This is a genomic window from Rhizobium giardinii bv. giardinii H152, from assembly GCF_000379605.1.
GTDB lineage: Bacteria > Pseudomonadota > Alphaproteobacteria > Rhizobiales > Rhizobiaceae > Pararhizobium > Pararhizobium giardinii.
Window position 1 is genome coordinate 56975 of record NZ_KB902580.1, and the last position, 56574, is coordinate 113548.

A 56574-nucleotide genomic window follows, 5' to 3' on the forward strand; every position below is an offset into this window, starting at 1 on the left:
GCCGTGCTGAAGACAAGGGAGTAACCGGTGAGCGTCGCGAAACGCAGGTTGGTTATATGGGGCGGCCTGCTGGCCGTGCTCGTGGCCGGCATCGCTTATGCCTTGCGGCCGCAGCCCGTTCAGGTGGACCTCACCGCCGCCGGAACCGGCGTTCTGCGCGTCACGATCGATGAGGAAGGCGAAACGCGGGTCCGCGACGTCTATACGCTTCATGCACCCTTGCGAGGCCAAATGCAGCGCATCACGGTCGAGGCGGGAGATGTCGTCGAGGCTGGGAAGACCCAGCTGGTACAAATCGAGCCCGCGCCGCCGGCCTTTCTGGACGTCAGGACCGAAGCGGAGCAGCAAGCGGCGGTGGAGGCGGCGCGTGCCGCGCAGAATCTTGCCGCCGCCGAGCTAAACAAGGCGAAGGCTGACCTGACCTTCGCCCACGGGGAACTCGCACGCAACCGTCTGCTGTTGGAGCGCAGAGCGATCCCCCAGCGCACTCTGGAAGATGCCGAGCGGGCCCACAGTGTCGCGGAAGCCAATCTTGCCACCGCCGAGGCCGCCTTGAACGTCAGGCAGCACGAACTCGCGCAGGCACAGTCGCGACTGTTGTCGCGCCAGGAAATTCGGAGCCGCAGGGGCCCCTGCGAATGCGTGCCGGTGACCGCTCCGGTGAACGGCGTGGTTCTAAGGGTCTTGCGCCGCAGCGAAGGCGTCGTCGAGGGCGGCGCCCCTTTACTCGAAATCGGTGATCCCGCCGCCCTGGAGATTGTCGTCAGCCTGCTTTCGGAGGAAGCGGTCAAGATTAGACCAGGGCAGCGGTCCATCATTACCGGCTGGGGCGGCGAGGATTTGAAGGCGACCGTGCGACGCATCGAGCCCTTCGGCCAAACCAAGGTTTCCGCACTCGGAATCGAAGAGCAGCGCGTCGATGTCGTCCTGGATTTTGCCGATCCGCCGGAATATTGGCGACCACTTGGACACGGTTATCGCGTCGATGTGCAGGTCATCCTTTTCGAAGGAGAAGTCCTGCAACTGCCGCTCGGCGCCTTGGTCCGGCAAGGCGACCAATGGGCCGTTTTCGTCGCGCAAGAGGCGCGGGCACGGTTGCGCTCCGTTGTCGTCGGCCATCGAAACAACCTCGCGGTGGAGATTCGAGAGGGGCTGCAGCCGGGGGAAAAGACAATCCTTTATCCGAGCGATCGCATCAAGGACGGCGTAGCGATCGCTGAGCGTTAACGGGTGAACCATGGCATGGCACCCCCCGGCCGCGTCTAGTCAGCCGTCGTGATCGTCGCCGTTCCTCATTGCCCTTTCCAGCCGGATCACCGCGTCAATGAACGCGGGAAAGGCAGACTTGAGAAGCTCGAGGTTTGTGACGACCTTGTCGGGCTTCAGGTCGAAACCGTATTTGTGGCGCACGAGATGGCGAAATCGCTTGATCTCGCAAAGAGCGTCATAAAGTTGGATTTCGAGTAGTGCCGGACGCGTTCCAGCAATCTCGGCTGACCTCTGGTCAAGAATGTCCTGGTGAACAGAACCGTCTGTTGGAACGTAATCATCGACATCCTTCGCGGCACTGAGAAGAACGTCCTCAATTCCATTATAGACATTGTGGATGCCCGACGAGACCGCCGCCACGGCTCCCCAGTCTCCATCTGCCCACCTCAGCCGTATGACTTGCGTAATACTGTTCCATCTGTGCCAGCCCGCGCTCGGCGCGGGCGATCCTTGGGGAAAGTTTCGCGAACTCTGGCAGGCTAAACGATGTCATGCAGTAAATCCTGGAGGCGATCTTCGGTCAGGTCGTCCTCAAAAATAAGATCTCAAGGAATCGCGGATGAGCGCATGCCGTCAGCTACCAGTCGCTCAACCAGACGACGGCGCTTGGGATCGATTGGCCCGCGGACGAGAAGATCGACATCCGAATGGGAGCGGAAATCACCTTTCGCCAAAGAGCCGATAACAGTTATGTCGATCCCATCCCTTTCAGCGTCACGCAGAATACGAGCAACGGCTGCCGACGCCCGTTCGTGCCCGGGTCTCCCGTCTCTTCGCCGTAAGTGCGTCCATCCTGTTCATGCGGGACTCCAATCTCCTACGACAACCCTACAGCAAGACGAGGAAAGCCGAAAGTCGGCGATATCGCTGATGGGAGCGCTCAGCGATCGCTTTGACCGACGCCCAGTGCTGTTGATCTCCCGTGGGCGCATTCGAATGTCCGTCGCCCTTCGCCCGTCCCGCGGCAGGACCGTCATGTTCGCAATTGTCTTACTCTGGTTCGCTCAAATCCAAGCAATCATCCGGCAAAGCCCATAAACATGATAAAAATACTCCTGTTTAAGGGCGTGCCCATCATGCCACCCGCAGGGATAATCCGGGTTCTCGGAACCCCGCATTAAAGGGTCGGTATCTTCTATGACAATCGTACAGGCTTCTCCACCTTTGGATGAGGGTTTGGTTTCGCATGGCGCTGGAAGACTCTATGCCGTTCTGGGTGGGCTTTATCTCGCGCAAGGCATTCCGAGCTACCTTCTGCTCGTTGCCCTGCCACCCCTGATGCGGGAGAGCGGCGCATCGCGTACGGCCATCGGGCTGTTCTCTCTCCTGCTGCTGCCGCTCGTGCTGAAATTCGCAATCGCTCCGCTGGTTGACCGCTATGCACCGTGGCCTGCCCTCGGTCACCGACGCGGCTGGGTCGTGCCGACGCAACTTCTCGTCAGCGCAGGCATCGCTTCCATGGCGCTGATCGAGCCGCATCAGGCCGGCCAGCTCTTCGCCATCTGCTTCGTCATCACCCTCCTCTCGTCGGTTCAGGACATCGCAACCGACGGCTACGCGGTGCGGCATCTGACGGGCAAGTCGCGACCGATCGGCAATGCGGTGCAGGCAGGGTCCGTCGCTCTCGGCGTCATTATCGGCGGCACGATGGCGCTGGTGCTCGTTCACCAGATCGGCTGGCGGCCGACCATCCTTCTGGTCGCCGCCCTGTCGCTCCTGCCTCTTATCGCGGCGATCTGGATGAGGGACAAGCCGGAGCCCGCTGAAGCTGTGGTTCTGCGGAAGCGGCCGAGTCTTCTCGGCTTCTTCCGACGGCCTAATGCCTGGATGATTCTCGCTTTTGCCCTGACCTACCGGGCAAGCGAAGGTCTGGTGCGCGGCATGGAGGGGCCTTACCTCGTCGACATCAAGGTACCGACCGACTGGATCGGCTATCTTTCCGGCGGCGCGGCCGCCACGGCCGGGCTTCTGGGGGCTGCCATCGCGGCACTGATCATCCGCAAGGCCGGACTGACGGCAACGCTCATCCTGCTGGGCGGCCTTCGCAGCCTCTGCTTCCTTGCCTTCACGCTCAATGCTTTTGGCGCATGGCCAGGGATCGCCGTCGCGCTGTCGGCTTCCGCCTTCCAGACGTTCATCCGCTACATGGAGCTGGTCGCGATCTACTCCTTCTTCATGAGGTCCTCGTCCGACGATCAGCCGGGCACGGACTTCACCGTTCTTACCTGCGCGGAACTGGTCATCTACCTGATCGGCGCCTCCATCGCAGGCCTCCTCGCCGACCGGTTCGGCTATGAAACGCTCTTTTCCCTTGCAACGGCCATTTCCGTGCTCGGCGTCGGACTGTCCGTCTGGATGCTGGAGAAGATCAAGACGCACCCAGGGCCGGAGATGGCCGGCGCCTGAGCGTGCCAACAGACTTTCCCGGAAAATCTCAATGGAGTTGATCTTATGGATGCTTCCGCACTCTCGAGCAATGAGTTCTACCTCGAGCGCCAAGCGAGGCGCGAATCGAACGCCCGCAGCTATCCCCGGCGCTTTCCCATCGCGCTGAAATCCGCCACTGGTTGCACCGTCACCGATGTTGAGGGCAGAACGTACCTCGATTGCCTCGCAGGCGCCGGTACGCTGGCGCTCGGCCACAACCACCCCGAGGTGATCGAGACGCTGCAGGACGTATTGCGCTCTGGCCTGCCCTTGCACACGCTAGATCTCATGACGCCGGTGAAAGACCGCTTCGTGGCCGATATCTTCGAAACGCTGCCCGTGGCGCTTCGCGAAGAGGCGAAAATCCAGTTTTGCTCGCCAAGCGGCACAGACGCCATCGAAGCGGCCATCAAACTAGCCAAAACCGCAACCGGCCGGACCGACATCGTTTCGTTCCGCGGCGCGTATCACGGTATGTCGCAGGGATCGCTTTCGTTGATGGGCTCGCTCGGCCCGAAGGCCGCGGTCGGACAGCTGGTGCCCGGCGCGCACTTCTTCCCCTACCCCTATGCCTATCGTTGCCCCTTCGGCCGTGGCGGCGAGGAAACAGCGGTGCTTGCCGCCGAGTATTTCGAGCGCGCGTTGCGCGATCCCGAGGGCGGAATCAATTTGCCGGCAGCCGTCATTCTCGAGGCGGTTCAGGGCGAAGGCGGCGTCATCCCGGCGCCGGCTGAATGGCTGAGGACAATTCGCCGCGTCACCCGCGATCTCGGTATACCGCTGATCCTCGACGAGGTTCAGAGCGGCATCGGACGAACGGGCAGCTTCTACGCCTTTCAGAAGGCGGGCATCGTTCCGGATATCATCGTGCTTTCCAAGGCGATCGGCGGCGGTCTGCCGCTTGCGGTGATGATCTATCGGGAGGGGCTCGATCTGTGGAAGCCCGGCGCCCATGCAGGCACCTTCCGCGGCAACCAGCTTGCCATGGCGGCCGGGTCGAAAACACTCGAAATCATTTTCCGTGACCGACTGGTCGAGCGGGCCGCGATCGCCGGACGCAGGCTGCGCGCCAATCTGGAGCGCATCGCGGCGAGTACTTCCTATATCGGCGACGTCCGTGGCGAAGGGCTGATGCTCGGCGTCGAAATCATCGATCCGGATGGCAGGCCGGATGGGCTCGGCCATCCACCGCATGGATCCGGGATTGCCCGGATGATCCAGAACGATGTTTTCCGTGCCGGTCTCATTCTGGAAACCGGCGGCCGCTATGGCAGCGTGCTGCGTTTCCTGCCACCGCTTACGATTTCCGATGAGGAGATCGACCAGGCCACCGGCATCCTTGCAGCCGCATTCGGCCGCATCGGACGCAAGGCCGCATGAGCATGAATTACGTAGCTATCAAGGCGGCGTCTGCGCCCGAACTGGATCACGCCGATCAGATCCTCAGCAACGACGCCGCGTCGCGCCGGGCTTTCCGCGAAGCGATGCTTCAGGCAGTCGATCTGGTCGCCGGGGGCGCTGCCGGGCATGGCCCTTATTCGGGCGCAAGCGTGCAAAGATTGAGAAGCATCCTGGATGAGCTCGACCCCTGCCCCGAGACCGGAACCGGTATTGCCGCGGCGCTCGCCGACATCGGCCGACCAGCACTCGATCATGCCCTTGCCGTCGGCGATCCGGCAGCGATGGCCCATCTTCATTGCCCGGTTGCCGTACCGGCGCTGGCGGCGGAAGTTCTGATTTCGGCCACCAACCAGTCGCTCGATTCTTGGGATCAGTCTCCCTTCGCGACCATGGCCGAGGAGCGGGTTCTCGCATGGCTGACGCAGCTTGTCGGCCTGCCGGCCACGGCCAGCGGCAATTTCACCAGCGGCGGTAGCCAGTCGAACATGACGGCGCTGCATCTGGCGGCCGCGCGCTGCGGCGACGATGCAAGGGCGGCGGGCGTCATCTTCACCTCGGAGCAGTCGCATTTCAGCATTCGCAAGAGCGCAGCCATTCTCGGCTTTGCAGAAAACGCGGTCATCACGGTCGCGACGGACACCGATGGCCGGATGTCTGTTCCGGCACTGGAGGCCAGCCTCCGGCGCGCGATAACGCGAGGCAGATTGCCGGTCGCGGTGGTCGCAACGGCCGGGACGACCGATCTCGGCGCGATCGACCCGCTGCCTGAAATCGCCGATGTTGCTGCTGCATACAACATGTGGATGCATGTCGATGCCGCCTATGGAGGCGGCCTTCTGGTTTCCCGCCACCGCGGTCGTCTTGCGGGACTTGAGCGCGCCCATTCGATCGCGCTCGACTTTCACAAGATGCTGTTTCAGCCCATCAGCTGCGGCGCTCTTCTCGTCAGCGACCGGTTGGATTTCTTGCCCCTGGCAACGAAGGCCGATTATCTCAATCCGGAAGAGGCCGTTTTTGCCGATGCCCCGAACCTCGTGGAACGCTCCTTCCAGACGACGCGCAGGAGCGATGCGCTGAAAGTGCTGATGACCCTGCGGGCGATCGGCCGCAACGGTCTGGATGCGTTGATCAGCAAGACGCTCGAAAATACCCTTGCCGCTGCGGACGCCATCGAGGAGCGCAAATATCTGCGCCTGGCACGGCAGCCTACGCTTTCGACGGTTCTGTTCCGTTACGTTTCGCCCGGCGGCCCAGAACGCTCGGATACGATCGCGATCGGGGTACGGGCAGCGCTTTTCCACGCCGGTATCGCCGCCCTTGCCACGACCGTTCTCGACGGCCGTGTTCACTTCAAGCTCACGCTTCTCAACCCGCGTTCAACGTCGGATGTCGTCCACCACGTCCTTGATGCGATCGGCGAGACGGCCCGCGAACTGGAGACACATCATGCACGCCCATAATGCCGGTATCCTTGCCCTGCGCTCCATTCTCAACTGCGTTGCCCGCGAATATCCAGACCGCGTCCGCTGGTCGGGACAATCGGGGCACTTGCGCTTCACGCTCACCTTTCCGGGCAGCGGCGGAAACCTCGATTTGCCAGCCCTCTACCGCTCGGCGACCGGTCACCACCTTTTCGGCGAGCCGGTGATCCTGATCGGCTCAGATACGCAGAAAGCCATCAGTCCCGCAGACGCCGTCACCGCAGTCCTCGAACGGCTGGAACCGTCGGCTGCGGCTAAGGACGGCCGCGACGATCTTCTGGGCCGCGCCCGGTCGAGCCGTCTCCTCATCGAAGCCGCGCTTGAGGCGCGCAAGGCCGATCTTGCCGCCCTGGCTGGTGAGGAGGTTTCCTTCATCGCAGCGGAGCAAGGTCTGATCGCAGGCCACGGCATCCACCCCTGCCCGAAAAGCCGCGAGGGCTTGACGGAGGCGGAATCGCGCCGTTATTCGCCGGAATTTGCCGCCGGCTTTCCGCTGCGTTGGTTTGCCGTCGAGCGGAGCCTGTTTCATACCGGTCATTCACATGGTTCGCCTTCAGCCGAGGACTGGCTGGAGAGCCTGGTCGGCGACGACCTCGACAACCTGAAAGCGGCCCTGCCTGCCGGCAATTTTGCACTGTTGCCAGTCCATCCCTGGCAGGCTGGGAACATGCTCAAGAACCCGTCCGTCGTGGCCCTTGTCGCGGAAGGACGCCTGATCGATTGCGGCGAGGCTGGAAAGCCCTGGTTCCCGACGTCGTCGGTGCGGACGCTCTACCGGCCGGACGCGCCGTTCATGCTGAAGGTATCGCTCGGTATCGGCATCACCAATTCGGTTCGTGTCAACCTCGCCCGCGAACTGTTGCGCGGCGATGATATGTTTCGCTTCCGCCGCCATCCGTTGTGGCAGGATTTCTCGCGCAGTTATCCCGGTCTGACCCTCATAGCTGATCCGGCCTATATGGGCGTCAAGATAGACGGAACGGTAATCGACGGTCTTTCTGTGTCGATGCGTGAAAATCCGTTCATCGGCGCCGATGCGGATCGCAACGTCTCGCTACTTGCTGCCCTGTGCGAGCATCTGCCTGAACGCGGCAGCCGTCTCGGCGCCTTGATCCGCAAGCGTGCACAGATTGAAGACCGTGCGCTCGATGCTGTGGCTGCTGATTGGTTCGAGCGGTTCCTGCGCGTCTTCGTCCGCCCCGTCTTCGGCCTCTATCTGCGGCATGGCATTGCCATGGAAGCGCACCAGCAGAATATACTGATGGAGATTGAGGACGGTTATCCGGCCCGCGTGTTCTATCGCGACAATCAGGGCTTTTTCCACCATGAGCGCGGCCACAAGGCGCTCGCAGAAGCTCTGCCGGGTCTTGGAGAGATGAGCGAATCCGTCTTCGGCGAGGAGCCGGTCGATGAGCGGCTGCTCTACTACGCATTCATCAATTCGGTGCTCGGCATGATCGGGGCGCTCGGTCGCGAGGGCCTGATCGAGGAAGCCGCTCTTATCGCCATGCTGCGCAGCGAACTTCTGCGGCTTGAGGCCCTCGAGGGGGCAAATTCCAGCCTCGTGCACAAGATGCTGGCGCCGGCGCTGCATTGCAAGGCGAACCTGAAAACCCGCCTTGCGCGGATGGATGAACTGGTCGGCCCGCTGGAAACGCAGTCGGTCTATCTCGAAATCGCCAACCCGATGCTGCAATCCGCAAAGGCTCTAGTCGATGCTTGACCTCAGCATGCCCGACACCGCCTTCGCCTATTCGCGCCATGACCCGGACATCGGTCGCACGATCAGCTTCCGGCTTCTGGAGAAGGAACGCGATCTGGAACTTTTGTGGCGCTGGATGAACCAACCACATGTGGTGCCGCAATGGAAGATGGCGAAGCCGATCGAGGATATCGCCGCATACATCGACACCAATCTCGCCGACCCGCACCAGGATCCCTATATCGGCCTGATCGACGGGATACCCATGAGCTACTGGGAAGCCTATTGGGCGAAGGACGATATTCTCGGCCGTCATTACCCCGCCGAAGAGAGGGACCGCGGCTGGCATATGCTGGTAGGCGAACCGTCCTTCTTCGGGCACGGCACGGCGCCCGCGGTGATCCGCGCCTTTACCCGCTTCCTCTTTCTTGACGATCCCGCCACCCGGAAGGTCGTGGGCGAGCCGAGCGTCGCGGCGCGGCGTCTGCTGCGCTATGCGCCGGTCTGCGCCTTCGAGGAACAGGGCGAGATCGACCTGCCCGACAAGCGTGCGAAACTGATGTTTTGCCACCGGGAACGCTTCAGCCAACAATTCGGATTATAATCATGATGGATATCAATCTGGCGGGCATCGGCATCGGACCGTTCAATCTCGGTCTTGCCGCCCTCCTCTCCTCCCACGACAATCTCTCCAGCGTATTTCTCGAACGCAAGCCGGGGTTTCGCTGGCATGAAGGCCTCCTTCTGCCCGGCACGACGCTGCAGGTGCCATTCATGGCCGACCTCGTGACCATGGCGAACCCGACACACCCGTTGAGCTTCCTGAACTATCTCGCGACCCACGATCGCCTCTACAAGTTCTATTTCTACGAACACTTCATGATCCCCCGGCAAGAGTATGACGACTATTGCCGCTGGGCGTCTGAGCAGCTTTCGTCGTGCCGTTTCGGTGAGGATGTTATGGACGTCGGCCTTGAGACGGCCTCCGACAGCTTTGTCATCGAAAGCCGGTCGGCTGCGGGAGCGAGGCAGCATTATCGCAGCCGCAATATCGCAATCGGCGTCGGAACAGTACCTTTCCTGCCGCAATGGACGCGGATCAGGGCGACGGCCCCTCTCCTGCATTCCAGCGAATTCGGCAAGCGGCGCCTGGAGCTTGCGAATCGCCGCCGCGTCACCGTCGTCGGCTCCGGGCAAAGCGCTGCCGAATGCGTTTTGGCACTCTACAACGACCTGACGCCGGAAAGGATCGCGGCTGGTTCGTCCATCCAGTGGATCACCCGGTCCCCCGGTTTCTTCCCCATGGAGTATTCAAAGCTCGGCCTCGAATATTTCACACCCGATTACATGCGCCATTTCCACGGGATCCCGCCGAGCAAACGCCGCGAGATCGTGGCCAATCAGGGTCTTCTCTACAAGGGCATCAGCTTTTCGACCATCGGCGAAATCTTCGATCTCCTGTACGAACGTTCCGTCGGCGGACGCGACCCCGGGCTTTCGCTCTATTCGAACTGCACGGTAGAGACGCTCGAAAGCGCAGCGCACGGCTCCTTCCGACTCGGGATCGGCCATAACCACCTTGACCAAAAAACAGTCATCGAAGCGGATGCGGTCGTTGCCGCGACCGGTTATCGCCATGCCTGGCCGGACTGGCTCGACACGTTGAAGGGCAGCGTTCTGGAAACCTGCGAGAAAGGCGACGTGATCGTCGGCGAGGATTTTCGCGCGCGCCGCTGCGATGGCGGCAAGGGGCACGTCTTCATCCAGAATGCCGAAACCTTCCATCACGGCGTCGGTGCACCCGATCTCGGCCTCGGTGCCTTCCGCAACGCCGTCATCGTCAACCGGCTTCTAGACCGGGAACACTACCGCGTCAACGCACGGGCATCGTTCCAGCATTTCGGCCTGCCTGCCCATCAACCCGATTCCTCAGGTTCAGGAGATTTCTATGCCCACGCATCATAATCCGCTCTTTCAGGGCGCCTTTTCCAGGGCGCTATGGCAACAGGCCTCCGGACGCCTTCTCGCCAAGGTCATCGAGGAATTCGCCTATGAGCGGGTCTTCGACGTTAAAGAGGAAAAGCCGGACCAGTTCCGCATCGATATCGGCGCGGTCGCATACCGATTCAAAGCCAAGCGCTATGTTTTCGACAACCTGTCCGTCGATCCGGCAAGCATCGTGAAGACGGCGGACGGCATCGATTGGCCTGTCCATGACCCGCTTGCTTTCTGCGCGGATGTTCTGCCTGAACTCGGCGTCAAGCCGATGACGGTTGCGCACTTCATCAAAGAACTCGGCAATACCCTGATTTCGGACGCACATATAGCGGCCCGGGCGACGAAAACAGGTGCGGAACTGACCGAACTCGACGACATCCGCATGGAAGGCGAAACTACGGGCCATCCCTGGGTGACGGTCAGCAAGGGACGAATCGGCCTCGGCTATGGTGACTATCTCGCCTATACCCCTGAAAATCAAACGCCGACGGAAGTTCTCTGGCTGGGGGTGAGCAAAGACCGCGCATCCTTCGTTGCGGAACAGAACCTCACCAATGAGGGGCTGGTTCGTGAAGCCATCGGCGAAGCTCGTCTTGAGGCGTTCCGTGCCACGCTCGCCGCTCAGGGAGGATCCTCCGAGTCGCATTACATGATGCCTGTGCATCCCTGGCAATGGGACCACATGATCGTGCCGCATTTTGCCGCCGATATCGCATCGGACCATATCATCCTGCTCGGCAAGGGCGATGATCTTTATCTGCCGCAGCAATCCGTGCGTACGCTGTCGAACATCTCCCATCCGGAAAAATCGACACTGAAGCTGTGCATGACCATCCTCAATACGGCCGTCTACCGTGGCATCCCAGGAAAACGGGCGCTGTCTGCGGCGCCACTGACCGCTTGGCTCGACGAGTTGCTCCTTAGGGACAGGTTTCTGTCGGAGGAATGTGGCTTGGTTCTCCTCGGTGAGCGCGCTGGCATGCATTACGTCCATCCGCAGTTCTCGACCATCGACGGCGCCCCCTACCAGTTTAACGAAATGCTCGGTTGCCTTTGGCGCGACAGCCTGGCGGCGCATCTGAGGCCGGGTGAAAGCGGTATTCCGCTTGCGGCCCTGCTGCATGCCGGCGCAGACGGAAAACCTGTGGTTCAGGCGCTGGCTGAGAAGGCAGACATTCCGGTTTCCGAATGGATGGCACTGTTTTTCGATGCCGTGATCCCTCCGGTCTTCCACCTGCTGGCAAAGCATGGCCTCGCCTTCTCGGCTCATGGCCAGAACGCAACGCTCATAGTGAAGAACGGGCGCCCCGAGCGGCTCGCGCTTCGCGATTTCATCGATGACGTCATCGTCTGTGACCTGGAATTTCCGGAAAGCGGCAGTCTGCCCGAAGAGGTCCGCGCCGTTCTGCTTTGCCTGCCTGCCGACTTCCTCGTCCATTTCATCCAGACGACGCTATTCATCTGCGTCTTCCGCTATGTGTCGGTGCTGCTCGATCAGCGATCGGGTCTTTCGGAAAGCGCTTTCTGGGCCTTGGCCCGCGAAAGTGTTCTGCGCTACCAGAAGCGCTTCCCGGACATGGGATCGCGTTTTGCAACGTTCGACCTCTTCGGCGATGAATATCCGCGCCTTTGCCTGAACCGGGTTCGCTTGTTCACGCACGGCTACGCCGATGACGACGAACGTCCGGTGCCAGATTTCCAGGGCATGGTGGCCAATCCACTCGTTGCTTTCCAAAGCCGTAGCGACGCTGCCTGAAGCAGCTCTTGCACTGCGGAAGTCGTTCACTTCAGACTGAAAGTCGCCCTGTTTCGGGAGGGTTTGCGTAATTGCCAATATTTCCAGTACGGCACTGTCAGCCAGTGTTGGCCGTGGCAAGACGGCGTAAATCCGTAGGGCGCACGCCATAACGGCGTCTGAAGGTTCGGTTGAAGTAAGAAAGGTCGTTGAAGCCAACATTGTAGGCGATCTGGCTGATGGGCATCGGCGGTCCCTCAGCCAGGATGAAACCCTTGGCAAGCGATAGCCGCCTGCCGAGTACATAGCGGGAAAAGGTTGTACCTTCGCGGTTGAAAAACTTCTGGATTGCGCGCGGAGTGATCCCTTCAGCCTCTGCGACGTCCGTGATCGAGAAGGAGCCGTTGGCAAGCTCACGCTCGATGTGCGTCTTGATGGAGGCGAGGCGGTTCCGCGGGCTGTCCGACGGGCTGGCCTTGCCGACATGCTGGGCGAGCACCGGCAGAAGGTCGTAGAAATGCGCAACCATCATGCCCGCATCCTCTTCACTCTGATACTCCTGCCGCAGAAGATAGCCCGCATAGTTGGTCAGCAATTGCAGAGGCAGGCAGTCGGCCGCAAGCGGCCGCATCATCAACGGGCTCAAAACCTCCAACATGGAGGCAAGTGCATAGGAAGGAAGGTGGGCGCAATCGAAACGCCCACCTTCCGGCAGAATGATTTCGGAAGGCGCGTCTGCGGGTAGAAAGATGACGTCCGATCGCGCCACCTCAACCTTCCGCCGCCGATGGTGGACGAAGAGCGGCCCGTCCATGGCCCGGACGATGACGATCCCGGCGTCCGTCACGCCGTTTGCCGTAAGCCGAAGCGATGTCCTCGGAAAATAGAGTGTAGCGAGGGACAGCGACACGTATCTCCAGAACAACCCTGTCACACCGGCAAGATTGCCGTTTTCGACGGCAATCGTCGCGTCTCCCAGTATTTCCAGGAGAATGCTACGGCATACGATCCTGCTTTCGCTGTCGGGAAGCGAAAGTGTACCGAATTTCAGCGGTCGGATGATTTCCATTTCTTGCGCCGGCCTTTCTTGTTGAAGTTCGCGCCCGTCCTAGTCCGGTTCGCCTCAATCCAAGCAGGGGAAAAGTTTATCCCATAAACATGACTGAAATTGTCTTGTATTACCAATTCGCTTTCGGGGATCAAGCAGGCGGATTGTTTTTTGATGTGCAGGGGGCGTTATGGGCAGAAAATTCAACCGTGGTGTGTGGCTGGCAACGACGGCGGCTGCGATAGTCAGCACAAGCGCAATCGCACAGGATGCAGATCAGGCGGCGGATGCCGCGATAGTGAGCAACGACAAGCATGCCGCGACCTCGCTTGATGCGATCGTGGTGACCGGCAGCCGCTCGCCGCAGCAGATTTCCGAAACGGCCCGTACGATCTATGTTGTCGAATCGAAGGAAATCCAGTCCCAGGCCCGCTCCGGAAAAACGTTGCAGCAGATCCTGGGTGAAACCGTGCCCAGCTTCGATCCGGCAAGCGCGGGGGCGCGCACATCCTATGGCCAGAACCTGCGCGGCCGCACCGCACTCGTCCTCATCGACGGCGTGTCGATGAACTCCGCCCGATCGCTCAGCCGCCAGTTCGATTCCATCGATCCCTTCAACATTGAGCGGGTGGAGGTACTCTCGGGAGCGACCGCGCTCTACGGCGGCAACGCCACCGGCGGAATCATCAACATCATCACCAAGAAAGGTAAGGATGCCGAGCCGGGCCTGCATGCCGAGGTGACGGGCGGCATGGGCAGCGGCTTTTCCGGCAGCAAGGACTTGGACCGTAATGCCGCCGGGGCCGTAACCTACAACAGTGACAATTGGGATGCGCGTTTCTCCGTGGCGGGCAATAAATCAGGCGCCTTTTACGACGGCACCGGCACCGTCCTTATCCCGGATATCACCCAAACCTCGACGGCCTTCAACGAGCGCATCGACATTATGGGATCGGTGGGCTTCCAAATCGACAACGGCCGGCGGCTCGAAGTCTCGGGGCAGTTTTTCGACAGTAGCCAAGAGTCGGATTACGGTCTGTATTACGGCCCTTTCTTTGCCGCACTGGCCGATCCAAGCCTGTTCGAAACGCGCAGCGGATATCGGTCAGACTTCAATCCGCAGAGCCGCCGTTCGATGCTGAACGTCACGTACACCGACGACGATGTGCTCGGCCAGCAGCTTCTGCTGCAGGGGGCTTATCGCAGCGAGCGGCTCCAGTTCAGCCCATTCCCGTCGGGCAGCTATTTTGCGGGAAGTTCGCAGGATACGGATTACTACAGCATCAAGGCTGCCTTGGTGGCCCAGCCGACCGATAGCCTGAAGATCACCTACGGCTTCGATGCCGACCGTGATTCCTTCTCATCGCATCAGAACGTCTTCGATATGCTTCTGGCGGCCGAGACGGGCGGCATGAACTTCGAGACCATCGGCCTGACGGGCCTTTACCCGGGGATCGATGTCTCGACAGTCGCGGGGTTTGTTGAGGCCTCCTATGAGGCCACTGACAAGCTGACGCTGAGCGGCGGCGTCCGCTACCAGTTTGCCGATACCAAGGTTTCAGATTTCGTCGGCGCGGCGCAACAGGTTGCCATCCTTGAGGGGACGGCGACTTCCGCCGACATCATTCCCGGCGGAGAGGTGGATTATGATGCGGTGCTGTTCAATACAGGCGCGAGCTATGAGCTGGACACCGCGCAACAGGTCTACGCCAACTTTAGCCAGGGCTTCGAACTGCCCGACCCCGCCAGATATTACGGCATCGGCCTCTATTCACTGGCGGACGGCCACTATTCGCTGATCAACAGCGTCAACGTCGCCGATTCCGCCCTGGAAGCAATCAAGACCAATTCCGTCGAGATCGGCTACCGCCTCGACGACGGCACCTACAATTTCGAAACGGCAGCCTATTATTCGATTTCTGACCGCTCCATCAACCTTAACCGTTCAACCCTTGCCGTAGAGGTCGTGGATCAGGACAGGCGGGTCTACGGTATCGAAGGAAGGGCCGGGGTGAATCTCGACGACGGATTCACCGTCGGGTTAATTGGCCAATGGGTAAAAACCGAGGTGAAAGGCGACAACGGCTGGGAAAAGGACTCGGTCGGCACTGCGAGCGTTTCCAAGATCGGCGGTTATGTCGGCTGGACCGGCGACGCCCTCAACCTGAAATTCTCGGGTCAGCATGTGTTTGAGCTTACCGATGCCGATGCGTTCAAGATCGACGGGTACACATTGTTTGATCTGACCGGGGGCTACACGTTCAAAAATACGGACACGACCTTGAACTTCGGCATCCAGAACGTCTTCGACACGGACTACACCACTATCTGGGGCTCGCGGGCCAAGGCGCTTTACGGTGCGCTCGCCGACGAGGCGGTGTTCGACTACAAGGGGCGCGGGCGCACATTCGCTGTCTCGCTGACGAAAGTTTTTTGATGTGCATGGTTGCTTGAAGGGCAGTGGAGCTCGCCTGTGAATATCATGGGGACGTTTAACCAAGCCTCCGTTCGCGAGGGTTCCGTGTTTCGATCCTCCCAGCTTTATGAAGCGGGACCAATCGAGGTCGGGCTTACCGGGTCGGTATTGTCGGTCTCGTCCGGCAAAGCCGATCACGCGGCCTTCACCGTATCTCTGGCAGGTGCTCCAACCCTCGCAGTTGCCGGTCAACCGCCGGCCGGCATGCAGGGGTTCCGACTGGTCTGTGCGGCCTTCGAGTATCTTTTTGCGACCCGGTTTGATCTTGCATCCGTGTCTCTGGCCGGTGACGGGTGGACCGACCTCCTGCCGGACTTGCTGAGGGGCGGTCTCTGCATTCCAGGAGACACCCCGGCCTCGCCGCCATCCGTGATCGCCGATATGGTCTGGCAGATACCGGAATTGTGGAGGTCGTCGCCTTCGCCGGCCTACCCGCGCCATGACATCCATGACGGCAAGACCGCGTATCCGGCACGTCCGCCGAAACCGGCTGTCGGACGCCTCTATGCCCGCTTCATTCCCTGGCTCGGCGGCACGCTTGCCTTCGATGTCGCCACCCTTGGCGATCTGCCTAATGTTCATCGCTGGATGAACGATCCAAGGGTCAACGAATTCTGGCGGGAGGCGGGCGATGAAGCCCGCCACAGGCGCTATCTGGAAGGCATGTTCGCTGATCCGCACATCATCCCGCTGATTGGTCGGTTCGAGGAGAAGGCCTTTTCCTATTTTGAAATCTATTGGGCGAAGGAAGATCTGATCGGCACGTTCTGCGATGCCGGCGACTATGACCGCGGTTGTCACGTTATCGTCGGAGAAGATGCCTTTCGCGGCCGTGAATGGTTCACTGCCTGGCTGCCGTCGCTCCTGCATCTGATGTTTCTCGACGACCCGCGCACCGAAAGGATCGTTCAAGAGCCGCAAGCCGATCATCATCGCCAACTGCGCAACCTGCAGCGCTCGGGTTTCTCTCATATCAAAACGGTCGATTTTCCTACCAAACGGGCAGCCATCGTGTCGATTTCCCGTCAGCGCTTCTTTTCCGAGCGGCTGTGGCATCCCGCGGCAGACCCGGTCAGCGAGATCCGGTAATGAGATCAACCGACCAGCCGGCCGATTGCGCGCTGCCTTACGCCTTGCAAGCGCGCGTGGAAATCCCCGATCCGAAAAGCTGTCTTCGTTACCTTTGCAGCCATATGAGGGAACACGGCGTGGACGTGCAGGAAGACGATGGCGTTGTCACCGTCATTTTGCCGAACGTTGCCGGGTCGCTGCGCCAGGATGGCCGTCATGTCGCGGTCGATGCCGCTGCCGCCGATCTCGACGCGCTCTACTTCGTCAAAATGTGGCTGCAGGCCGAGTTTTCTGAGTTGATGAGTAATCCGGCGCCGCCCATCGAATGGAACGAGGGAAGCCGCAACCTCCGCCTTCCTCCCAGCTTCCGCACGCTAGCGGTGGTGGCCGTCCGGGATGTGACGCCGAGGATGCGGCGTATTACCTTCAGGGGCACTGGTATCGAACATTTCGATACCTTGAGCGCGCTTCATCTGCAGATCCTGGTCAATCTCGGCGACATTGTTGCACAGGAGCGGCGCCATGGCGTTGCAGCTGCGCGGATACCCGAAAATTCGCAGGTCATTCCGGTCTGGCGGCGTTACACGGTGCGTTCCGTCGACCGGGCGCGGGGCACTATCGACGTCGATTTCTTTTTGCATGGTTCGCGCGGTCCCGGTACAAGCTGGGCGCGGAAGGCGCGGCCCGGCGACATGGCTGGTGCGGCGGGGCCTAGCGGCGGCGGTATCGCCAAGGCAAGCTGGTATCTGCTCGCCGGAGACGAAACCGCCCTGCCCGCGATCTCCCGTATTCTCGAATGTCTGCCCGCGACAGCGCGGGGAACCGTTGCAATCGAGGTCGATAGCGACATCGAGCGGCAGGAGCTCGATTGTCCCTCTGGCATGGCCGTTGAATGGATTTATCGGAAGACGGCTGCAACTGCGTCCCGGCGTAACTTGCTGGATGCCGTCGAAGGTGCCGATTTTCCCCCACGGGGCGATTCACGGTTTGCCTGGGTAGGCTGCGAAGCTGGAATGGCAAAGAAAATTCGCAGCCATCTGCACGGAGAACGCGCCCTCACGAAGAGCGAGCATCTGGTTGTCGCCTTCTGGCATGGTGATGGCGATATTTGATTGCGAGGGAGTGCTTTTCGACTCGCGCCTGGATCATAACCGCTCGAGGGAACTGAAAAGGTGGCCGGACGCGCAACAAGCCCTTCACTTTAGTGGATGATTTGAAGAGACTCCGGCCTGCGCGTAAGAGCCGTAGCGAAATCAATGGTGATGACGCCAATGCGTCAGTTGAGCTACGCTCGTGTTTACTCTTTGCAAGCCATCAGCGTAACGTGCGGCCGATGGAGCTGTATTGTGCGGCCCTCCAGTACGTGGCAAGTGGCAGCGCGGGCGTGCGCAAACGGTGGCCTACTGAAAACCGCAATTCCGGAACAGACGCCAAAAATTGCAACGTCGCTCCAATCGCCTCGGCGACTGTCGGCCATCGCCCCTCGAACACAAAGCCGTAGACAAGGCCGAGGATCGTTTCTGCAAAGATGAGCTGGGCCGAGAGAGCCAGAGGCAGTCGCCGCAGGGGCGGTTCATGATGGTGGCGCCGAAGCCATTCGCCCCTTTAAATTTTCAGTCGCAGCGCCGACCGTCCGGGTGGCTACCGGTTGGGAAAGTCTCTGGCAATATCGGCCAGGGTGACGCTGGCGAAGCGGGAGAGCAGCAATTGTTCGGCTTCGGCGAAGACATCCTTCAATGTGGCATTCACCGCCTGCTCGATCAAACAGCCCGGCATGTCATAGGCGGGACCGACGGCAAAAACGGAGGGTTCGCCGACGGCATGATAGATGTCGAGGAGCGTCAGTTCCTCCAGCGGTTTTGCCAGGGTCCAGCCGCCACCGTGGCCCTTTTCAGAGCGGACATAGCCTTGCTCGCGCAAGCCCGCCATGGTGCGGCGTATAACAACTGGGTTGGCGTCGAGCATGCCGGCGATCATGTCCGACGTCATGACGCCGTCATGATGGCCCATATGGATCATCACATGCAGCATCCTGGATAGCCGGCTGTCGTGCCGCATCTCAATTAACCCCTGTCCAACATCACAGACGACCAATGCACAAGACGTTCGATAACACGCCAGGGGCATCATGTCACAATAAAGGTTGCATGACTATTGACTTCCCAAATTCACGTAACTTATGCTGTTTCGTGAAACCAAGGAGCATGTCATGGGCAAATCCATTCACGACGTCATCATCATCGGCGGCAGCTATGCTGGCCTTTCCGCCGCCCTTCAGCTCGGCCGCGCCCGGCGCAATGTGCTGGTGATTGACGAGGGCAAGCGTCGCAATCGCTTTGCCAGCCATTCGCATGGTTTCCTGACGCAGGACGGCGCCGATCCCGCCCGGATCGTGGCTGATGCGCGGACACAGGTGATGGAATACAAGACAGTGAACTGGCTTTCCGCGCGGGTGGACAGTGCCGCGCGAGTCGAGGCGATCGACGCATTGGGCGCGGGCTTCGAGGTCTTAGCCTATGGTCAGCGGCATCTGGCACGCCGGCTGCTGCTGGCGACCGGAGTGAGGGATATCCTGCCTGAGATCTCAGGTCTTGCGGAGCGCTGGGGTAAGGCTGTGTTCCATTGCCCCTATTGCCACGGCTATGAGCTGAACCAGGGCAGGATCGGCGTCATCGCGGGATCAGAGCTGTCCGTGCATCACGCGCTGATGCTGCCCGACTGGGGCCCGACAACATTGCTGGTCAACGACGCCTTCGAACCAAATGCGGAACAGCTTCAAAACTTGGCCGGCCGGGGCGTTACAGTCGAGCGCAGCCCCGTCAAAGCGATTACCGGCCATGCCGACATCCGGCTTGCCGATGGGCCCACCTTGCCCTTTGCCGGGCTGTTCGCACTTGCGCCCTTCGAGATGACCAGCCCGATCCCCGAGGAACTTGGTCTCGATTTCGAGCAAGGACCGATTGGATCGGTGATCAAGACCGACGCCATGAAGGAAACCAGCATGCCAGGTGTCTTCGCCTGTGGAGATGCCGCAAGGCCGATGGCCTCTCTTGCACTTGCCGTCGGCGATGGAAACCTCGCCGGCGCGGGGCTGCACCGCTCCCTGCTGTTCAACAAAATTTAAAGCAGCCGGCGGGAGCTTAACGTCTTTATCGCGCCCCGAAATAAAGACACCACGGTTCTCATTTGAAAGCTATTGATGGGATGAGAACCAGTTTGCATCTCGGTCTTCGGCAACAGAACCTGCGACAGTTCGCGTCTGCGCACGCGGCCATTTTACGACTTCCGAGCGACGGCTGGAAGATATGAAATGCGGCCATGGCATCACCGAATGGCGCTGCGCGCAGTACCTGGGCCCAGACTACCGGATGGCGTTCCAACCCGCCCACCCCGTCAATAAATGCATTCCAAGCAGGTTTGTAAAACGTGGGTGGCCGCCGAGTTTACGGAGTTCGGGGTTCGCTTTGCCAATTCCGGGCGTGTTCCTGGGGCCTGACTATCATGGCATGTCGCCCGTGCCGCGGTGCAATCCATCAGAAGAGCGCTCGTGCCGGCAACGCCAGCCGTTCGCGAAGGCCAGCTGGGCTCGACACCATATCGGCAAGCGTGAACTGATCGAGACTGGCGAAAAAGGCCTCACTGGCACCCCGCAAAGCGCCGGTTAGCCGGCAAACTCCACTGAACACACATGTGTCCTGCCTGTCTCCCAGACAAGGTACAAGCTCCATATCCATCTCCATCGTCCGTACGACATCGCCCATCCGGACGTCTGCTGGTTCCCGGGCTAAAAGGAGGCCTCCCCGGCGGCCGCGCACGCTTTTGACCAGCTTCAGGGCTACCAGCGTCTGCGCGACCTTCATCAGATGGTTACGGGAAATTCTGTGCCGCGCGGCCAATTCCTCGATGGTCACGAGACCATGATCAGCAACGGCGAGTGCCATCAGAACGCGCAATCCGTAATCGGTATGGACAGTTAGTCGCATGGCAGCCTCCAAAAGATGCATTTACAATACCTCTTTTCATGAATAAGAAAAGTGCGACATCAATGATCGAGGGCAATATGGCTATCGTCGCGCCTGCGCAGGTCCTTTCGGAGGCCGTCGTCGAACGGCTTGTGCGTGATTTCTACGGCCGTGTTCGCAAAGACGCGGTCCTGGGGCCCATTTTCGAGCAACGCTTGTCCAATCGTTGGGATGCCCATATCAAGACGATGATCGACTTCTGGTCGTCGGTAACGATGCAGAGCGGCCGATATGCCGGCCAGCCGCACGTCATGCACCGCAATCTGGGGCTTGAACCCGAGCATTTTGAACACTGGCTGGCACTATTTCGAAATGCGGCCGAGGATAATTGCGAGGGTGCGGTTGCAAACCTGTTCATCGACCGCGCCAACCGGATTGCAAGCAGCCTTCAAATCAGCCTCAACATCGGACCGCACGCGATCGATTTTGAAAAGATGGCAATCGCCAGGAACATAGCGAAATAGACCTCCCTCCGTAAGAAGACGAAGCCTCTACCGACTGGAACCATCATGACGTGTCGAGACAGCATTTTCCCGCGCCTTTGGCGCCCGGTATTCCTTTGCCTCGGGGCGGCACCCGCGATGCTGCTGGCTTGGCCCGCCCAGGCCCATGTCAAATGGTTTGCACCCTACATCGTCGGCGCGCCACCACGGCCTATCAGCGCAACTCTGGCGGACACATGGTTCTGGCTCGGTATAGTACTGGTTATGGTGTTCTTTCTCGCGACACGAGCGGTGGAGAAAACAAGCGCCGGCGAGGCGATACTGGGAGGCCTGGACCGGTTGTCGGAACCGCTCTGGGGCCGCCTAGACGACTTCGTCCGCGTGGTGATCGGCGCGTTTTTCGTGGCGATCTTCGCGGTGGGCGGGGTTTACCTGACACCCGACCTCAAGACGCCTTCCGAAATGGTCTCATGGGCGCAACTTCTCATCGCCTTGCTGATCTTCTCGCGTCGGACACAGCCACTTGCGGCGGTCGGTATCATTGGGCTCTGGCTTCTGGCGCTTCGTGACTACGACATTTTCCACCTGCTCGACTACCTCGCGCTCGGTGTGGGGGTGGCCGCCTATCTCGTTATGGAGGCCTCCTCCAACGCGGAATGGCGCAAGCACAGGTTCCAGGCGTTGCGATGGGGAGTGGCTATCGCCCTGATGTGGTCGAGCCTGGAAAAATTCGCCTATCCCGACTGGTTCTATCCGCTCGTCCTGGAAAAGCCCTTCCTGACATTCGGTCTGCCCCGTGACGTGTTCATCCCGATGGCGGGCGTCGCGGAGTTCACCATGGGTTTCGGGCTTCTCTGGACACCGCTTGTTCGTCGCCTCTCGGCCATTTCGCTGTTCGTAATTTTCAACGCCGCAGTCTATCCGTTCGGCCGCGTCGATCTGATCGGCCACGCCCTGATCATGGCTGTCATCGTGGCGATTGCTGCTGATCACACCAGGGAAGTGTACTTCCTCCCTAAACTGAAAAAGGCGTTGACCGGCATTCCTGTCGGACTGACCGTCGCACTGATGTTGTTCGTGGCCAGTTATTGGGGGCTGCATTCAGGCTTTTACGGTTCGCAAGGCACTGCAGCTGCGGGGGTCGAGCGGGTTACTCACACGCCCGACGTCGAGCATCCACACGGCGGGCAAAACAGTCAACCAGAATGAGCCTTAGCCCTTGTTCAGTATGTAGAGGTGCGCGATGACAGCGCTTGACACGGACGAAAAGTCGCTGGCAACGAGCGCCGCTGACCTCGGGCAAGCGATCGCCGACGCAATGCTGTGTTCGACGGACGAGTAAGGGCCTACCCTCTCTCATCACTTGGTTTTTGCCCACAGCACATGCAATTTTCGGATCTCGTCCGCACATTCCAGAAGGATGTGGCTCATAAGCGGGTCGGGCATGTCGTCGATCTGCGGAAGAATAGTGGCGAGGCCTGCGACAACGCTTGACGGCATGGATACGACGTTGCCCGTAGCCGCGAGTTGTATCCGCTGTTCCGCAATCATTCTTGCCGCTCGCTCGACCAGGCGCCGGCGCTCGAAGGTTGACGTCTTTGAGACCTCGTTGGCCGACCGATATAGCTCACTCACAAAGTCGGGGATGACAGACTTCATCGATTGGCGCTTTCATTTGCTAAATCTTGCCGAGGGGACGCGCGGCATCCATACAGATGCGATGACGCTTGATTCGAAAATATTCGTGGGCCTTAGATCTGCTCGCAAAAACCCCTGCGAACCCACTGGCTCTAAATGCCAATGGGACGGTTGTGAAAAGATTGGCCCGCATCGTGCCCCTGTGGGGCCGGGCGCTGAAGGCCTTTATCTGTTGTTCTGTCTTGATCACGTCAAAGAATACAACAAGGGATACAGTTACACGACGGCTGCATCGAACGCGGACGTCGCTCGCTATCAGAAGGAAGCGACTGCCGGCAGTCGTCCGACCTGGGGAACGAGAGTCAGCCAGCCGACCGAGATCCCGATCCCGTCGAAAGTCCGTTCTGGCTCAGCGAAGGCATTGAATGCCCGAAAAACCGCAGCACAACGGCAAGCGCAAAAGGCCGATCTCCAGAAACGAAAACTCAAAGTGCTCGAAGCCAAGGCCTTTGAGACACTCGGTCTTTCGCCCGAGGCAACACCGGAGGAAATCAGGAGCCGCTATAAAGAAAGGCTCAAAATGCACCATCCCGACGCCAACCAAGGCAACCGCAACTCAGAGGACGAGCTTCGCGCATCAATCGAGGCGCATCAGATCCTTAAGTTGAATGGATTTTGCTGAGGCTCACTCATTGAGCGTCATTCATGCGTTGGCCGACAGCACTGGTGCTGAAGTCGCCGAAGAGGCACCGACCATCCTCGGCGATATTGGGAAGATGGTAAGGGAGCGCGGTCGGTCGCCTGACCGAGACCGGCTGGCTCATTAGTTCCCGAGCCTGCGAAACAGTCGCGCGAAGCGGCGAAACTCGACCTCCTCACCCTCGAACCAGGCGTTCAGTCCACAGTAGACCACCGCGGTCGCTGCATCGCTGCCATAAAGCGCGTGTGCCTCGGCGATGATGGCCTTGTCGGCCCCCTGTCGTGATCCGCAGGTTGAGGGTTTGTTTGCTGCGTTTTACTGGACCGGTATGGATTACGCGACACCATCCTCTCCCCCGCTCTGAAAGAACTGTGAAGTGATCGCCGGCTTTGCCGGACGCTTGTCGCCGCTGCACCGCAGCAAGAAGCGCTCACTGCGAAAGCTCTTTTGCAAGCTGTCTGGGTGGCCTGACCAGCGAGCGGGCGATATCGATGAGATCGTCACGGGCGGCTGTCGGATCTTCCGTGTTCCAGGCAACCCCATGCCGATCCGGAAGTCCACTCCCCTCATCTTGCGAAGCTTGAAATTGCGGTTCGGGAAATCTTTCGTCCATCGCAGCGCAAAGCCGATGCCAAGCCCGGCCGATACCAGCGAGACCAGCCCGGACTCCTCAGGAAATGACCGCGACCTCGCACAGGCGGGCGATGCGCGCGTCGAGCTCTTCTAGGCGCCGGGCAAAGCCGAGATTGCCCGGCTGGAGCGCCACGGCATCGGTGAGCATGTCGCGCGCGGTCGCTAGTTCGCCGTCGCCGATGTGGCGATTTGCCCGGTGGTATAGGAAGTTGACCCGCTCCACGGGCGAGAACCCGTCACCGAAGCGCGCATGGAGCCGGTCGGCCCAAACGGGATGGCGGGCGATCGCCGTGACTGCAATCTGGTAGGACCGCATGGGCGCACCGACCCGGACCGCGCGAGCGAGCGCGCGTAGACCAGCGAGGTCGTCTGCGCGGCAGGCCTCAATGAGCGACAGCCCGCGCGCTGTTCCGGCGAAGGCCCGAACGGTGCCGTGCCCGGTCATGTGGACCGGGACGAGGCGCGTCTCCACCTGCAGCGCTGCGATCCGCTCGGCGTGCCGGCGATCTACGGCATGGAACGGATCATAGAAGAGATAGGCGCGGCCGGCCGCGTGATCGGGCGCAATCCCCATATTGGCATGGAGGGTGGGGGAGAAGTGGCGCCTGAAGCGGCCGTCGAAGGGGACTGCCTTAGCGTCGATGGAGATCTGCGGACAGAAGGCGATGGAGACGTTGGCATCGAGGCGTCGACGATAGCGTAGGGCTGCGTAGCCGCCTTGCGAATATCCGTAGAGAATGCGTTCCGGTGCCGCGCGGAGGATTGGGGCCGCCGCCGCGACCGCCTTCACCACACTCGCCGCCGGAAACCAGTTCGGCCTCCGGCTGATGAAGCCGAGCGCGGCGATGTTCGCCTTTTCGCAGAACCGCTGCCCCCAGAAGCGGCTGCCGTTCGCCTGCATCTCCATCTCGTTGAAGGTCACAAGAAGATAAGGAGTTGATCCCGGCCGATGAATCACCTCAAGGTTCTCGTCGGAATAAATGAGCATGCGGAGCCTCCAGGAAAAGTAGGTTGAGGATAGGTGTGAAAGTCGCCCCGCCACTGATCTTTTCGGTGAAAGATCCGCTGGTAACCCTGCCTTGATATCAACGATTTGGTGGGACATTGATAATTGCGTAATCACCGCTCGGCCGGGACTGGAAATACAGTGAATTGATCCTTCCGCATCAGCTGGCTGAAGTGGCCAGCGCTTTCATTTCTAACTCCCGAGCGGTTTTCCAGCGCTCCATCCTCTTCATATCGAACGTACCAAAATATCTCAGGTAACACTGCGGGCGGATTAGAGGCACGATGTCCTCGCGGCACGCACGTTATAACAAAAGCAGGATATCGACGCGAATTCGCTTCGGTTCCTAGTGCCGGAGCTCCCCGACCGATCTTCCAGCAACTCCGGGAACCTACCCGTAAAATGACTTAGCGCTAGCACCGATTTCCACCAGGTACATCATCAACACCACGCGTCCCAAAGTCTCACCGGCCTCCAGAGCCATCTGAGCCGCCGGCCCCACCTGCTCGAACGATACGAGACAGGCAGCTTCAGCTCGACCGCGATATTCCACGCGTCGCCTTCGAATACGGGCTTCATCGACCAGCACGCGCGCAAGTTCCGGATCGATGGCCGGTAGGCTGATGTTTAAGCGCGCCTGCAGGCCGTAGGTGTCTCTGGTCATGCCGAGACTTCCGCGTCGATGGCGGTCTTCGCCGGCAATCTCATCTTGCGCTTGCCAGCAGCGATCCCAAGGCACCAATGAAGCAGGCCGACCAGCCGGCTGCAAAGGGCTGCTCGGGATTGGCGCCAGGCTTGCCGTTGCCGGGGGCGAAAGCTTGACATCGTCGATGCGCGCCGTGCCGTCGCGACCGCCGGTGGCATGGGTCTTGCCGGTATAGAGGACCTTCTCGATCTTCGTCATCGAACACTCCTTCGCTCTGTCGTATCAGGCGACGTTGTTGACAGGAGCTTTATCCCGCCTCGACGTATCCGGCATGTTTCCGGAACGGGCAGAAATGTGTAAGAACGTAGAGGACGCGCCGATTTTTCATGGCAGCGATATCTCCGCGGCAAGACCCCCGCCGGAGCGATTGTAGATCCGCACTGCACCGCCAACAGAGACGGCAAGCTGCTGAGCGATGGCCAGTCCGAGGCCTGTGCCCCCTGTGTCGCGATTGCGCGAAGTCTCGAGACGGTAGAACGGTTGCATCGCCGCTTCAAGCTTGTCATCGGGAATACCTGGCCCGCGGTCGGTGACCGTCACGATGGTATGTCCGTCGCCCGTCCGTTCGACGTTGATCTCTGCAGCACCCGCGAACTTGAGGGCGTTGTCGAGGAGATTAGTCAGGATACGTCTCAGTGCATGCGGTTTGGTCACGGCCGTCCCCTGGACGATGCCTGCAACCGTGACCGCCTTGCCTGTGTCCTGGTAATCGTAGGCAATACTGTCGATGAACGATGCGAGATCGATACGAGATGACTTTTCGCCACTCCCGTGAGAACTGCGGGCGTAGGCGATACCATCCTGCACAAGCCGCTCGATTTCACTCAGATCGCTGACCAGCTTATCCTTTTCGGGGGTATCTTCCGCCATGTCGGCGCGCAGCCGCATGCGCGTGATCGGCGTCTGCAGGTCATGCGAGATTGCTGCGAGGATTTGCACGCGTTCTTCCAAGTAGTGGGCGATACGGTCACTCATGGCGTTGAAGGCGCGCGCCGCATCGGCTACTTCGCTCGGCCCGCTCTCGCTCACTGGAGACCCCTTCTTGTTTGGGTCGAGTGCATCGGCGGCGGCGGCGAGATCGCCAAGCGGGCGAACTGCCTGGCGCACTGCGAACCAGGTGCAGAGGATGAGCAGTGCCATCTGTGCCACAAAGACATATGGAAGCCACTCGGCCAGCGGCATCACCCCGCGCGGCGTCACGTCGATGGTGAGCTGTGAACCGTCTGAAAGCGTCAGATGTCCCTGCAGCCGCTTTCCGTCACCTGGAATAGCTTCGACACGGAGCGGGAACTTATAGCCTGCCGCCTCCTCGATACGTTCTGCAATCTCCGCTCCACGGCCCGACAAATCCGGTACACCGGGAAGACCCGCCCCAAGAACAAGGCGATAACTGCCACGGCTCAGGCGGTCCAGCCATGCGGCCCGCTCGTTGGCGGGAAGCCGGTCTATGACAGCGATCGACGTTGCCAGATCGCTTTCCAGCGTCCCGAGCATGACCGCCTTGGCCGACACGTAGCGTTCCGCGAAAAGAATGCTGAAGGACAGGCCATAGGCAACCGCCAGTCCAGCAAACAGGATCAGGAAGAGGCGGGAGCGCAGCGTACTTGGCCACCAGCCGAAACGGGACTTGCTACCCCCCCTCATGTTCTTGGCACCGAGATCTCGACCGGAACGGAGAATACATAACCTTCTGCCCGCACCGTCTTGATGTAAGTCGGTTCGCGTGCGTCGTCGCCGAGCCGCTGGCGTAGACGGCTTACCAGAAGGTCGATCGAGCGGTCGAACAGTTCGGCATCGCGGCCCTGCGTGAGGTTCAGAATCTGGTCGCGGTTGAGCACACGTTGGGGATGATCGATGAAGACCCGCAGCAGCCGGTATTCGGCACCACTTAGCGCGATCTCCGTCCCGTCCCTGTCGAGAAGATGCCGGCCAACTGTGTCTAGCCGCCAGCCGCCGAACGTCAGCAGCTGGCCAGCCTCGCTGATCTGCAGGTTGGGCGGCAACATTCGGGTGCGCCGCAGAACTGCCTTGATGCGGGCGAGAAGCTCACGTGCAGCGAACGGCTTCGGCAGATAGTCGTCGGCGCCCATTTCAAGCCCGATGATCCGGTCCATCTCGTCGTCTCTCGCCGTCAACATTACGACCGGCGTCGCCTTGTGCTTGCCGGCTCGAAGTTCCCGGCAAAGGACCAGTCCATCATCACCCGGCATCATCACGTCCAGCACGATCAGATCGACCGTGCTGCTCTCGAGGAAACTGCGCATCTGCCGGCCGTCGGCTGCAACCGTCGTCCGAAGGCCGTTCCTTTTCAGGTAGCTCGATACCAGTTCGCGAATTTCACGGTCGTCATCGACGATCAGAATGTGGTCGACATGCTCCATCTGTGGTCTTTCAGTATCCATTGGCCGCTTTACAGCCGTAATTTGCGCGTGTCGGCTGTCGGGAGTAAAGGGATTTCTCGCGACAGCATCGCCGTCAGAATTTCGCGACATCAAGGATGGCTTGTGCGAAAGCCGCCGGTGCTTCCTGCGGCAAGTTATGCCCGATACCGCCCGTTATATTTCGATGCTCGTACTTTCCGGAGAACCTCTTTGCGTAGGAGGATGGTTCCGGGTGCGGCGCGGCGTTTTCATCACCTTCCATGGTAATCGTCGGAATAGTGATGATCGGCCCCTTCGCCAGCTCCTTCTCATAAGCATCGTATTTCGCTTCGCCTTCGGCGAGACCGAGCCGCCAGCGATAATTATGGATGGTGATATCGATATGGTCGGGATTGTCGAAGGCGTCTGCTGAGCGGTCGAAGGTGACGTCGTCGAACTTCCACGTTGGCGAGGCCGTCTGCCAGATCAGCTTTGCAAACGCGCGCGTGTTGGCAGCATAGCCAATCCGGCCGCGCTCCGTGGCGAAGTAGAACTGGTACCACCAGGACAGCTCCGCCTTCGGCGACAACGGCTTCTTGTTGTTTTCCTGGCTGCCGATGAGATAGCCACTGACGGAAACCATCGCGTTGCAGCGTTCGGGCCAGAGAGCCGCCATGATGTTGACGGTGCGCGCACCCCAGTCATATCCGCCGAGGATGGCCTTTTCTGCGCCGAGGGCGTCCATCAAGGCGATCATGTCAGCGGCCAACGCCGCCTGCTGGCCGTTGCGCGGTGTGTCGTCTGAAACGAAGCGCGTCGTGCCGTAGCCGCGCAGGTAGGGAATGATCACGCGGTAGCCTGCATTGACCAGGATCGGCGCGACATCGACATAGCTGTAGATGTCGTATGGCCAGCCGTGAACGAGCAGGACGACGGGTCCATCCGCCGAGCCGGCTTCTGCATATCCGATGTCGAGCACACCTGCCTTGATCTGCTTCAGCGCGGGGAACGCAGCATGGCCGCCCGCCTTGACCGCAAAAGGCACTGCGGGCGACTGGGCATTTGCGATCCCGGTGCCGCCGAATTCGGCTGCGGCCACGGCCATGGCGGCAATGCCGAAGAAACGGCGGCGCTGGTGGTTGATTTCAGGGGACATCGTTCTCTCCGTTTCGAATGATCGTGACTTGAAGAAAGCCTATCGCATGTATCCGTATCCCCCATGTGTCCCGCCGAGCCCGGAATTGAATGCTCATGTAGCATCCGGCAGCTTGGATACGTTCTGATACAATTTGCGCCCTGCCATGCCGGACGCGAACCGGTCACCCTTTCCGCAGGACAATCGCTTTTCATTCCGACCGGGGTTGTTCACTCGGCGAAAAATGTCGGCCGACGCAAGGGAACGCCCGCGTGCGCTACTGCATGATTCCTTAGATCGGAATCGATTTAAGGAGGAAATTACAGGCGCTTTAAAAAGTGCTACAGCGTCCCTTCCATTATGGCATTCTAGCGGATTTCGCGCGCCAGCGCTTGCAGCCGCGTAAAGGCATCATATCGCTTTGCATGCAGGGCGGCAGTTTCGCCCTTTGCCGGCAGATAAGTGCGATCGGTCGCTGAAAGCGCCGCCATCGCAGAGCCAACATCCGGGAAGGCGCCGCCGGCGACGCTGCCGAGAATCGCGGCGCCGAGCAGGACGGGTTCCTGCGCCCGCGTCGCAAGCACGGGTTTTCCGGCGGCATCAGCGAGAAGTTGGCGCACAAGGTCGAGTTGGCCGGCGCCGCCGCTGATGACGATCCTGCCGACCGGCGCGCCTGCTGCCGCCTGCGCATCGATGATCTGGCGAAGACCATAGCCGATGCCACACAGACCGGCGATATACAGCGCAACGAGACTGTCGAGATCGCGATCCATGCCAAGGCCGACCATCGCTGCTCGGGCATGTGGGTCGGCGAATGGCGCCCGGTTGCCGAGGAATTCGGGCACGACATGGAGGCCGTCCGCACAGGTCACTACGCCGGAGAGCGTCTTTGCCTTTTCCGCCGCGAGGTCGGCGAGCAGCGCGGGCAGCGAAAGCCTGCGCGTCTTTGCCAGAACCGCGGCTTCATTTGCCGCCGGATGGAAAGACAGGAGCTGGTCAATGGCAGCGCCAGCCGCTGATTGGCCACCTTCGTTCAGCCACATTCCCGGCACCATGGCCGAAAAATACGGTCCCCAGACGCCCGGCACGAAGACTGGCTCATGAGTCGAGGTCATCGTACAGGACGACGTGCCGAAGACGTAGCCGAGATTGTTTTCCGGCGGGCCATCGACGCCAACGGTCCCGATCCCGCCCGCATGGGCATCGATCATGCCGGCTGCAACCGGCGTACCGGCAACGAGGCCGAGGTCAGCGGCCGCGCGTTCCGTCAGGCCGTTGCCAAGGGGCGTGCCAGGCTCGACGACGCGCTGGCCGATGCGTGCAAACTCCTCGTCGGCGAGTATGCCGAGGCCAATGGCGTGGAAATAGCTGGGGTCCCACCGCTTCTCATGCGCGAGATAGGTCCATTTGCAAGTGACCGTACAAGTTGACCGGGCAATATCGCCTGTCGCGCGCCAGGTGAGGAAGTCCGCGAGATCGAAGAACTGCCAGGCGGCGTCAAAAATCTGCGGGCGGTGTTCCTTGAGCCAGAGTAGTTTTGGCGTTTCCATTTCGGGCGAGATTCGGCCGCCGACATAGCGCAGCACTTCATGACCCTGCGCGTTGATGCGATCGACCTGGTCCACGGCTCGGTGATCCATCCAGACAATGATATCGCGTTCCGCGTTCTCCGAGGGGCCGACGGGCAGCGGCGTGCCATCCTTCCCGAGCACGACCAGTGAGCAGGTCGCGTCGAAGCCGATTCCGGCAATCCGCTCAGGCGCAACGTCCGCCCTGGCGACGGCATCGCGCACCGAAGTGCAGACCGCCGCCCAGATTTCGGTGCTCGACTGCTCGACCATCGCTCCCGACTCACGAAACAGCGAGATGTCACGCTTTCCTGAGGCCAGCATCCGGCCGGTGAGATCGAAGAGGCCGGCTCTTGCGCTTCCTGTACCGACGTCGACGCCGATAATATAGCGATCGCCGTCCGCCGGATATGCGGAGAAAGTGTTGCTCATGGTTCTATCGCCTGCAATCAGGAATGGTCTTGGGCGGGCGGAGTTCTGCCGCCCGTTCTCGCCTCAGAGATCGACGCTGTTCGGAAGGATCACCAGATCGCGGATCGTCACATTACGTGGCCGCGTCAGCATGAACAGCACCGCATCGGCAACCTCCTTCGGCTGCATCAGGCTCCCGTTTGCCAGCGCCTCGTCTAACTTCTCCTTCGGCCAGTCGTCGAGCAACGCCGTCACCACAGGGCCCGGCAGGACCGCGCCGACGCGCACGCCATGCTGTGCCACCTGCCGGCGGGTGCTGTGCACAAAGGCCTGCACCGCGAATTTGGACGCCGTGTAGATCGGCTCCCAGACAACGGGAACGACGCCGGCGATCGAGCTCGTAAACAGGATGTCGCCAGTCTTCTTCTCGATCATGTGGGGCAAGACTGCGTGCACCGAGCGGAAGGCCGCATTGATGTTGAGGTTCAGCATGCGATCCCAGGCATCCGGATCGCCCTCGGCTACCTGACCACCGATATAGGCGCCGGCATTGGCATGGAAGACATCGAGCCCGCCGGCAATGTCGAGAATGCGCGGCAGCATGCCGGAGACCTCGGACGGCTTCAGGAGATCGACGACGAGCGGCAGGGCATTCCGTCCCAGCTCCTTGCAGAGCAACTCGAGCTTGTCCTGTGCGCGGTCGACGAGCACCACCTTTGCGCCTTCCGAAAGCAGAGTGCGGGCGCATTCGAGGCCGATGCCGGACGCAGCACCCGTGATGGCGACGACTTTGCCTTTCATGAGGTCAGACATGTTCCAAATCTCCATTCCGATATTTCTGTCAGGCTCGGCCGTGGCTTACGCGCGAGCGACGGGCGAGCGAATCGACGATGACTGCAATCGCGAGAACGCCGCCGGTGATCATGTAGCGCAGCGACGAACTGAGGTTCAGCAGCGTAAGGCCGTTCGAGATTGCCTGGATGACGATGATACCAAGCAGGGCCGAATAGGCGCTGCCGCGTCCGCCGAACAGGCTGGTGCCACCGATGACCGCCGCCGCAATCGCGTTCAGGTTGACATCGCCGGTGCCTGCCTGCTGGCTCGACGAGGCAAGACGCGAAGCCGAGAGCACGCCACCGAGCGCGGCGAGCGTCGAGCAGAGCACGAAGGCGCTCGTATAAATGCCACGCACGTTAATGCCCGAGCGCCGTGCGGCTTCCTTGTTGCCGCCAACGGCGAACATGGAGCGGCCCCACTTGGTGCGGGTCAGCGCGTAGTTGAGGACCACTGCAAGCGCCACGAACAGCGCGAACATCCACGGCACGCCGCGGCCGAGATTGAGGTAGAAGACGGCGACTTCCAGCGCAACCGTCAGCATCAAAGCCTTCAAGATCAAGGCACGCAGTGGCTGTGCTGAGAGGTTTGCCGCCCGGCGTTGGCGCATCCTCCGCACGCCCTTGCCGATCATGATAAGCCCCGGCATCATCGCGATCCCGTAGGAAAGCCAGTCCGGCATAATCAGGATTTGCCCGAAGCGGACGAGGGGGGACGCGTAAGGGAGGTTGATCGAACCCGTCGGGCCGAGGATATAGAGCTGCAACCCGAGAAGAGCGAGCAGGCCAGCAAGCGTGGCGATAAAGCTTGGCATACCGAGACGATTGTAGAGCGTGGCATAAACCAGGCCGACGCCCGCACCTGCGACAAGCGCGGCCAGTATGGCGCCGACGATAGGCAGACCCATGTTCACCCACAAGACGCCGACCATTGCCGAGGAAAGGCCGCTCATGGAGCCGACGGAAAGATCGATCTCCCCGAGCACCAGCACGCAGATGATGCCGAGCGAGATGACGCCGACGGTGGCACAATCGAACAGCAGGTTCACGAGGTTGTTAGGCGCGAGAAAAATTGGGTTGAGCGCAGAGAACACGACTGAAATAACGACCAGGCCGACGGCGACCGGCAGCATGCCGAGATCACCCGCACTCACGCGGTCTATGAAGCCCTTTGCCATGCCGGCAAGGCTGTCGTCGTGGCGCACGCGCTCGTCACCGCGGTCCAGCATCGGCTGGACACTACCGGAAGGGTTCTGGCTCATTCGGCTCCCCCATGGGTTTCCTGGACGTGGACGGCCTTGCGGTCGTGGCGGCGCGAGACGGAATTGTCCGTCGCACCCGTGATGGCGGAGACGAGCTCCTGGTTGGAGGATTCCGGCGTGAAGACGCCGTTGTTCCGACCGAGCCTCAGAACAACAATGCGGTCAGCAACGGCACGCACGTCTTCCATATTGTGGCTGATGATGATGACGCCAAGACCGCGATCTCGCACGCGCTCGATCAGGTTCAGAACCTCCGCCGTCTGTGCCACACCAAGCGCTGCCGTCGGCTCGTCGAGCATGATGAGCGTCGGATTGAGCAGCAGCGAACGCGCGATGGCGACCGTCTGCCGCTGTCCGCCGGAGAGCGAGGCCACAGGCTCGCGCACGGAGGGGATGCGCGCAGCGAGTTCACGCAGGAGCGTCCAGGCGCGCACTTCCATTGCGACCTCATCGAGCGCCCAGGGCGACATCTCATGCCCCAGGAACAGATTTGCCACGACATCCAGGTTCTCGCACAGGGCAAGATCCTGGAACACCGTGGCGATGCCGAGGTCCAGCGCCTTGGCGGGACTGTCGAGCGTCACAGCCTGCCCACAGAATTCGATCGAACCGGCGGACGGCTGGTGCACACCGGCGAGCACCTTGACCAGCGTCGACTTGCCGGCACCGTTGTCGCCGACAAGCGCGACGACTTCGCCGGCTTTGACGTCGAGCTCGATATCCGTGAGCGCGGATACCGCTCCGAAATTCTTCGATATGCCGCTCAGACGCAGCACCGATTTTCCCCTGTCGGGAGCACTTGGAAGCTTAGCTGTCATGGCCAAAATGACCTTTCAATTAATCGGGGTGTCCGGCCGCGAAGCGCAGCCGGACATGACGGCAGCTTAGTTGATGATGCCGAGTTTGCGGCACCCTTCAACATACTCGCCGGTGCAGATTTCTTCCGGCTTGTTAATTCCCTTGTCGAAGATTTCGGCTTTGATGTTCTCCGCCGTGACGACCGCAGGCACGAAAAGCTGCGAGGGCGTTTCGTAGAGCTCGTGGGTTGCTTCCGGCTTTTCACCCTTAAGCAGCTTCACCGCCACGCCCGCCGCGGCCGCAGCGACGATTTCGGATGGCTTCGAGATTGTGTTGTACTGGTCGCCCGAGATAATGAGCTGGAGGGCTGCGATCGTCGCGTCATTGCCGGTGACCGGCGGCATTTCCTTGACGCCTGCAGCTTTCAATGCCGCAATCGCGCCGCCGCCCGTGCCGTCGTTTGCTGCGACAATGCCGGTGATCTGGTCACCGAAACGGGTAATCTGGCCGGCGGTCCATTCCTGCGCCTTTGGCGGTGCCCAGTCCGGAGTATCGAACTCGGCAAGCGTTTTGTAAGGCGAAGCGTCGAGCGCGGAGTCAATGCCGTCGCGGATGAGGCCGGCGGCCGCATCGGTCGGCGAGCCGTTGATCTGCAGCACGCCGGAACCATCCGGAACGCCCTTCGCCTTCAGGTGATCGACTAGCGACTGCGCGATGGCACGGCCGATGCCTTTATTGTCGAAGGACACATAGTAGTCGGCCGGCTTGGCTGGTATCGGGCGGTCATAGGCGATGACCTTGACGTCCTGCGACTGGGCGATTTCGACCAGCCCCGCGGCGGCGGCGGAATCGACCGGATCGAGGACGATGACCTTGGCGCCCTGCGCGATCACCGAGTTGAACTGCTGTTGCTGGAGCGCGACGTCTGCATTGGCATTCTGGTAGATGACAGTGCAGGTTGGGCAAAGCTTCGCCATCTCGGCCTTAAACCCTGGATAGTCGTGTTGCTCGTAGCGGGTCGAAGCCTGGTCGGGCATCAGGAAGGCGACGGTCGCATTTTCCTGGGCAATAGCGGCGTTGCCCAACGACAGCACGAGGCCGGTCGATGCGAGCAGATAGGTAAGCGTCTTCATTGGTTCCTCCACGGTTGATTTTGCCAGCGACTGAGCCCAAAAAGTCGACATGCCCCGACAGATCCCACGCCTGCATTGGCGCGCAACTCGTCGTCCGCTGCGATCGTGTCGCAACGTCCGGCTCGTCGGTACTATGTCTGACTCCTCCCTTGGGCCAGCCTTGCTGATTTAGGCACTTCATCGATGGAGCACAGGTGCTCAATCGATGAAGCATCAATTGCCACCAATCCACATTGGTGTCAAGGTGACTCACCCAAGCGGAGATAAAATGTGAATAGAACAAGCCAACCGAAAAGGCCGACCATCTACGATCTGGCTGAACTGGCAGGCACCTCGGCCAGTGCCGTCAGCGCCGTGCTGAACGGCAACTGGAAGAAGCGCCGCATCAGCGCGAAGCTCGCCGAAAAGATCACCAAGCTCGCCGAGGAACAGGGCTACGCGCTCAACATGCAGGCAAGCGCGCTACGACGGGATCGCTCCAGGATCATCGGCATGATTGTTCCGAAATACGACAACCGCTACTTCGGTTCGATCGTCGAGCAGTTCGAAGCGCTGGCCCGCGAACGCGGTCTCTTTCCGATCGTCACCTGCACCCGGCGCGATCCGGCGCTCGAGTTGGAAGCAGCGCGCGCCATGTTGTCCTATCAGGTCGACTGCCTGATCGCGACCGGTGCGACCGATCCGGACCGCGTGATGGATCTCTGCTCGGCCGCCGGAGTAAGGACCATCAACCTCGACCTACCTGGCTCCCGCGCCCCCTCAGTCATCTCCGACAATTATGGTGGGGCCTTAGAGCTGACGCGGCGGGTTCTTGCCAATTGCGAGAAGGAATACGGTGAGAAAACGCCCCTCCTCTTCGTTGGCGGCCGCGGCTCGGACCATAACACGGTGGAACGCGTCCGGGGCTTTCGCAATGCCCATGCGCAGGCGGGTATCGCGGTCGACGAAAGGCTGATGCTCACCTGCGGCTACGCCCCCGAAAAGGCGGAGAACGCGATGAATCAACTTGCCGAGCGGACGAGCAACCTGCCGCGCGGCATGTTCGTCAACTCCACCATCTCACTGGAAGGTGTGATGCACTGGATTCGCCGCTCCGGCCATTACGCTGACGGGATGCCGCAACTTGGCTGCTTCGACTGGGATCCCTTCGTCGCCATGCTGGGCGACCATATCGAGATGATGCGGCAGGACGTACCCAAAATGCTGGAAGCGGTGTTCAGCATTATTGATTCCGGCGTGACGGATCCGACAGTCGTGCAGATCCCGCCCATCGTCGAAAACATCGGTTGAGCCTGGGGCCCGCGGTAGGAAGCAATTGCGGCTGCATTGCCGTCCTAGCGGCGCTCTACCTCGCTTGGCACGCGCTCGGCACGGTATCCTCCTACGCATTCATCGCGAACCGTCTTGAACACGCTCTTGCGGCTCTCTTCGTTCCCTGCAGGGATGCGATCAATCTGGGTGAAGTGCAGGGCCGCCAAGAGTTGCAAGCAATCCGGTCAGGTGCGCACCCTTCGCCGCTACCTTCCAGAACGGCTGATCGACGGCATCCTGCGCAAGTTCAACGGCTTCACCGCCTAGGCCGAAGCGCAATCCAAATCCAACCACTTCGAAACCAGACCCGCAATCCGGCGCCTGTGCCCATGCTACTTCGCGATAGATGTGGAAAACAGCGCTGCCGGTATCCCGGGGTCGTCGGCGTCGGTGACCAGCAGGAGATCCAGTCGATCACCGTGCAGCCGGGCGTTGATGCCCTCTACCTTGTACGGCTGGTCAAGCCGCTGCAAGGACCGTAAGTGCCCGCCATTTTCGACGATCCCGATGGCAGCTCCGAAGCAAGCTCCATCGCGATAAGCATCTTCGGTATCTTCCGCGACGGCGCAGAACACCATGTCCCCGTTTGGCAGAGCGGCTGCGTCGGTAAAGCAGAAGGGAACGCCCCGGACCAAACCGAGGTCCAGCCGATGGGTAGCGGACGGCTCGATGCTATCGGCTCGTGGGCTTTGCAAAGCGTCGAGAACTCGCGAAAGTGAGTATCGGATGATCGCGTTGGCGGCCTGCCGCTTGTTACCGCGCTGGAACAGACGCAACTCCTCGCCAAAAACGACGGCGCCCTCGATGTTGAGTTCAGGGAACGTATCTTTGAGTGGAGCGAGAAGGGGAGACAAATCCACTTCACGTGGCGAACCACAGACCGCGCCATTCACGTCGAGGCCGAGTAAAGCGCCGCGACAACGGTTTGACCTTGAACCTGAGCCCACGGCTAGAAGGGCGCCATACGGAAAATTCTGGAAGGGCGGAAGGAGGACAAGTGCCTCCAGGTCAGGCTTCCGCCGCTTTCGCTCTGCCTTGACGTCTGGCAACGCACCATCAAGGAGACGGATCAGATCACCGGGTTCAAGTTCGGTTGTCGAAAACACACCCAGGTGAAGCTCGTCGTCGGCGACAACGTACATAGTGGTACCGACACACACGAGCCCGCTCGCCGCGCTGATGTGCAAGGGCCGCATTCTGGCAGAGGACGCCTTGATATCAAGCTCCCGCATCTTGGTTAGGATTATCATTTCTGTTTCTTATCAGGCTGAACTGGGCAGTTCCACCTCTCCTAACCCGAAACCAAGCACACATGGGCGCGGCCATGTTCATCGGCGGCTGGATGCTGAAGCGGTTCGGCCAGAACGACAGGGAGCGCACCTTGGCCGCCGAGGAAGGCGGACTTTATGAAGCGACTTTGCGGGACTATAGGCGCAAAGCTCTCACCATCTCCATTTGGGCAGGTTTTGCGGTTCTCACTATTTGGGCCGCGAAGCCCATCTGGAACTACGCCATTTTTGGGTTCAACCCAATCCTGGACGACCTTCTGTCCATCACGTGTTCCTGATGAGACGAATCATGACCAGCACCCAGCACCCGTGTACCGGGCCATACTGACGAGGAGATAAATGAGGAAATCAATCGAAAGCGTTTCGCTAGGCGAGTTTGACAGTCAGGCTAGCGATAGGTTGGCAGCTGTCTGGCGGGCTGTCCGTCACACACCTTCTTAGCGACTGCGCATTCTCTCAGCTGTGAAAACGGGCCGGGTCGCCGAAACGGGAAATCGACGTCAATCGCCGGTGGAAATCGGCGGTCGCCGTGCGGGGTGTCCGCTGCATATCGATCCCCTTAGGCCCACAGGCGACCGCCTGTCTCGATGGGAAATGACAGGCCTTTGAGGTTGCGCCAGCGATCAAGACCTCCGCGGGAGAACTTCGGCGAGCAATGGGTCGGAAGCCTCCAACTTGGTTATCCTACCTAATCAGCCGATCAACTTTCGCCTGCAGCCGCGGGCCGATCAGCAGGATGGCAGGGATGACGATGACGTAGGCGGTGCTCCACGAGCGCAGCCATACTCCTGCAAAACCATCCGAGAATCCGAGATTGAGCGCGAGGAGGACGAATGAAATAATCCCCGTTGTGACGATCCCCATCGACAGGGCGAAGGCGATTTTCCGTTTCAGTTCCGTGTTCATGTCCTTCTCCAGGAAGGTTTGAGGGGGCATTCCGCAACACCCACATCATAGCGCGAGCGGAGACGTGGGCATCAGGCGGTCGATGTTGTCTTTTGGTCTTCAAGAATTCAGAGATGAGTCGATTGCGATTTCAACGCAGCCACGCGAACGCTGTTCGGAGCTCCTTGGGTCACTGCCGGCAGGCGCCGATAGCGCGTCGCCGGGCTACTGAGCGAAAGGTTCGGCATCAGCCTTTGGCGCGCCGCCTCATAGGCCTCCCAGTCGCCGGCATCGGGCAAGGACGGGATGGTGATGTGTTCGCCAAGATCGAGGCCGGCGAGCGCCGCGTCGACCATGTCCTCGCCCGACATGACGATTTCGCTTGGCAGATGCTCCAGCGGCGTTCCGGCTTTTTCCCAAAAGGCGGTCGCAGTCGCGCCCGGCAGGACAGCCTGAGTCCGAATATTCTTGTCCTTCAGTTCTGCGATCAGCGACTGGCTGAACGCAACGACGAAGGCCTTGGTCGCGCCGTAGACGCCATTGAGGACCTGTGGAGCGACGGCGACGACCGATGCGATGTTGATGATGGTGCCGCTGCCCCGGGCGACGAAGCGCGGTACGGCGGCGTAGGTCAGGCGGGTCAACGCGGTGACGTTCAACGAAATCATCCGCTCCATTGCATCGACGTCGGAGGCGAGCAACGGACTGGACGCCCCTACCCCGGCATTATTGACCAGCATGGTGATGCGATCATCGTCATGGAGCACCATTTCGACACGGCGCAGATCGGACATGTCGTTCAGGTCCGCCGTCAAGGTATCGACCTTACGGCCGGTATGCTCGCTGATCCGCTTGGCCAGTTGGCCAAGTCGTGTCTCGTTCCTGGCGACGAGCAGGAGGTCGTAACCTCTCCTGGCCAGGCGATCGGCATATATCGCGCCGATGCCGGAGGACGCACCGGTGATAAGCGCTTTACCTTGTATTTCCTGTGTCATGTCAGGCTCCTCTGAGATCGGCGGATGGTCGAACTAAGCCGGGATGGCAGCATTTTACCGCCTCGCATCACGCCGCAGAGACTGGAGCCGTGATGTATCTCGATTGTGTGCGGGCAGCCGGTGAACTGTATCACTATGTAGAAAAGCGCTTGCGGCATGCTCTGTCACCGCGTGCGGCCGGTCACGCGGCACGCGGTTCCGAGATTGTATGCGGCGGTATCCCGCCCCACGGCAAATACATAAGCTTACAAAAGTCGCATCCCACGGACACATCGCCCACACATGCTTTGGCGCAAATGACGGTGCCCGCCCAAGCACGACAGTCCGAATGACCGGCTGCCCGCGTGGCTCGGCTCAACCTTGCATTTCGATCCTGAAAGGATGACACTATGAAAATCTCTCGGACCTTGATCGCTGCGGCCTTGATCGCAGGCGCCGGACTGTCGCTCACCGCGGCGCAGGCACAGCAACAGCAGATCCAGCGAACCGATCTCGTCCAAAGCGATATCAGTGTTGCCGAACGCGAAGTCCTTCAGGTGCGCGTTGACTTCGAACCGGGCGCGGTGTCCATCAATCATACTCACCCGGGCGAAGAGGTTGCCTACGTCCTCGAAGGCGTTCTCGAATATCAGCTTGAAGGCAGCCAACCGGTGACACTGAAAGCTGGTGAATCGCTCTTCATCCCCGCCGGCGTGGCGCACCTGGCGAAAAACGTCGGCAACGGCAAAGCCTCCGAGCTGGCGACTTATATCGTCAAGAAGGCAGCACCGCTCGTCGTTCCCGTGAAGTGAACGGTTCCGCAGGTCGATCGCGCTTTCGCGCAATGAAAGGAATGAGACGTTGAGCCCGCATCAATCCATGAGCCGTTCAGCCTTCTCGCGCCGCGCCGTGCTTCTGGGCGGCGCGGCGCTGGCGGCCTTCGCCCTTACGCCCCGAATGGTCGCCGCCGAGGTCAAGGCTGCAGCTTCGGTAGCATCTGAGGACATCCGGCCTTTCCGTGTCGATGTTCCAGAAGTGGCGCTCGCCGACCTGCGTCGCCGGCTTGCCACCACGCGATGGCCAGAGGCAGAGACCGTCGAGGACCGTTCCCAAGGCGTGCAATTGACGAAACTTCAAGCCCTCGTGCGCTACTGGGAAACCGACTACGATTGGCGCAAGGCGGAGGCGAAACTCAACGCCCTGCCGCAATTCCTGACGAACATCGATGGCCTGGAAATCCACTTCATCCACGTGCCCTCGAGTCACCCGGATGCATTGCCGCTGATCATGACGCACGGCTGGCCGGGATCGGTCTTAGAACTCTTGAAGGTCATCGGCCCGCTGACCGACCCGACGGCGCACGGGGGTCGCGCCGAGGATGCCTTCCATCTCGTCCTGCCGTCCATTCCAGGCTTCGGCTTTTCAGGAAAGCCCAAGGGCACTGGCTGGAATCCGGGACGCGTCGCCGAGGCCTGGGATGTCCTGATGAAGCGCCTCGGATATCCGACCTACGTGTCGCAGGGAGGCGACTGGGGAGCCATCATCTCCGATTCCATGGCCCGCCAGGCGCCGGAGGGCTTGCTTGGAATTCACGTCAACAGGGTCGAGCGCTCGACCACGATCCCGCCCGACGTCGCAAAGGCGCTCAGGAACGGTGATCCCGCGCCGGAAAACCTGTCCGCCGAGGAGAAACGCGTGTTCGATCAGGCCCGTGAATTCCTCAACAAGGGGTTCGGATATGCCGCGATGATGGGAACGCGCCCGCAAACCATCGGATACGGGCTGTCGGACTCTCCCGTCGGACTTGCAGCATGGTTCTATGACAAGCTTGCCGACTGGGTATTTACGCGCGGCGATCCCGAGCTCTCGTTCACCAGGGACGAAATCCTCGACAACATAACGCTCTACTGGCTGACCAATACGGAAACGTCGAGCGCGAGGATCTATTGGGAAAACGGCGCCGCCAACGCCAAGTTGACTCCCATCTCCATCCCGGCGGCGGTAACGGTCTTTCCAGGAGAGGTCTACAGGCCGCCCAAAAGTTGGGCGCAGCGAGCCTACAAGAACCTCATCTATTACAATCGCGTGGACAAGGGAGGCCATTTCGCGGCGTGGGAGGAGCCTGAGCTTTTCAGCCGCGAGGTGAGAGCCGCATTCCGGACTTTGCGCTAGGGTGCAGTGTGCAGCGATTGCGGGTGGTGTGAGAGCTCGATCATCCCCCGCTTCGGCCAACCGTACTGGCGCGTGTGACCCTGCCTCAACTCGACGAAGTGATTGCCGCGATCGAGCGTGATCCGGACGTCCAGGGTTGGCAGCGCGCTTGCACTGGCCGGTGACATTCGCTTCGCCAGCCGCGAGAATGCGGTTCTTTCGCAATGGGAGATCGACGCGGCACTTGTGCCCTGGGGGCGGCCCCATGGCGTGCCTTCCACGGCTGATGGGACGCGGTCGCGCTCTGGAAGTCCTGCTCGGTGGCGCTGATATCGATGGCGATCTCATCGCCTCGGTCCAATGCCCCCAAGGCCAGGAAAGGATCAGGCAGCTCATGGAGACCGGGCTTCAAACAATTGAGGACACCGAGACACGACTCGGACACTGCACGGGAGAGCTCGGCAAGGAATAGTCCGTCCGGTCCGGCCGGCGGCTGCGCGCGAGCAAGGCGCTCCGCGCATCCTTCGGACATTTACTTCATGCCGTTTTCGGGAGAATACTCGCGATCCAGCTTCCACTATCCCGGAGATCGGTAAGGTCATGGATCGCATCGATGCTATGAAAGTGTTCGTAACCGCGGTCGACGAGGGTAGTCTTGCGGCCGCCGCCCGCCTTCTGAAGCGGTCTCCGACGGCGGTCAGCCGCGCGCTGAGTTTTCTCGAAGCGCATGTCGGCGTGGAGTTGCTGCATCGGTCGACCCGCGCCCTCAAGCTGAGTGAAGCCGGGCAGCGCTACGCATCCGCCTGCCGGCGCGTGCTCGTCGACCTCGAGGAGGCCGACATGATCGCCGGCAGCGAACGCTCGGCTCCGCGCGGGACCCTGAGCATCTCAGCACCGCCCATTCTTGGGGAGGAGGTGCTGCGTGCCATTACCGACGACTTTCTGGATGCCTACCCCGCAGTGTCAGCGCGCATTCTTCTCCTAGACCGGCTGGTCAATCCAGTCGAGGAAGGTATCGACATCGCGCTGCGCATTGGCCACCTTCCCGACTCCTCCCATGTCGCCACCCGTCTCGGCGGGGATGTCAGGCGCGTGGTCGTTGCCGCCCCGCGCTACCTTTCCAGCCATCCCCGGATCACAGAGCCGGCGGATTTGCAGAAGCACCAGATTATCGCGTTCAGCAATTTTGGCCTCGATTCCTGGAGCTTCACGCCGTCGGCCGGCTCGACCATTCCCCGCACGGTTCACTTCACGCCGCGGTGCATCGTCAACAGCGTCCGTGCCGCGGCCGCCTCGGCCGCCTCGGGCGGCGGCCTGACCAGGCTCTATTCCTACCACGTCGCTGACTACGTCAGGGACGGACGGCTGCAGATCGTCCTTGCTGACGCAGAGCCCCCGCCCCTTCCGGTTCATCTCCTTGCACCGAATGGCCGCATGTCGGTGCCGAAAGTCCGTGCCTTCGTTGACTTCGCGACGCCGCGACTGCGTTCCGAATTTGTGCGGCTGGCAGCAGAAGCGGGAACACTTCGCTGATCATGCCGAATTTCGGTTGAGTATCGTTCAACCAATGGCAATTCTCCCGCACTTCGGAGTGATCTAGAACCATTGCACCAACGCCGAGGGCGTCGGGCGGCTCAAGAGCAGCCGCTGCAATTGAGAAGGATCACATCAATGAGCAACGAACAGAAAGTCGTCATCATCACCGGAGCCTCGCAGGGCATCGGCGCCGCCCTGGTTCGCGCTTACCGCGATCGGAACTTTCGCGTCGTCGCCACGGCGCGGTCGATCAAGGAAAGCGCCGATCCCGGCATTCTCGCCGTCCCCGGCGACATCAGCAGGTCGGAAACGGCCGACAACATCGTCCGCCAGGCGATCGAGCGGTTCGGACGGATCGATTCACTGGTGAACAATGCTGGCGTATTTCTCGCCAAGCCGTTCATCGAGTTCACCCAGGAAGACTTTGATCACAACATCGGCGTTAACGTCGGGGGGTTCTTCCATATCACCCAACGCGCGGCCGCCGAGATGCTGAAGCAGGGTTCAGGCCACATCGTCAACATCACCACCAGCCTCGTCGATCAGCCGATCGCCGGCATGCCTGCCGCCCTGGCATCCTTGACAAAGGGTGGGCTGAATTCAGTCACCAAGGGCCTTGCGATGGAATTCGCGCAGAGCGGCGTTCGCGTCAATGCGGTCTCCCCGGGGATCATCAAGACCCCCATGCATGCGCCCGAGACGCATGCCGCGCTGTCGTCGCTGCACCCGGTCGGAAGAATGGGTGACATCCGGGATATCGTCGATGCCGTGCTCTATCTCGAGTCGGCCAGCTTCGTCACCGGCGAGATACTCCACGTCGACGGCGGCCAGAACGCGGGACGTTGGTAGACACAACGGGGCTGGTGTCTCGGGGGGCCTGCAGCCTTCGCTGCGGGCGCGCCGGGAACCATGAACACATCGGGTCGGCCACCAGCTGTTCCTCGAACGGAATGGCAGGTTCCACCGCGTCGGCGGCGGCTACGCAACTCGAGCAGGACCTCAACGTACTGCTTGCGGCAGCCTAGAAATGTAGGAAATCCAACACAAGAAAGGAGACTGCAATGCCTATCGTCACTGTTCAAGTCACCCGCGAAGGGACCGTTCCTGAGCGCAAGTCGGTATCGGCCGAGGAAAAAGCCGCCATCATCAAGGGTGTCAGCCAGGTGCTCCTCGATGTTCTGAACAAGCCGCTTGAATCCACCTATGTGGTCATCGAGGAAGTTGATCTGGACAATTGGGGTTGGGGCGGGCTTCCCACAGCCCAGTATCGCCGACTACGGGCGGAGACCGCAAAATCCTGAAGCCTGGCTACCGCTCTCGCAGCCGTCGAGCTCATTGCGAGGCGGCGGCTGCACGAGGAGAATTAACTATCCTACTTCCCTGGCGCAGCAAACGCTCCAGACCGTGTGCCGTAGATCGCGCGGGAAACGGTATTGAATGATCGACGCCAGAAGCGACGCCGGCGGAGGAATGCCCGCAAACGAGAACTCCCCGAAGAAGCCCGAAATGGCCCCTGCGACGATCGTCGCCCTGGCCGTCCACTACAATGGCCAGACGCCTTCAACGAGACGATGGACCTGCACGTGCTGACCCTCCTCGGCCCTCGCCGCCCTCGGCGACTACCACATGAAGGAGCAGGCCTCGAACAGTGCGAGGCCCGATACAGAGGTTGGGGCCGGAGGCCCAGTTAATGAACAATGGCCGTTCTACTTTTCGAGGAAATGCGAAAGGGGCGGTTCAACACTGCCCTGATTTGCATCTGGTGAAAGGCTCGCAAGCGCGGGCTCGCTTTGTTCAAGAGGTCCAGACGTAGCGGGCCGACTTCGTTGAAGCTTCAGCATCCACGGCCGCGGTAGCCTTCAGGCGATTTTCGCCCGTGCCGGCAACCTCCAACCTGGTCGGACAAAATGGCACGAGTATCCGTTTCGATACCGCTCGAGATAGTCCTGGTGTTCGGGCTCCGCTTCCCAGAAATCGCCTGCCGGCAAGACTTCCGTCACGACTCGACCCGGCCACAGCCCCAAAGCATCGACGTCCGCAATCGTATCGAGTGCGATCCTCTTCTGCTCCTCGTTGACATGGAAAATCGCGGAACGATAGCTCGCACCGATGTCGTTCCCCTGTCGGTTGATCGTGCTGGGTCGTGGATCTGGAAAAAGAACTCCAGGAGCCGCCTGTAGCTTATCTTGCCCGGATCGAAGATGATCTCGATGGCTTCGCATGGTTCCCATGGTTGCGGTAGCTGGCATGGGCGACGTCGCCGCCCGTGTAGCCCACGCTGGTGGCCACGACGCCGTCGTAAGCACGAATGAGATCCTGCATCCCCCAGAAGCAGCCGCCTGCCAAAACTGCGCGATCTTCAGACATCAGATTTTCTCCAGTTGAGGAAGGTACTCGGCATAGGCTCCGCTTCCATATCATCACGGTGGACGAAACGCAGGGGACACCGAATTAATAGAGTATCTCAATCCGCCATAAAGCGGCGGTCCGTCTGGGATGATGTGAATGGCCGGAGACATGATACGCCTTGATCGGGCCCATTGCTGAAAGAAAGAAACCAGATCCGCCAAATGGCGCCATTGACGCAGGGGGTCGGATTTCACTTCCCTGATGCACCCGAGACCGCAAAGCGCGGATAGTCTACATCCGACGGCTGCGAACCATTTTGGGAAGTTAGTTGTTCTTGCAGCCCGCTCAGTGCCGACGCCTTGCGCGGATCGGTATCCCAGGCACACGGGGACGCCAGAACAGCTAATCCCAGAAGACATTTAACTGCGAAATTCACGATGGCTCTCCGGTGCCTGGGCGACGGGCTCGCCGGCGCGGCTGTCACTATAAGGGCTTAGGCAATTGCAGCTTCGCGGCGTTGCCCGCCGCGAAGCTGCCCATTTGAATCTGTGTGAGTATCAGACGAGGTTGATCTCGGACTTGATGTTGCCGCGCGTTAACTTGGAGTACGGGCAGGTCTGGTGGGCGGCATCGACAATATCGCGCGCAACGTCGGGGGCGAGGCCCGGCAGGCTGACATTGAGGCGTGCGCCAAGGAAATACCCGCCATCCGAACTAATGAGATCGACCTCGGCGTCAACCGCCATGTCTGCCGGAAGCACGACCTTCCGCTGGCCAGCAGCGATGCCCATTGCCCCAATGAAGCAGGCCGACCATCCGGCCGCGAAAAGCTGCTCGGGGTTCGTGCCGCCGCCTGCCGTGCCCGGCGACGACAGGTTGATTTCCAGGCGGCCATCAGAACTGCGCGAAGCGCCGGTCCGCCCACCCGTTGTGTGGGTCTTGCCAGTATAAATGACCTTTTCATTTGCTGTCATGCTGATTTTCCTCAAGTTGATGGATGACCGATGACTTGAATCGGCCGATGCCCGCATTAAGCTTTCGGGACGTATCCCCTGTGTGTCGGAATTCGTCGAAAATGTATCAGACTGTACCGCCCCCGTGATGGCACCAATGGCTGGCGACAAACGCTTCTGCTGGCTTCGGTATTGTCACGGAGGGGCGGAAGAACAAGCCGGGCTCACGGTGCTCGAGCGTGTGTGCCCGAGGACCGCAGTGCCAAGCAGCGCTGACACTCCGTCGGCAGCCAGCGCGCCGCGACCAGCGCCGTCCATAGAATATCTCTTTTCAAGGCTCCACCTCATCCAAACGTGAATACGAACGCTTCGACGCCGGCATCGAGGAAGCGAACCTCGAAGGTCCGTTCCAAGACCTCCCCCTTTTGTCGGACGAGCTGGTAAAGACGTGTTTGCTTGACGGTTCCGATGCCGTATCGATCGACATCCGCGCCATGGCTCTCGCCGGGAGGCTTGCCGTCGATCGTCACTTGGAAGCGCACCGGATCACCGTTAGCACTGGGACCGAGGACCAGGTGAAGATCACGGGCGCTGAACCTGTAGGTGACACTACCGCCTGGCTGATTGAGCGTGCCTCGATCCGGACCGACGGTCCACACTCCCGTCAGGCCCCATTCGTTGAGGTTCGGCTTCGCTTTGGAGTAGTTCTCTGCCACGTCGGCCTTCAGGCCCTCGGGGGAAATGAAGTTGGATGCGCGCTGGTAGCCGATGTAGGTTTCCGACGAGCGAATGTTGGCAAAGTCAGGAGCTGCCTCCGCTCCGGAGACGTCCGGCCTCACAGTCGTCTTCTTCGCCTCGTCGCGACCCGCCTCGGCGAGAAGATCTTGGACCACTTTCTCCGATTTGAGATAGTCACCCTCGCCAAAGTGGTGGTGTCTTACCTGTCCCTTGGCGTCGATGAAGTAGTGTGCTGGCCAGTAGCTGTTCTGGAATGCGCGCCAGATCTTGAAGTCGTTGTCGATCGCGACCGGATAGTCGATCTTGAAGTCCTTGACTGCCTGCTTGACGTTGTCGACGTTTTTTTCGAACGCGAACTCGGGAGAATGGACACCGATCACCACCAGGCCCTGCTCCTTGTACTTTTCGGCCCAGGCGCGGACATAGGGGACAGTCCGAATGCAATTGATGCAGGAATAGGTCCAGAAGTCGATCAGAACCACTTTGCCCCGGAGCTGTTCGCGCGTAAGTGGCGGTGAATTGAGCCATTCGACGGCCCCGTCGAGGGCGGGGAAGTGGCCCTCGACGGGCAGCCCGCTTCGGAAGCCCTGTCGAGCATCGTCCGCTGCGAGCGACATGCTGTTGGCCGCGACTTTGCCCGAAGACGCCGCGGTCCCAGACTTGAATCTGTCGAGGAGTAATTGTTCGATCGTCGTCGTGCTCGAAATGGACAGACGTGCAAGGACGCCGGTGTCGAGGCCCCATGCGATGGCGCCGACCCCTGTCAGGACCGCCACGCCCAGCCCGCGTCGCACCCATTCACCAACCCCGAGAGACTGCTTCATCGCTGCAAAGACACGGCCGCCGATAAACAGTGCGACGGCAAGGGAGGTGGCAGCGCCAGCCGAATAGCTGAGTAGAAGAAGGCTCGTTTGCGCGTTGGCACCTTGAAGTGCCGCGCCCGTCAGGACCAGACCGAGGACAGGCCCGGCACAAGGTGCCCAAAGCAGCCCCGTTGCCACGCCGAGGACCAGCGACTTGCCGCTGGGCTCGCCCTCTCCCGGTCTGCCGCCGGCGTTCAGAAGTCTGTTGCCCAGCGAGACGATCGGGGCAGTCAGAAAACTTGCCGCCCGTGACGAGATGAGCGTCACGCCGAACAGTGCCAGGAGTGCGATGGCGGCGTATCTGCCGTATTCGTTGACATGGATTGCCCAACGGCCGCCGACCGCCGCCAGCGTCGCAACCGCGGCAAACGTCATTGCCATGCCGCCCAGCATGGGCAGCGTGCTGCTGACAAAGGGCCGCCCGGCGCGCGCGAAGACAAAGGGCAGGACTGGAAGTATGCAAGGACTGAGGATGGTCAGTACGCCGGCCATATAGGCAACGATAAGAAGGGACATCATGGTCTCCGTTGAGCATTGATGGCGTCGGTCCACGGCGGCCGACGACAATCTGAGCCCGGAGTACTGCCTTCGGGTAGGTATCTCCTGTGTGTGCTGATCGGGCGGAAGTGTAACGAAGTGTAGAAATCAAAATCCCAACGACTTTGCGATACAAAGGCGTCCGGACGCGGTCGTGACTTGCGCTTTGACCCGAGCTCGCAGCGGTGTCGTTGCTGCAAGCTCACGAAAAAAGTATCCAGGAGGAGGTGCGGCAGGCTTTTCGAAAGAATTGAACACCGGCCCAAGAGGAGAAGTGCCGCTATTCTGTCAGGCGCCCCTTGGGAGCAGGAATGGGTCGCCTGCGCCACAATCATTGCCGAGACCGATCTGCGCCCTAATTGAAAAAGACTTGGTGAGAACGACCGACACATCGATGTCTTCGAGCGACGCCAAGATCACGGAGGCGGAATTGAAAAATGACCTCGGCCCCCATCGCGTCTATTCGACCTCCCCATCCTCCTCGTCACGCATGCCTGCCTTCGCGAGTGTACTCGCCGTTATTGCCATTCTGTACTTCGGCAAGGAAGTCCTTCTTCCTCTAGCAATCGCAGTCCTGTTGACATTCGCGTTGGCTCCCATCTCCTCTCGTCTTCGAAAGCTTGGCCTACCACGGATTCCGGCGGTAATAGTCACCGTCGTGATCGCTTTTCTTGTCCTCGTCCTGTTCGGGCTTGTCGTAGCGGGACACGTTGCCGAAGTCGCCCAGAACCTTCCAGCCTACCAGGGCAACATCATAGCAAAAATTCGGTCTCTCCAGGAAAGTGGAACGGATAGCGGTATTGTGCGGCGCCTGACATCCGTCGTTGAGAGCGTCGGTCGTGAGCTCAGCAACGCCGAGGAGCGCCCAGTTGCTCCAGGTACCGGATCAAGACCAAGGGAGCCCGTGCTCGTCGAAATATTCGCGCCTAGCAGACCAATTGAAACGCTTACTAGCCTGATTGGTCCCCTGCTCGGCCCCATCGCCTCATTGGGCTTGATCATCGTCGTCGTAGTATTCATGCTTTTAGAGCGGGAAGAGCTTCGTGATCGCTTTATCCGGCTCGTTGGCTATGGAGATCTGCATCGCACGACAGAAGCTATCCAGGAAGCGGGTAGCCGGGTCGGGCGGTATCTTCTTATGCAGCTGGTGGTGAATTGCGCTTACGGGGTCCCTTTGGCGCTCGGACTGTGGGCGGTTGGCATCCCAAATCCAGCGCTCTGGGGGATGCTTGCCATCGTCCTTCGATTTGTCCCTTATATCGGGCCTGTAATCGCGACGGTTCTGCCGCTGTTCCTGGCCTTTGCAGTTGACCCTGGCTGGAGCCTTGTTCTCTGGGTTGGGGCCATCTTCCTTGTGCTGGAATTGACCAGCAACAACGTCATCGAGCCCTGGCTCTATGGTTCCCGTACCGGACTCTCTCCGCTGGCAATCATCGTCGCGGCGATTTTTTGGGCATGGCTGTGGGGACCAGTCGGTCTTGTACTGTCCACGCCGCTGACCGTGTGCCTTGCAGTGTTGGGCCGGTATGTCCCGCAGTTCGAGTTCCTTGAGGTCGTTTTTGGTAGTGACCCAGTGCTCGACCCCAAGGAGCGGCTGTACCAGCGGCTTCTTGCCGGCGATCCCGACGAGGCGACCGATTACGCTGAGGAATTCCTTGAGGAGGACTATCTGGAGGACTACTACGGCAAGGTTGCCATTCCCGCCCTTCTACTCGCGGAGAAAGATAGGCGTCGAGGCGTCTTGACCGCGGAGCAGATGGAGCAACTATTCGGGACCGCCATCACACTGGTCTCGAACCTTGCGGAAATTGCGCAGGAGGAAGAGGAAGAGGAAGAGAAGGAGGAAGAGAAGGAGAAGGACTCGGCAGGTCGGCCCAACACCGCCCCCAAGGAAGGCAATGGGGATGGAAACGAACTACCTGACGGACTTGGCAAGACCGTCTTCTGCATCGGAGGCAGAGGCCCGCTCGACGACGCGTCGGCTGCGATGCTCGCCCAGGTTCTCCAGGTACAGGGGGCCGAGGTGGTCGCAGCTAGGCATTCTGACATTCCCAATCGCCGCGCCATGAGCCTCGTTCCAAAACAATCGAACGCCATCGTCGTTTGCTTCCTCAACGAGGATTCGGCAAGGCACGCCAGCATACTTATTCGTCGGTTCAAGCGCATATATCCAGCCATACGCGTCGGCGCGGTCCTTTGGGTGGAAGACCAGGAGGAAAGGCTACCGCCCCCGCTTCGGGAGGCGGATTTCGTTGCCACCACCTTGACCTCGGCTGCCCGCGAGGCACTCGCCGATGCACCACCATCATCGGTGGCGCCCGCGCGCAAGATTCGTACCAGGCGGTCCTCGAACAAGACAGGCATAGCCGCCGCGCGATCCGAGCTTTAGCGGCAAACCCCCGGTGGCGTCCAGCGGCCAGGGTTCGGGTGGATGGCGGGGGGAGGCGAACAGTGCTTCGGTCTCACTACAACCCTACCGTTTTGCATCACGGTCGGCTGAACGATTTTCGATCGAGTGGGCACAGCTCGAGGAATGGACGTGCAGTCAATTGGTGACAAGTACACCGTTAAATCTGGTTTATATGCGTGGTGATGGTTTGATCCGCATGGGCATACCAACTGATGTCGCCCGTGCACGATCTCATGAACTCGGCTAAAAATGGTCGCGTGGACTCTGGTCGCATGATCAGCGACCGGACGGTATTGCCTACGAACCGAGACTGAAGGGCGAAACCAACATCGTCGTCTATGACCCAGCTCTTCATGAGCTCCCCCCTGGAACGCCTAGTGGATTGCCGCGCTGAACTTGCGCAGATTCTCCGCGATTTCGCGCTAGCCATCGTCTGATCGGCAGCTCGAGCGAAAGCAAGTCAGCCCGAGGGCTCTGTCTTGCGCGAGCCGTCAACGCCTGCGGACAAATTGTGAAGAAGCGCAACAGCTCCACAGCTTATCTTTCCATTCATCCTGTCTGTCGTCGACCAGGATCCCGAGTCCCGTATCGCTGGAGATGAAGGCCATTCACGACGATGAACGCCTGTGAGCGGTTGCCCTCGCCTATTGCCACCACGGCGCTGTAGCTTACCCCGCCCTCAGCAATTTTAGTTGCATCCGATATTGACATCGCCTTCCTTACGTTGTGCTCTCCCTGATTGAAACATCAAGGGAGCACAATGTAGTTGGAGCCGCGTACCGCATGAGCATTAAGGCCACTGTTTTACGACTTCTCCGACGACAGACACTTGAGCAGTATCGAATAATCGAAGCAGTTGACGTTTTCGGGCAATCCATGACAGCAAACTCTCCGGATGAGCAAATGGCGCTCCACGACGCCCTCTCAGCCAGCCGATTCCTGATCGCCCGAAATCCGAATGCGTCTCGCCAGTTGTTGGTTGAGATGGGTTGGTGCCCGCTTGATGCAGCAGCGCTCTTTGTCCTGCAATACTGCCGACGGGAATTGGAATCAGGCCGTCATCACGTCTGTCCCGGCGTCCTCATGGAAAAGGGAAAGGGCTATCGGCTGGTTTTTGGCGCTTGCGTGGACTGTCTGTCGAAGGCCGGACGTTATGATGGGGTTCGTGCGAAGCTTGAACGAGACACGCTGGCCGAGGCGATTCAGCAAGTCGGTTAATGTGGCGGCGCGTTGGTCATGGTTCATGGCCTTGCCGTAGGGCAAACGGGAGCGCACCTAAAAACTGCCTTGGTTCACCTTCCCCTGTTGCCTGAGCTTCTCCAACTGCGTTTTAACAACGGCGGCAAGCTTCAGGACGAGGACGTGGTTCTTGGCACTGGACAACACCGCTTTGTTGAAAGATTGTATTCCTATGATTTGCAATCAAGAAACAATGCCGGTAAGGGCAGGCCGGTGACAGTGAGCGACGGTTTTGTCTTCAGTGCGCGACGCGTCGCCAATCTGTCACCGGTCCAGAGCGGTTTACCCGGCTGGGTTTTGCAGAGCACTTAAGGATGTTCTTTGCTCAAGCGCATTAAACCCGGGCAGGCCCGTTTAGGGATGTTCATTGAGGCTATAGAAGGGTCCTGGGCGGACCATCCTTTCTGGCGCAACCAGTTTCGATTGGATCGCGCCAAAGATGTCGAAAGGTTGAAATCCAGCCATGCCACTGCGGTCATCATCGACACCGACAAGGGAGTGGATGTCGCCCTACCCATTGCCATGACGGAACGTTCGTCGCCACACCCTCGCGAAAATCTCTCGTTGAAACGTGCGCTTCGGACGATTGAACAATCGAAACCGCTGATCACGGAGATGTTCGAGAATGCGAGAATCGGAGGCACCATTCCGGTCTCTCATGCCGCGCAAGCCGTAGAGCATATTGCGGCATGCATGCAAGACAGCGGTAAGGCATTGATCGAAGTCACCCGTCTCAAAGCTAGGGACGAATACACCTTTCTGCATTCCATCGCCGTCAGCGGACTGGTGGTACATTTGGCACGCGCCGTTGGTCTCGACGAAAAAATGATTCGCGATCTGGGAATGGGGGGCCTACTTCATGACATCGGAAAAATGCGGGTCCCGCTCAAGGTGCTTAACAAGTCCGCCCCACTCAACGACGTGGAAATGGGACAAGTCCGACTGCATCCGTCACATGGCTACCAACTTCTGGCCAAGCAAGGCGACGTGCCGCGGGTTGTCCTTGACATCTGCCTTCACCATCACGAAAGGATCGATGGCAGCGGCTATCCCAACGGCCTTTTCGACAAACAGATTAGCATCGCCGTCCGCATTACCTCGATTTGCGACGTCTACGATGCACTGACGTCCGCAAGAGCGTACAAGAAGGCGTGGAATCCGAGAGATGCCGCACGATTAATGCTTGAGCAAGAAGGTCAGTTCGACCGTCGGCTGCTGATGCAGCTCTTCCATAGCTTGCGTCTGTGATAATCCAGGCTCCTGAAACCACCGGGGAAGAAAGTCGCGGCGGGCTGCAAAAAATTTTTGCTCACGTTTTGCTCCGATTTAAAAGGCGGCAGATCCACCGTTCCCGAAATGAGTGGTCGGTTGGCGCGCGACGTCATGACGTTCACGGCTTACCCGAAGTTCGATACATCCAACACGACTGCGTCTTGCGGATTGGAGTTATACGCGCGCGTCGCAGCATCCACGATTATTGCCCGCATCTTGTCGAAGGCCTCGAGATATTCTCGTTCTCCCCGGGTTCTCAGAGCCATTCCCCTGGCGAGAACATCCACGGTGACGAAACACTTGACCTCAAACATCCCATCGTAACCGGTAAAGCGAACGCGCCTGTGGGTTTCGTCATAACTGCGGGCTTTGTTGGGAAAAGAAAGAGTCATGACATACTTTCGGTTCGAGCCATCAACCAGTACCATGCACAGGTTGGCATCAATTAACCTGCCTCGTACACGCGAGGTAATTTAGACGCGCCTGGAAAACCTAGTTCGCTCATGAGCGTACGGTTTCGAGCAAATCTTGTTCGGAAGCCAGCGCTGAGAGCACACTCCGTGCCTCTGTTTCAGAGCGAGCGTCGCGCACTGCCGCAAGCACCTTTTTGGAACGAAACAAACGACATTGTCTAGCAAGGCCGGGCAAGAAACCCTCTTGCTCATTCTGCGGCCATATAACGGCCAGGAAAACATCTACCGGCTCGTCATCAGGCGCGTTGAACTCGATAGCAGCGCGCAAGGTGACAAGAACATTGGAGGGTGAAGCAAGGTTTGGCATAAGCGCATGCGGCAAGGCAAAACCAGCGCCGAAACCTGTAGACCCGAGGGCCTCTCGTTCCATCAGGCCGGTGAAGATTGCCCTCGGGTCGAGTCCCGTGTTGTCAGCAAGATATGACGCGATTGCCTGAAAGACCGACCGTGTATCCTGTGCAGGTATTCCCAGGATCAGGTTCTTGTCCCAGCACAGTTCATTGTCTTGCATCGCTGGCCTCCCAATTTTACTGCTTGGCATCCGAGAAATGTCGCTCGTCGCCTTCGCGTTCCAGCGGAGTTAGTGTCTTTCCTGCAAGTGTACATGGGTAAGCCATTACTCATAAAAATATCCTCGAATCGAACTGGCGTCTTCCGCTTGGGGTTTCAAGCCACACCGCAAGTAGTAGTGATCAAATCGCGTTCACATCTTCGTTCGCTAGTTTGAAAATTCGCCGCGGTACGCAACGCCTCATTTCTATTTTCTATGTCAGCGATGTGAAAGAGAACGGCGTTCCTGTGCGGTCTGGGGTAAGGCAGAGCGGCACGTCTCTTTGGGCACAACCCTCGGCGGCGAGGTGAAGCCGTCCGTGAGGCAGGTTCGCCATGCGTCGGCGTTCCGATGCTTACGCGAGCGACCCGACTCCGTAGATCGACATTCAGCCAGATAACCGCATGAATCATGAGAGAGCGTCCACACACGGCAGCCAATTTTTTGGCACAGCGGAAAGCCACATGCCTGCCTGGCAGGACGGGACGATCACGGTGGGTCGATTAATCCATTTCTGCGAGGTGCTGGACGCACCCGCCGAAGAGATTAAGCTCCGGTGGCACCTCACCAGTCTCGATCTAAAGCCGCGCTACTGTTGGCCTCTATCGAGAAGCTACCGACCTTCGACGAGGAACCTTGCGGGGCGTTTACAGCTTGCTCGTCCGTCTAGGCGACGCATTGGACTGAAAACACGAAACGACCCTAGGAGAATTGCATGCCGAGTCACGGTGAAGGGTTAAGGCTCTCGCCGGCCGGGAGCGGTCATGGAGCCGATGCTGATTTTCGCAGATCCGTGCGTTAATGCGCCTGTCTCGCAACCTTGTGCAGCCCGACATCTCCCCTTGGAGATAAAGGTCCTAACTGCCTGCAACGTTTCGATCACGAAAGCGTTCAATCGGTAATCTAAAGGGCGGAGAGACAATGGACACTTTTATCGTCACCCTTTCCGTTCTCGGCGTGGTTGTTCTGCTGACCGCATGGCTGCCATTGGTGCTGAAGCGCCTTCCTCTTTCACTTCCCATCCTCTGCCTCATCATCGGCATGCTCCTCGCGTGGTCTCCCTATCCGCTCCTCCCCAGCTTCAACCCCCTGGAAAACCGTGCTTTCACGGAGCGGATGACCGAGGTTGTCGTCATCATCGCGCTGATGGGAGCTGGCCTTAAAATAGACAGGCCGATTGGATTGGCACGATGGAGAACGACGTGGCGGCTCCTGAGCATCGCGATGCCGCTGACGATCGTCGCCGTCATGGGTCTCGGCTACTACATCCTTGATCTTGATATGGCGTCGGCTCTGTTGCTTGGAGCGGCGCTCGCCCCGACAGACCCTGTGCTGGCAAGCGACATCCAGGTCGGGCCACCGAAGACCGGTGAAGAGGACGAGGTGCGTTTTGCGTTGACCTCGGAGGCGGGCCTGAACGACGGCCTTGCCTTCCCGTTTGTCTACCTTGCCATTGCGATTGCGGTCTCGGTCAAGGACGGTACGGCGATCTTCGAAGACTGGGCATTGGTGGACGTCATATGGCGTCTCGGCACCGCAATCGCTGGGGGATGGGGCGCTGGCAAGCTTTTTGGGATGCTCTCGTTCCGTCTGCGAGGCAAGAGTCTCGCGAAAACCAAGGACGGATTCGTGGCGCTCGGCATGACCTTCTTCATCTATGGCGTCACACAGATGATCCACGGATATGGCTTCGTCGCCGTCTTTGTAGCGGCCGTGGCATTCCGGTCGGTGGAAAGGGAACACGATTTTCACGAGCAGCTGCACGATTTTGCTGAGCAGATAGAGCGC

At 60.0% G+C, this 56574-nt stretch carries 51 protein-coding genes and 5 pseudogenes (2 of these 56 only partly in view); 30 read left to right on the forward strand and 26 right to left on the reverse strand.

The genetic code is table 11. The features are described 5' to 3' along the window. Both A3AY_RS34585 and A3AY_RS0106680 read left to right on the forward strand, forming a co-directional pair. Positions 1–24 carry the 3' end of an ABC transporter permease gene (locus A3AY_RS34585; RefSeq protein WP_234913080.1) on the forward strand. It extends 1962 nt beyond the left edge of the window, so the window shows 24 of its 1986 coding nt (coding positions 1963–1986); the start codon falls outside the window, past its left edge; its stop codon occupies positions 22–24. 3 nt (positions 25–27) lie between these two features. Then, the gene (locus A3AY_RS0106680; RefSeq protein WP_018324912.1) at positions 28–1227 is read left to right on the forward strand and encodes an efflux RND transporter periplasmic adaptor subunit; all 1200 of its coding nucleotides are present in this window, start codon (positions 28–30) and stop codon (positions 1225–1227) included. Positions 1228–1266: 39 nt separating this feature from the next. On the opposite strand, the gene A3AY_RS0106685 is transcribed toward A3AY_RS0106680, so the two are convergent. Together A3AY_RS0106685 and A3AY_RS40330 are read right to left on the reverse strand one after the other, a co-directional pair. Further along, entirely contained in the window at positions 1267–1629 is a 363-nt protein-coding gene (locus A3AY_RS0106685; RefSeq protein WP_018324913.1) for a ribonuclease toxin HepT-like protein, read from the reverse strand. Positions 1630–1814: 185 nt separating this feature from the next. Continuing rightward, positions 1815–1943: a hypothetical protein gene (locus A3AY_RS40330; RefSeq protein WP_234913079.1), complete on the reverse strand. Its 129-nt coding sequence runs from the start codon at positions 1941–1943 to the stop codon at positions 1815–1817. Positions 1944–2406: 463 nt separating this feature from the next. Here A3AY_RS40330 and A3AY_RS0106695 point away from each other — a divergent pair, with 463 nt between their 5' ends. The 7 genes from A3AY_RS0106695 to A3AY_RS0106725 are packed head-to-tail and all read left to right on the forward strand — an operon-like array spanning position 2407 to position 12034. After that, the gene (locus tag A3AY_RS0106695) at positions 2407–3675 is read left to right on the forward strand and encodes a RhtX/FptX family siderophore transporter (RefSeq protein WP_051108314.1); all 1269 of its coding nucleotides are present in this window, start codon (positions 2407–2409) and stop codon (positions 3673–3675) included. Positions 3676–3720: 45 nt separating this feature from the next. Continuing rightward, entirely contained in the window at positions 3721–5076 is a 1356-nt protein-coding gene (gene rhbA, locus A3AY_RS0106700) for a diaminobutyrate--2-oxoglutarate transaminase (RefSeq protein ID WP_018324916.1), read from the forward strand. Positions 5077–5078: 2 nt separating this feature from the next. Then, positions 5079–6557, forward strand: coding sequence for an L-2,4-diaminobutyrate decarboxylase (gene rhbB, locus A3AY_RS0106705; protein ID WP_276325086.1), 1479 nt, complete (start codon positions 5079–5081; stop codon positions 6555–6557). Beyond that, positions 6544–8301, forward strand: a complete 1758-nt coding sequence (gene rhbC / locus A3AY_RS0106710) for a rhizobactin siderophore biosynthesis protein RhbC (RefSeq protein WP_018324918.1) — start codon at positions 6544–6546, stop codon at positions 8299–8301. The genes rhbB and rhbC overlap by 14 nt, the downstream gene beginning before the upstream one ends. Then, positions 8294–8884 (forward strand): rhizobactin siderophore biosynthesis protein RhbD, encoded by a 591-nt coding sequence (rhbD, locus tag A3AY_RS0106715; RefSeq protein ID WP_018324919.1) that lies wholly within the window; start codon positions 8294–8296, stop codon positions 8882–8884. The genes rhbC and rhbD overlap by 8 nt, the downstream gene beginning before the upstream one ends. 2 nt (positions 8885–8886) lie before the next feature. After that, positions 8887–10245: a rhizobactin siderophore biosynthesis protein RhbE gene (rhbE, locus tag A3AY_RS0106720; protein ID WP_018324920.1), complete on the forward strand. Its 1359-nt coding sequence runs from the start codon at positions 8887–8889 to the stop codon at positions 10243–10245. After that, positions 10229–12034 (forward strand): IucA/IucC family protein, encoded by a 1806-nt coding sequence (locus A3AY_RS0106725; protein WP_018324921.1) that lies wholly within the window; start codon positions 10229–10231, stop codon positions 12032–12034. Before rhbE ends, A3AY_RS0106725 begins: the two co-directional genes overlap by 17 nt. A 97-nt stretch (positions 12035–12131) precedes the next feature. Here A3AY_RS0106725 and rhrA read toward each other — a convergent pair whose 3' ends face one another. Continuing rightward, positions 12132–13082 carry a rhizobactin biosynthesis transcriptional regulator RhrA gene (gene rhrA / locus A3AY_RS0106730; protein WP_018324922.1) on the reverse strand — a complete coding sequence of 317 codons (951 nt, stop codon included), beginning with the start codon at positions 13080–13082 and terminating at the stop codon, positions 12132–12134. Positions 13083–13251: 169 nt separating this feature from the next. Between rhrA and rhtA the strand changes: the two genes are divergently transcribed. From rhtA to A3AY_RS0106745, 3 genes are all read left to right on the forward strand, one after another. After that, positions 13252–15498, forward strand: a complete 2247-nt coding sequence (gene rhtA / locus A3AY_RS0106735; protein ID WP_018324923.1) for a TonB-dependent siderophore receptor RhtA — start codon at positions 13252–13254, stop codon at positions 15496–15498. Between the two features lie 84 nt (positions 15499–15582). Next, positions 15583–16626 (forward strand): GNAT family N-acetyltransferase, encoded by a 1044-nt coding sequence (locus tag A3AY_RS0106740; protein WP_338053384.1) that lies wholly within the window; start codon positions 15583–15585, stop codon positions 16624–16626. After that, complete coding sequence (locus A3AY_RS0106745; RefSeq protein WP_018324925.1) at positions 16626–17720, forward strand: siderophore-interacting protein; 1095 nt, start codon at positions 16626–16628, stop codon at positions 17718–17720. Before A3AY_RS0106740 ends, A3AY_RS0106745 begins: the two co-directional genes overlap by 1 nt. Positions 17721–18249: 529 nt before the next feature. Here the strand turns inward: A3AY_RS0106745 and A3AY_RS34590 are convergent. Next, positions 18250–18666 (reverse strand): Rrf2 family transcriptional regulator, encoded by a 417-nt coding sequence (locus A3AY_RS34590; protein WP_051108315.1) that lies wholly within the window; start codon positions 18664–18666, stop codon positions 18250–18252. Between the two features lie 151 nt (positions 18667–18817). On the opposite strand from A3AY_RS34590, the gene A3AY_RS0106755 reads away from it, so the two are divergent. Further along, entirely contained in the window at positions 18818–19732 is a 915-nt protein-coding gene (locus tag A3AY_RS0106755) for an NAD(P)/FAD-dependent oxidoreductase (protein ID WP_018324927.1), read from the forward strand. 409 nt (positions 19733–20141) lie between these two features. Here A3AY_RS0106755 and A3AY_RS0106760 read toward each other — a convergent pair whose 3' ends face one another. Beyond that, positions 20142–20549 (reverse strand): RrF2 family transcriptional regulator, encoded by a 408-nt coding sequence (locus A3AY_RS0106760; protein WP_234913078.1) that lies wholly within the window; start codon positions 20547–20549, stop codon positions 20142–20144. Between A3AY_RS0106760 and A3AY_RS34595 the strand changes: the two genes are divergently transcribed. Both A3AY_RS34595 and A3AY_RS34600 read left to right on the forward strand, forming a co-directional pair. Next, positions 20543–21094 (forward strand): group III truncated hemoglobin, encoded by a 552-nt coding sequence (locus A3AY_RS34595; protein ID WP_174371917.1) that lies wholly within the window; start codon positions 20543–20545, stop codon positions 21092–21094. The two genes, A3AY_RS0106760 and A3AY_RS34595, sit on opposite strands and share 7 nt — an antisense overlap. Before the next feature lie 117 nt (positions 21095–21211). After that, on the forward strand, positions 21212–22282 hold the full coding sequence (locus A3AY_RS34600; protein ID WP_234913077.1) for a hypothetical protein: 1071 nt from the start codon (positions 21212–21214) through the stop codon (positions 22280–22282). Positions 22283–22432: 150 nt separating this feature from the next. Here A3AY_RS34600 and A3AY_RS0106785 read toward each other — a convergent pair whose 3' ends face one another. Next, on the reverse strand, positions 22433–22732 hold the full coding sequence (locus tag A3AY_RS0106785; protein WP_018324932.1) for a hypothetical protein: 300 nt from the start codon (positions 22730–22732) through the stop codon (positions 22433–22435). A 61-nt stretch (positions 22733–22793) separates the two neighbouring features. Between A3AY_RS0106785 and A3AY_RS0106790 the strand changes: the two genes are divergently transcribed. After that, a complete protein-coding gene (locus tag A3AY_RS0106790; protein ID WP_026203188.1) occupies positions 22794–23393 on the forward strand; it encodes a J domain-containing protein in 600 nt (199 codons plus the stop codon). A gap of 448 nt (positions 23394–23841) precedes the next feature. Here the strand turns inward: A3AY_RS0106790 and A3AY_RS40335 are convergent. The 6 genes and pseudogenes from A3AY_RS40335 to A3AY_RS0106820 all read right to left on the reverse strand — a co-directional run. Continuing rightward, positions 23842–24071 (reverse strand): annotated as a pseudogene (locus A3AY_RS40335) (LysR family transcriptional regulator); the annotation flags it as partial. 10 nt (positions 24072–24081) lie between these two features. Continuing rightward, positions 24082–25032 carry a hypothetical protein gene (locus A3AY_RS0106800; RefSeq protein WP_018324934.1) on the reverse strand — a complete coding sequence of 317 codons (951 nt, stop codon included), beginning with the start codon at positions 25030–25032 and terminating at the stop codon, positions 24082–24084. A gap of 548 nt (positions 25033–25580) precedes the next feature. Further along, positions 25581–25954, reverse strand: a pseudogene (locus A3AY_RS34605) (Ohr family peroxiredoxin). Between the two features lie 126 nt (positions 25955–26080). Next, entirely contained in the window at positions 26081–27400 is a 1320-nt protein-coding gene (locus tag A3AY_RS0106810; protein WP_018324935.1) for an ATP-binding protein, read from the reverse strand. After that, a complete protein-coding gene (locus tag A3AY_RS0106815; RefSeq protein ID WP_018324936.1) occupies positions 27397–28137 on the reverse strand; it encodes a response regulator in 741 nt (246 codons plus the stop codon). Before A3AY_RS0106815 ends, A3AY_RS0106810 begins: the two co-directional genes overlap by 4 nt. Before the next feature lie 94 nt (positions 28138–28231). Continuing rightward, on the reverse strand, positions 28232–29272 hold the full coding sequence (locus tag A3AY_RS0106820; RefSeq protein ID WP_018324937.1) for an alpha/beta fold hydrolase: 1041 nt from the start codon (positions 29270–29272) through the stop codon (positions 28232–28234). 150 nt (positions 29273–29422) lie between these two features. On the opposite strand from A3AY_RS0106820, the pseudogene A3AY_RS38595 reads away from it, so the two are divergent. Continuing rightward, positions 29423–29539, forward strand: a pseudogene (locus A3AY_RS38595) (cupin domain-containing protein); the annotation flags it as partial. An 80-nt stretch (positions 29540–29619) separates the two neighbouring features. Here the strand turns inward: A3AY_RS38595 and A3AY_RS0106825 are convergent. From A3AY_RS0106825 to A3AY_RS0106845, 5 genes are all read right to left on the reverse strand, one after another. Beyond that, the gene (locus tag A3AY_RS0106825) at positions 29620–31251 is read right to left on the reverse strand and encodes an FGGY-family carbohydrate kinase (RefSeq protein ID WP_018324938.1); all 1632 of its coding nucleotides are present in this window, start codon (positions 31249–31251) and stop codon (positions 29620–29622) included. 63 nt (positions 31252–31314) lie between these two features. After that, positions 31315–32043 (reverse strand): SDR family oxidoreductase, encoded by a 729-nt coding sequence (locus tag A3AY_RS0106830; protein WP_018324939.1) that lies wholly within the window; start codon positions 32041–32043, stop codon positions 31315–31317. A 28-nt stretch (positions 32044–32071) separates the two neighbouring features. Then, positions 32072–33325: a sugar ABC transporter permease gene (locus tag A3AY_RS0106835; protein WP_018324940.1), complete on the reverse strand. Its 1254-nt coding sequence runs from the start codon at positions 33323–33325 to the stop codon at positions 32072–32074. Further along, positions 33322–34143 carry an ATP-binding cassette domain-containing protein gene (locus A3AY_RS0106840; protein ID WP_026203191.1) on the reverse strand — a complete coding sequence of 274 codons (822 nt, stop codon included), beginning with the start codon at positions 34141–34143 and terminating at the stop codon, positions 33322–33324. The genes A3AY_RS0106835 and A3AY_RS0106840 overlap by 4 nt, the downstream gene beginning before the upstream one ends. Positions 34144–34209: 66 nt before the next feature. Next, on the reverse strand, positions 34210–35256 hold the full coding sequence (locus A3AY_RS0106845; protein WP_018324942.1) for an ABC transporter substrate-binding protein: 1047 nt from the start codon (positions 35254–35256) through the stop codon (positions 34210–34212). Positions 35257–35526: 270 nt separating this feature from the next. Between A3AY_RS0106845 and A3AY_RS0106850 the strand changes: the two genes are divergently transcribed. Next, entirely contained in the window at positions 35527–36546 is a 1020-nt protein-coding gene (locus tag A3AY_RS0106850; protein ID WP_018324943.1) for a LacI family DNA-binding transcriptional regulator, read from the forward strand. 353 nt (positions 36547–36899) lie between these two features. Here A3AY_RS0106850 and A3AY_RS0106860 read toward each other — a convergent pair whose 3' ends face one another. Continuing rightward, complete coding sequence (locus A3AY_RS0106860; protein ID WP_018324945.1) at positions 36900–37817, reverse strand: DUF6929 family protein; 918 nt, start codon at positions 37815–37817, stop codon at positions 36900–36902. Between the two features lie 74 nt (positions 37818–37891). Between A3AY_RS0106860 and A3AY_RS0106865 the strand changes: the two genes are divergently transcribed. Beyond that, positions 37892–38134: a hypothetical protein gene (locus A3AY_RS0106865; protein ID WP_154663254.1), complete on the forward strand. Its 243-nt coding sequence runs from the start codon at positions 37892–37894 to the stop codon at positions 38132–38134. A 406-nt stretch (positions 38135–38540) separates the two neighbouring features. On the opposite strand, the gene A3AY_RS0106870 is transcribed toward A3AY_RS0106865, so the two are convergent. After that, entirely contained in the window at positions 38541–38762 is a 222-nt protein-coding gene (locus A3AY_RS0106870; RefSeq protein ID WP_018324947.1) for a DUF2798 domain-containing protein, read from the reverse strand. 107 nt (positions 38763–38869) lie between these two features. Beyond that, positions 38870–39736 carry an SDR family NAD(P)-dependent oxidoreductase gene (locus A3AY_RS0106875; protein WP_018324948.1) on the reverse strand — a complete coding sequence of 289 codons (867 nt, stop codon included), beginning with the start codon at positions 39734–39736 and terminating at the stop codon, positions 38870–38872. 389 nt (positions 39737–40125) lie between these two features. Here A3AY_RS0106875 and A3AY_RS0106880 point away from each other — a divergent pair, with 389 nt between their 5' ends. The 6 genes and pseudogenes from A3AY_RS0106880 to A3AY_RS0106910 all read left to right on the forward strand — a co-directional run bounded on the left by A3AY_RS0106880 (position 40126) and on the right by A3AY_RS0106910 (position 44703). Further along, on the forward strand, positions 40126–40527 hold the full coding sequence (locus A3AY_RS0106880) for a cupin domain-containing protein (protein WP_018324949.1): 402 nt from the start codon (positions 40126–40128) through the stop codon (positions 40525–40527). A 67-nt stretch (positions 40528–40594) separates the two neighbouring features. Beyond that, entirely contained in the window at positions 40595–41887 is a 1293-nt protein-coding gene (locus A3AY_RS0106885) for an epoxide hydrolase family protein (protein ID WP_018324950.1), read from the forward strand. Positions 41888–42010: 123 nt separating this feature from the next. Then, a pseudogene (locus tag A3AY_RS37460) lies at positions 42011–42338 on the forward strand (hypothetical protein); the annotation flags it as partial. 128 nt (positions 42339–42466) lie between these two features. Beyond that, a complete protein-coding gene (locus A3AY_RS0106900) occupies positions 42467–43399 on the forward strand; it encodes a LysR family transcriptional regulator (protein ID WP_018324953.1) in 933 nt (310 codons plus the stop codon). 138 nt (positions 43400–43537) lie between these two features. Beyond that, positions 43538–44251, forward strand: a complete 714-nt coding sequence (locus tag A3AY_RS0106905) for an SDR family NAD(P)-dependent oxidoreductase (protein WP_018324954.1) — start codon at positions 43538–43540, stop codon at positions 44249–44251. Between the two features lie 212 nt (positions 44252–44463). Beyond that, entirely contained in the window at positions 44464–44703 is a 240-nt protein-coding gene (locus A3AY_RS0106910) for a tautomerase family protein (RefSeq protein ID WP_018324955.1), read from the forward strand. Positions 44704–45261: 558 nt separating this feature from the next. Here A3AY_RS0106910 and A3AY_RS34610 read toward each other — a convergent pair. The 4 genes and pseudogenes from A3AY_RS34610 to A3AY_RS0106925 all read right to left on the reverse strand — a co-directional run bounded on the left by A3AY_RS34610 (position 45262) and on the right by A3AY_RS0106925 (position 48821). After that, positions 45262–45614, reverse strand: a pseudogene (locus tag A3AY_RS34610) (peptide-methionine (S)-S-oxide reductase). Beyond that, on the reverse strand, positions 45584–45769 hold the full coding sequence (locus A3AY_RS41360) for a peptide-methionine (S)-S-oxide reductase (protein ID WP_026203192.1): 186 nt from the start codon (positions 45767–45769) through the stop codon (positions 45584–45586). The pseudogene A3AY_RS34610 and the gene A3AY_RS41360 overlap by 31 nt, the downstream one beginning before the upstream one ends. Before the next feature lie 539 nt (positions 45770–46308). After that, positions 46309–46725 (reverse strand): organic hydroperoxide resistance protein, encoded by a 417-nt coding sequence (locus A3AY_RS0106920; protein ID WP_018324957.1) that lies wholly within the window; start codon positions 46723–46725, stop codon positions 46309–46311. 323 nt (positions 46726–47048) lie between these two features. Then, positions 47049–48821, reverse strand: a complete 1773-nt coding sequence (locus A3AY_RS0106925) for a cytochrome c biogenesis protein DipZ (RefSeq protein ID WP_018324958.1) — start codon at positions 48819–48821, stop codon at positions 47049–47051. A 415-nt stretch (positions 48822–49236) separates the two neighbouring features. Here A3AY_RS0106925 and A3AY_RS0106930 point away from each other — a divergent pair, with 415 nt between their 5' ends. From A3AY_RS0106930 to A3AY_RS0106950, 4 genes are all read left to right on the forward strand, one after another. Beyond that, positions 49237–51231, forward strand: coding sequence for an AI-2E family transporter (locus A3AY_RS0106930; protein WP_018324959.1), 1995 nt, complete (start codon positions 49237–49239; stop codon positions 51229–51231). 804 nt (positions 51232–52035) lie between these two features. Next, entirely contained in the window at positions 52036–52470 is a 435-nt protein-coding gene (locus A3AY_RS0106940) for a hypothetical protein (protein ID WP_018324961.1), read from the forward strand. A gap of 18 nt (positions 52471–52488) precedes the next feature. Then, positions 52489–52803 carry a hypothetical protein gene (locus A3AY_RS38965; protein WP_154663255.1) on the forward strand — a complete coding sequence of 105 codons (315 nt, stop codon included), beginning with the start codon at positions 52489–52491 and terminating at the stop codon, positions 52801–52803. A gap of 9 nt (positions 52804–52812) precedes the next feature. Further along, a complete protein-coding gene (locus tag A3AY_RS0106950; RefSeq protein WP_018324963.1) occupies positions 52813–53739 on the forward strand; it encodes an HD-GYP domain-containing protein in 927 nt (308 codons plus the stop codon). A 149-nt stretch (positions 53740–53888) separates the two neighbouring features. On the opposite strand, the gene A3AY_RS0106955 is transcribed toward A3AY_RS0106950, so the two are convergent. Together A3AY_RS0106955 and A3AY_RS34615 are read right to left on the reverse strand one after the other, a co-directional pair. After that, the gene (locus A3AY_RS0106955) at positions 53889–54155 is read right to left on the reverse strand and encodes a DUF1488 family protein (protein ID WP_018324964.1); all 267 of its coding nucleotides are present in this window, start codon (positions 54153–54155) and stop codon (positions 53889–53891) included. 109 nt (positions 54156–54264) lie between these two features. Further along, complete coding sequence (locus tag A3AY_RS34615; protein ID WP_018324965.1) at positions 54265–54747, reverse strand: PTS sugar transporter subunit IIA; 483 nt, start codon at positions 54745–54747, stop codon at positions 54265–54267. A gap of 960 nt (positions 54748–55707) precedes the next feature. Between A3AY_RS34615 and A3AY_RS34620 the strand changes: the two genes are divergently transcribed. Further along, a protein-coding gene (locus tag A3AY_RS34620) for a cation:proton antiporter (RefSeq protein ID WP_018324966.1) crosses the window boundary here: on the forward strand, positions 55708–56574 show its 5' portion. It continues 399 nt past the right edge of the window; the window shows 867 of its 1266 coding nt (coding positions 1–867); it begins with the start codon at positions 55708–55710; its stop codon lies beyond the right edge, outside the window.

Excerpts from the sequence above, each read along its gene's own strand:
- A3AY_RS0106695 (WP_051108314.1), top strand. The coding sequence starts at position 2,407 with ATGACAATCGTACAGGCTTCTCCACCTTTGGATGAGGGTTTGGTTTCG.
- rhbA (WP_018324916.1), top strand. The coding sequence starts at position 3,721 with ATGGATGCTTCCGCACTCTCGAGCAATGAGTTCTACCTCGAGCGCCAA.
- rhbB (WP_276325086.1), top strand. The coding sequence starts at position 5,079 with ATGAATTACGTAGCTATCAAGGCGGCGTCTGCGCCCGAACTGGATCAC.
- rhbC (WP_018324918.1), top strand. The coding sequence starts at position 6,544 with ATGCACGCCCATAATGCCGGTATCCTTGCCCTGCGCTCCATTCTCAAC.
- rhbD (WP_018324919.1), top strand. The coding sequence starts at position 8,294 with ATGCTTGACCTCAGCATGCCCGACACCGCCTTCGCCTATTCGCGCCAT.
- rhbE (WP_018324920.1), top strand. The coding sequence starts at position 8,887 with ATGATGGATATCAATCTGGCGGGCATCGGCATCGGACCGTTCAATCTC.
- A3AY_RS0106725 (WP_018324921.1), top strand. The coding sequence starts at position 10,229 with ATGCCCACGCATCATAATCCGCTCTTTCAGGGCGCCTTTTCCAGGGCG.
- rhrA (WP_018324922.1), bottom strand. The coding sequence starts at position 13,082 with ATGGAAATCATCCGACCGCTGAAATTCGGTACACTTTCGCTTCCCGAC.
- rhtA (WP_018324923.1), top strand. The coding sequence starts at position 13,252 with ATGGGCAGAAAATTCAACCGTGGTGTGTGGCTGGCAACGACGGCGGCT.
- A3AY_RS0106745 (WP_018324925.1), top strand. The coding sequence starts at position 16,626 with ATGAGATCAACCGACCAGCCGGCCGATTGCGCGCTGCCTTACGCCTTG.
- A3AY_RS34590 (WP_051108315.1), bottom strand. The coding sequence starts at position 18,666 with ATGCGGCACGACAGCCGGCTATCCAGGATGCTGCATGTGATGATCCAT.
- A3AY_RS0106755 (WP_018324927.1), top strand. The coding sequence starts at position 18,818 with ATGGGCAAATCCATTCACGACGTCATCATCATCGGCGGCAGCTATGCT.
- A3AY_RS0106760 (WP_234913078.1), bottom strand. The coding sequence starts at position 20,549 with ATGGCACTCGCCGTTGCTGATCATGGTCTCGTGACCATCGAGGAATTG.
- A3AY_RS34600 (WP_234913077.1), top strand. The coding sequence starts at position 21,212 with ATGCTGCTGGCTTGGCCCGCCCAGGCCCATGTCAAATGGTTTGCACCC.
- A3AY_RS0106785 (WP_018324932.1), bottom strand. The coding sequence starts at position 22,732 with ATGAAGTCTGTCATCCCCGACTTTGTGAGTGAGCTATATCGGTCGGCC.
- A3AY_RS0106790 (WP_026203188.1), top strand. The coding sequence starts at position 22,794 with ATGACGCTTGATTCGAAAATATTCGTGGGCCTTAGATCTGCTCGCAAA.
- A3AY_RS0106800 (WP_018324934.1), bottom strand. The coding sequence starts at position 25,032 with ATGCTCATTTATTCCGACGAGAACCTTGAGGTGATTCATCGGCCGGGA.
- A3AY_RS0106810 (WP_018324935.1), bottom strand. The coding sequence starts at position 27,400 with ATGAGGGGGGGTAGCAAGTCCCGTTTCGGCTGGTGGCCAAGTACGCTG.
- A3AY_RS0106815 (WP_018324936.1), bottom strand. The coding sequence starts at position 28,137 with ATGGAGCATGTCGACCACATTCTGATCGTCGATGACGACCGTGAAATT.
- A3AY_RS0106820 (WP_018324937.1), bottom strand. The coding sequence starts at position 29,272 with ATGTCCCCTGAAATCAACCACCAGCGCCGCCGTTTCTTCGGCATTGCC.
- A3AY_RS0106825 (WP_018324938.1), bottom strand. The coding sequence starts at position 31,251 with ATGAGCAACACTTTCTCCGCATATCCGGCGGACGGCGATCGCTATATT.
- A3AY_RS0106830 (WP_018324939.1), bottom strand. The coding sequence starts at position 32,043 with ATGTCTGACCTCATGAAAGGCAAAGTCGTCGCCATCACGGGTGCTGCG.
- A3AY_RS0106835 (WP_018324940.1), bottom strand. The coding sequence starts at position 33,325 with ATGAGCCAGAACCCTTCCGGTAGTGTCCAGCCGATGCTGGACCGCGGT.
- A3AY_RS0106840 (WP_026203191.1), bottom strand. The coding sequence starts at position 34,143 with ATGACAGCTAAGCTTCCAAGTGCTCCCGACAGGGGAAAATCGGTGCTG.
- A3AY_RS0106845 (WP_018324942.1), bottom strand. The coding sequence starts at position 35,256 with ATGAAGACGCTTACCTATCTGCTCGCATCGACCGGCCTCGTGCTGTCG.
- A3AY_RS0106860 (WP_018324945.1), bottom strand. The coding sequence starts at position 37,817 with ATGATAATCCTAACCAAGATGCGGGAGCTTGATATCAAGGCGTCCTCT.
- A3AY_RS0106865 (WP_154663254.1), top strand. The coding sequence starts at position 37,892 with ATGTTCATCGGCGGCTGGATGCTGAAGCGGTTCGGCCAGAACGACAGG.
- A3AY_RS0106870 (WP_018324947.1), bottom strand. The coding sequence starts at position 38,762 with ATGAACACGGAACTGAAACGGAAAATCGCCTTCGCCCTGTCGATGGGG.
- A3AY_RS0106875 (WP_018324948.1), bottom strand. The coding sequence starts at position 39,736 with ATGACACAGGAAATACAAGGTAAAGCGCTTATCACCGGTGCGTCCTCC.
- A3AY_RS0106880 (WP_018324949.1), top strand. The coding sequence starts at position 40,126 with ATGAAAATCTCTCGGACCTTGATCGCTGCGGCCTTGATCGCAGGCGCC.
- A3AY_RS0106885 (WP_018324950.1), top strand. The coding sequence starts at position 40,595 with ATGAGCCGTTCAGCCTTCTCGCGCCGCGCCGTGCTTCTGGGCGGCGCG.
- A3AY_RS0106900 (WP_018324953.1), top strand. The coding sequence starts at position 42,467 with ATGGATCGCATCGATGCTATGAAAGTGTTCGTAACCGCGGTCGACGAG.
- A3AY_RS0106905 (WP_018324954.1), top strand. The coding sequence starts at position 43,538 with ATGAGCAACGAACAGAAAGTCGTCATCATCACCGGAGCCTCGCAGGGC.
- A3AY_RS0106910 (WP_018324955.1), top strand. The coding sequence starts at position 44,464 with ATGCCTATCGTCACTGTTCAAGTCACCCGCGAAGGGACCGTTCCTGAG.
- A3AY_RS41360 (WP_026203192.1), bottom strand. The coding sequence starts at position 45,769 with ATGTCTGAAGATCGCGCAGTTTTGGCAGGCGGCTGCTTCTGGGGGATG.
- A3AY_RS0106920 (WP_018324957.1), bottom strand. The coding sequence starts at position 46,725 with ATGACAGCAAATGAAAAGGTCATTTATACTGGCAAGACCCACACAACG.
- A3AY_RS0106925 (WP_018324958.1), bottom strand. The coding sequence starts at position 48,821 with ATGTCCCTTCTTATCGTTGCCTATATGGCCGGCGTACTGACCATCCTC.
- A3AY_RS0106930 (WP_018324959.1), top strand. The coding sequence starts at position 49,237 with ATGTCTTCGAGCGACGCCAAGATCACGGAGGCGGAATTGAAAAATGAC.
- A3AY_RS0106940 (WP_018324961.1), top strand. The coding sequence starts at position 52,036 with ATGAGCATTAAGGCCACTGTTTTACGACTTCTCCGACGACAGACACTT.
- A3AY_RS38965 (WP_154663255.1), top strand. The coding sequence starts at position 52,489 with ATGGTTCATGGCCTTGCCGTAGGGCAAACGGGAGCGCACCTAAAAACT.
- A3AY_RS0106955 (WP_018324964.1), bottom strand. The coding sequence starts at position 54,155 with ATGACTCTTTCTTTTCCCAACAAAGCCCGCAGTTATGACGAAACCCAC.
- A3AY_RS34615 (WP_018324965.1), bottom strand. The coding sequence starts at position 54,747 with ATGCAAGACAATGAACTGTGCTGGGACAAGAACCTGATCCTGGGAATA.